Origin of the sequence: Micromonospora sp. WMMD712, assembly GCF_029581295.1 — a bacterium.
Lineage (GTDB): Bacteria > Actinomycetota > Actinomycetes > Mycobacteriales > Micromonosporaceae > Micromonospora > Micromonospora carbonacea.
This window is the reverse complement of sequence record NZ_CP120743.1, coordinates 7,736,225-7,792,933: the sequence shown is the minus strand read 5'-3', so window position 1 is coordinate 7,792,933 and position 56,709 is coordinate 7,736,225. Positions and strand designations below refer to the sequence as shown.

55 protein-coding genes (1 of these 55 running past the window's edge) are annotated in these 56,709 nt (G+C 73.6%); 19 read left to right on the top strand and 36 right to left on the bottom strand.

The window, feature by feature from the left end:
* Positions 1-33: 33 nt before the first annotated feature.
* The gene (locus O7633_RS32970) at positions 34-654 is read right to left on the bottom strand and encodes a transposase (protein WP_282325216.1); all 621 of its coding nucleotides are present in this window, start codon (positions 652-654) and stop codon (positions 34-36) included.
* A complete protein-coding gene (locus O7633_RS32965; protein ID WP_282325215.1) occupies positions 618-1,052 on the bottom strand; it encodes a winged helix-turn-helix domain-containing protein in 435 nt (144 codons plus the stop codon). The genes O7633_RS32970 and O7633_RS32965 overlap by 37 nt, the downstream gene beginning before the upstream one ends.
* Positions 1,053-1,437: 385 nt before the next feature.
* On the opposite strand from O7633_RS32965, the gene O7633_RS32960 reads away from it, so the two are divergent.
* From O7633_RS32960 to O7633_RS32950, 3 genes are all read left to right on the top strand, one after another.
* Positions 1,438-2,826, top strand: coding sequence for a nucleotide sugar dehydrogenase (locus tag O7633_RS32960; RefSeq protein WP_282325214.1), 1,389 nt, complete (start codon positions 1,438-1,440; stop codon positions 2,824-2,826).
* Position 2,827: 1 nt separating this feature from the next.
* A complete protein-coding gene (locus O7633_RS32955; protein ID WP_278134306.1) occupies positions 2,828-4,204 on the top strand; it encodes a glycosyltransferase in 1,377 nt (458 codons plus the stop codon).
* Between the two features lie 112 nt (positions 4,205-4,316).
* Positions 4,317-5,849, top strand: coding sequence for a polysaccharide deacetylase family protein (locus O7633_RS32950; RefSeq protein WP_282325213.1), 1,533 nt, complete (start codon positions 4,317-4,319; stop codon positions 5,847-5,849).
* Between the two features lie 45 nt (positions 5,850-5,894).
* Here the strand turns inward: O7633_RS32950 and O7633_RS32945 are convergent, their stop codons facing one another.
* Together O7633_RS32945 and O7633_RS32940 are read right to left on the bottom strand one after the other, a co-directional pair.
* Positions 5,895-6,077: a thioesterase domain-containing protein gene (locus O7633_RS32945; RefSeq protein ID WP_282325212.1), complete on the bottom strand. Its 183-nt coding sequence runs from the start codon at positions 6,075-6,077 to the stop codon at positions 5,895-5,897.
* A 502-nt stretch (positions 6,078-6,579) separates the two neighbouring features.
* A complete protein-coding gene (locus tag O7633_RS32940) occupies positions 6,580-7,269 on the bottom strand; it encodes an FCD domain-containing protein (protein WP_278134300.1) in 690 nt (229 codons plus the stop codon).
* A gap of 287 nt (positions 7,270-7,556) precedes the next feature.
* Here O7633_RS32940 and leuA point away from each other — a divergent pair, with 287 nt between their 5' ends.
* Positions 7,557-9,254, top strand: a complete 1,698-nt coding sequence (gene leuA / locus O7633_RS32935; protein WP_282328698.1) for a 2-isopropylmalate synthase — start codon at positions 7,557-7,559, stop codon at positions 9,252-9,254.
* Complete coding sequence (locus O7633_RS32930; protein WP_282325211.1) at positions 9,251-10,060, top strand: ATP-binding cassette domain-containing protein; 810 nt, start codon at positions 9,251-9,253, stop codon at positions 10,058-10,060. Before leuA ends, O7633_RS32930 begins: the two co-directional genes overlap by 4 nt.
* 54 nt (positions 10,061-10,114) lie before the next feature.
* On the opposite strand, the gene O7633_RS32925 is transcribed toward O7633_RS32930, so the two are convergent.
* A complete protein-coding gene (locus tag O7633_RS32925) occupies positions 10,115-10,972 on the bottom strand; it encodes a hypothetical protein (RefSeq protein ID WP_282325210.1) in 858 nt (285 codons plus the stop codon).
* 260 nt (positions 10,973-11,232) lie between these two features.
* On the opposite strand from O7633_RS32925, the gene O7633_RS32920 reads away from it, so the two are divergent.
* From O7633_RS32920 to O7633_RS32880, 9 genes are all read left to right on the top strand, one after another.
* Entirely contained in the window at positions 11,233-12,462 is a 1,230-nt protein-coding gene (locus O7633_RS32920) for an MFS transporter (RefSeq protein WP_278134294.1), read from the top strand.
* Positions 12,463-12,659: 197 nt separating this feature from the next.
* Positions 12,660-13,043 (top strand): cupin domain-containing protein, encoded by a 384-nt coding sequence (locus O7633_RS32915; RefSeq protein WP_282325208.1) that lies wholly within the window; start codon positions 12,660-12,662, stop codon positions 13,041-13,043.
* A gap of 40 nt (positions 13,044-13,083) precedes the next feature.
* The gene (locus O7633_RS32910; RefSeq protein ID WP_282325207.1) at positions 13,084-14,613 is read left to right on the top strand and encodes an amino acid adenylation domain-containing protein; all 1,530 of its coding nucleotides are present in this window, start codon (positions 13,084-13,086) and stop codon (positions 14,611-14,613) included.
* A gap of 62 nt (positions 14,614-14,675) precedes the next feature.
* The gene (locus O7633_RS32905) at positions 14,676-15,140 is read left to right on the top strand and encodes a hypothetical protein (RefSeq protein ID WP_282325206.1); all 465 of its coding nucleotides are present in this window, start codon (positions 14,676-14,678) and stop codon (positions 15,138-15,140) included.
* Entirely contained in the window at positions 15,128-16,285 is a 1,158-nt protein-coding gene (locus O7633_RS32900; protein WP_282325205.1) for a cytochrome P450, read from the top strand. The genes O7633_RS32905 and O7633_RS32900 overlap by 13 nt, the downstream gene beginning before the upstream one ends.
* A 13-nt stretch (positions 16,286-16,298) precedes the next feature.
* Entirely contained in the window at positions 16,299-16,535 is a 237-nt protein-coding gene (locus O7633_RS32895) for an acyl carrier protein (protein ID WP_282325204.1), read from the top strand.
* Entirely contained in the window at positions 16,535-17,275 is a 741-nt protein-coding gene (locus O7633_RS32890; protein WP_282325203.1) for an SDR family oxidoreductase, read from the top strand. The genes O7633_RS32895 and O7633_RS32890 overlap by 1 nt, the downstream gene beginning before the upstream one ends.
* A gap of 26 nt (positions 17,276-17,301) precedes the next feature.
* Positions 17,302-18,123 carry a PAS domain-containing protein gene (locus O7633_RS32885; RefSeq protein WP_282325202.1) on the top strand — a complete coding sequence of 274 codons (822 nt, stop codon included), beginning with the start codon at positions 17,302-17,304 and terminating at the stop codon, positions 18,121-18,123.
* Between the two features lie 361 nt (positions 18,124-18,484).
* Positions 18,485-19,369, top strand: a complete 885-nt coding sequence (locus O7633_RS32880; RefSeq protein ID WP_282325201.1) for a 2-hydroxy-3-oxopropionate reductase — start codon at positions 18,485-18,487, stop codon at positions 19,367-19,369.
* Between the two features lie 21 nt (positions 19,370-19,390).
* On the opposite strand, the gene npdG is transcribed toward O7633_RS32880, so the two are convergent.
* The 11 genes from npdG to O7633_RS32825 all read right to left on the bottom strand — a co-directional run bounded on the left by npdG (position 19,391) and on the right by O7633_RS32825 (position 30,912).
* The gene (gene npdG / locus O7633_RS32875) at positions 19,391-20,053 is read right to left on the bottom strand and encodes an NADPH-dependent F420 reductase (RefSeq protein WP_282325200.1); all 663 of its coding nucleotides are present in this window, start codon (positions 20,051-20,053) and stop codon (positions 19,391-19,393) included.
* Positions 20,050-20,388, bottom strand: coding sequence for a VOC family protein (locus O7633_RS32870; protein ID WP_282325199.1), 339 nt, complete (start codon positions 20,386-20,388; stop codon positions 20,050-20,052). Before O7633_RS32870 ends, npdG begins: the two co-directional genes overlap by 4 nt.
* The gene (locus O7633_RS32865; RefSeq protein WP_282325198.1) at positions 20,385-21,368 is read right to left on the bottom strand and encodes an LLM class flavin-dependent oxidoreductase; all 984 of its coding nucleotides are present in this window, start codon (positions 21,366-21,368) and stop codon (positions 20,385-20,387) included. Before O7633_RS32865 ends, O7633_RS32870 begins: the two co-directional genes overlap by 4 nt.
* A 9-nt stretch (positions 21,369-21,377) precedes the next feature.
* Entirely contained in the window at positions 21,378-22,349 is a 972-nt protein-coding gene (locus O7633_RS32860; RefSeq protein WP_043963097.1) for an enoyl-CoA hydratase/isomerase family protein, read from the bottom strand.
* A gap of 9 nt (positions 22,350-22,358) precedes the next feature.
* The gene (locus tag O7633_RS32855; RefSeq protein ID WP_282325197.1) at positions 22,359-23,357 is read right to left on the bottom strand and encodes an LLM class flavin-dependent oxidoreductase; all 999 of its coding nucleotides are present in this window, start codon (positions 23,355-23,357) and stop codon (positions 22,359-22,361) included.
* Complete coding sequence (locus O7633_RS32850) at positions 23,354-24,940, bottom strand: class I adenylate-forming enzyme family protein (protein WP_282325196.1); 1,587 nt, start codon at positions 24,938-24,940, stop codon at positions 23,354-23,356. The genes O7633_RS32855 and O7633_RS32850 overlap by 4 nt, the downstream gene beginning before the upstream one ends.
* Positions 24,937-25,944, bottom strand: a complete 1,008-nt coding sequence (locus tag O7633_RS32845) for an LLM class flavin-dependent oxidoreductase (RefSeq protein WP_282325195.1) — start codon at positions 25,942-25,944, stop codon at positions 24,937-24,939. The genes O7633_RS32850 and O7633_RS32845 overlap by 4 nt, the downstream gene beginning before the upstream one ends.
* Positions 25,941-27,026, bottom strand: a complete 1,086-nt coding sequence (locus O7633_RS32840; protein ID WP_278136398.1) for an LLM class flavin-dependent oxidoreductase — start codon at positions 27,024-27,026, stop codon at positions 25,941-25,943. Before O7633_RS32840 ends, O7633_RS32845 begins: the two co-directional genes overlap by 4 nt.
* A gap of 87 nt (positions 27,027-27,113) precedes the next feature.
* Entirely contained in the window at positions 27,114-28,166 is a 1,053-nt protein-coding gene (locus tag O7633_RS32835; RefSeq protein WP_282325194.1) for an acyl-CoA dehydrogenase family protein, read from the bottom strand.
* Positions 28,167-28,179: 13 nt separating this feature from the next.
* Positions 28,180-29,331 carry an acyl-CoA dehydrogenase family protein gene (locus O7633_RS32830; RefSeq protein WP_282325193.1) on the bottom strand — a complete coding sequence of 384 codons (1,152 nt, stop codon included), beginning with the start codon at positions 29,329-29,331 and terminating at the stop codon, positions 28,180-28,182.
* A gap of 33 nt (positions 29,332-29,364) precedes the next feature.
* The gene (locus O7633_RS32825; RefSeq protein ID WP_282325192.1) at positions 29,365-30,912 is read right to left on the bottom strand and encodes an AMP-binding protein; all 1,548 of its coding nucleotides are present in this window, start codon (positions 30,910-30,912) and stop codon (positions 29,365-29,367) included.
* Positions 30,913-30,992: 80 nt separating this feature from the next.
* Between O7633_RS32825 and O7633_RS32820 the strand changes: the two genes are divergently transcribed.
* On the top strand, positions 30,993-31,964 hold the full coding sequence (locus O7633_RS32820) for an MBL fold metallo-hydrolase (RefSeq protein WP_282325191.1): 972 nt from the start codon (positions 30,993-30,995) through the stop codon (positions 31,962-31,964).
* 18 nt (positions 31,965-31,982) lie between these two features.
* Here the strand turns inward: O7633_RS32820 and O7633_RS32815 are convergent, their stop codons facing one another.
* Genes O7633_RS32815 through O7633_RS32765 form a run of 11 tightly spaced genes read right to left on the bottom strand, consistent with a single transcriptional unit; the run spans position 31,983 to position 44,182 of the window.
* The gene (locus O7633_RS32815; protein WP_282325190.1) at positions 31,983-33,590 is read right to left on the bottom strand and encodes an AMP-binding protein; all 1,608 of its coding nucleotides are present in this window, start codon (positions 33,588-33,590) and stop codon (positions 31,983-31,985) included.
* Positions 33,587-35,152 (bottom strand): AMP-binding protein, encoded by a 1,566-nt coding sequence (locus tag O7633_RS32810; RefSeq protein ID WP_282325189.1) that lies wholly within the window; start codon positions 35,150-35,152, stop codon positions 33,587-33,589. Before O7633_RS32810 ends, O7633_RS32815 begins: the two co-directional genes overlap by 4 nt.
* Positions 35,152-35,649 carry a VOC family protein gene (locus O7633_RS32805; RefSeq protein WP_282325188.1) on the bottom strand — a complete coding sequence of 166 codons (498 nt, stop codon included), beginning with the start codon at positions 35,647-35,649 and terminating at the stop codon, positions 35,152-35,154. Before O7633_RS32805 ends, O7633_RS32810 begins: the two co-directional genes overlap by 1 nt.
* 31 nt (positions 35,650-35,680) lie before the next feature.
* Positions 35,681-36,601: an SDR family NAD(P)-dependent oxidoreductase gene (locus O7633_RS32800; RefSeq protein ID WP_282325187.1), complete on the bottom strand. Its 921-nt coding sequence runs from the start codon at positions 36,599-36,601 to the stop codon at positions 35,681-35,683.
* Complete coding sequence (locus tag O7633_RS32795) at positions 36,598-37,782, bottom strand: acetyl-CoA acetyltransferase (protein ID WP_282325186.1); 1,185 nt, start codon at positions 37,780-37,782, stop codon at positions 36,598-36,600. Before O7633_RS32795 ends, O7633_RS32800 begins: the two co-directional genes overlap by 4 nt.
* Positions 37,772-39,193, bottom strand: a complete 1,422-nt coding sequence (locus tag O7633_RS32790; protein ID WP_282325185.1) for a zinc ribbon domain-containing protein — start codon at positions 39,191-39,193, stop codon at positions 37,772-37,774. Before O7633_RS32790 ends, O7633_RS32795 begins: the two co-directional genes overlap by 11 nt.
* 16 nt (positions 39,194-39,209) lie before the next feature.
* Positions 39,210-40,001: an ABC transporter ATP-binding protein gene (locus O7633_RS32785; RefSeq protein WP_282325184.1), complete on the bottom strand. Its 792-nt coding sequence runs from the start codon at positions 39,999-40,001 to the stop codon at positions 39,210-39,212.
* A complete protein-coding gene (locus O7633_RS32780) occupies positions 39,998-40,885 on the bottom strand; it encodes an ABC transporter permease (RefSeq protein WP_282325183.1) in 888 nt (295 codons plus the stop codon). Before O7633_RS32780 ends, O7633_RS32785 begins: the two co-directional genes overlap by 4 nt.
* Before the next feature lie 5 nt (positions 40,886-40,890).
* Entirely contained in the window at positions 40,891-41,814 is a 924-nt protein-coding gene (locus tag O7633_RS32775) for an ABC transporter permease (protein WP_074478882.1), read from the bottom strand.
* Positions 41,811-42,656, bottom strand: a complete 846-nt coding sequence (locus O7633_RS32770; RefSeq protein ID WP_282325182.1) for a dipeptide/oligopeptide/nickel ABC transporter ATP-binding protein — start codon at positions 42,654-42,656, stop codon at positions 41,811-41,813. The genes O7633_RS32775 and O7633_RS32770 overlap by 4 nt, the downstream gene beginning before the upstream one ends.
* Before the next feature lie 2 nt (positions 42,657-42,658).
* A complete protein-coding gene (locus O7633_RS32765; RefSeq protein ID WP_282325181.1) occupies positions 42,659-44,182 on the bottom strand; it encodes an ABC transporter substrate-binding protein in 1,524 nt (507 codons plus the stop codon).
* Between the two features lie 192 nt (positions 44,183-44,374).
* Between O7633_RS32765 and O7633_RS32760 the strand changes: the two genes are divergently transcribed.
* The 3 genes from O7633_RS32760 to O7633_RS32750 are packed head-to-tail and all read left to right on the top strand — an operon-like array spanning position 44,375 to position 46,439.
* Positions 44,375-45,112: an enoyl-CoA hydratase/isomerase family protein gene (locus tag O7633_RS32760; RefSeq protein WP_282325179.1), complete on the top strand. Its 738-nt coding sequence runs from the start codon at positions 44,375-44,377 to the stop codon at positions 45,110-45,112.
* Entirely contained in the window at positions 45,109-45,927 is an 819-nt protein-coding gene (locus tag O7633_RS32755; RefSeq protein WP_278134238.1) for a VOC family protein, read from the top strand. The genes O7633_RS32760 and O7633_RS32755 overlap by 4 nt, the downstream gene beginning before the upstream one ends.
* The gene (locus O7633_RS32750) at positions 45,924-46,439 is read left to right on the top strand and encodes a flavin reductase family protein (RefSeq protein WP_178064395.1); all 516 of its coding nucleotides are present in this window, start codon (positions 45,924-45,926) and stop codon (positions 46,437-46,439) included. Before O7633_RS32755 ends, O7633_RS32750 begins: the two co-directional genes overlap by 4 nt.
* A gap of 85 nt (positions 46,440-46,524) precedes the next feature.
* On the opposite strand, the gene O7633_RS32745 is transcribed toward O7633_RS32750, so the two are convergent.
* The 5 genes from O7633_RS32745 to O7633_RS32725 all read right to left on the bottom strand — a co-directional run bounded on the left by O7633_RS32745 (position 46,525) and on the right by O7633_RS32725 (position 50,481).
* Positions 46,525-47,013 (bottom strand): MaoC family dehydratase, encoded by a 489-nt coding sequence (locus tag O7633_RS32745; protein ID WP_282325178.1) that lies wholly within the window; start codon positions 47,011-47,013, stop codon positions 46,525-46,527.
* 72 nt (positions 47,014-47,085) lie between these two features.
* Positions 47,086-47,829, bottom strand: coding sequence for an enoyl-CoA hydratase/isomerase family protein (locus tag O7633_RS32740; RefSeq protein ID WP_282325177.1), 744 nt, complete (start codon positions 47,827-47,829; stop codon positions 47,086-47,088).
* Positions 47,826-48,782, bottom strand: coding sequence for a zinc-binding dehydrogenase (locus O7633_RS32735; protein ID WP_282325176.1), 957 nt, complete (start codon positions 48,780-48,782; stop codon positions 47,826-47,828). Before O7633_RS32735 ends, O7633_RS32740 begins: the two co-directional genes overlap by 4 nt.
* Positions 48,779-49,489: a nitroreductase family protein gene (locus O7633_RS32730; protein ID WP_282325175.1), complete on the bottom strand. Its 711-nt coding sequence runs from the start codon at positions 49,487-49,489 to the stop codon at positions 48,779-48,781. Before O7633_RS32730 ends, O7633_RS32735 begins: the two co-directional genes overlap by 4 nt.
* On the bottom strand, positions 49,486-50,481 hold the full coding sequence (locus O7633_RS32725) for a nuclear transport factor 2 family protein (RefSeq protein ID WP_282325174.1): 996 nt from the start codon (positions 50,479-50,481) through the stop codon (positions 49,486-49,488). The genes O7633_RS32730 and O7633_RS32725 overlap by 4 nt, the downstream gene beginning before the upstream one ends.
* 122 nt (positions 50,482-50,603) lie before the next feature.
* Between O7633_RS32725 and O7633_RS32720 the strand changes: the two genes are divergently transcribed.
* Positions 50,604-51,752 (top strand): acyl-CoA dehydrogenase family protein, encoded by a 1,149-nt coding sequence (locus O7633_RS32720; protein WP_282328697.1) that lies wholly within the window; start codon positions 50,604-50,606, stop codon positions 51,750-51,752.
* Positions 51,753-51,787: 35 nt separating this feature from the next.
* Here O7633_RS32720 and O7633_RS32715 read toward each other — a convergent pair whose 3' ends face one another.
* The 4 genes from O7633_RS32715 to O7633_RS32700 all read right to left on the bottom strand — a co-directional run.
* Complete coding sequence (locus tag O7633_RS32715; RefSeq protein ID WP_074478869.1) at positions 51,788-52,426, bottom strand: TetR/AcrR family transcriptional regulator; 639 nt, start codon at positions 52,424-52,426, stop codon at positions 51,788-51,790.
* 98 nt (positions 52,427-52,524) lie between these two features.
* Positions 52,525-53,259 carry an SDR family oxidoreductase gene (locus O7633_RS32710; protein ID WP_278134224.1) on the bottom strand — a complete coding sequence of 245 codons (735 nt, stop codon included), beginning with the start codon at positions 53,257-53,259 and terminating at the stop codon, positions 52,525-52,527.
* Between the two features lie 171 nt (positions 53,260-53,430).
* Positions 53,431-55,335: a hypothetical protein gene (locus tag O7633_RS32705; protein WP_282325173.1), complete on the bottom strand. Its 1,905-nt coding sequence runs from the start codon at positions 55,333-55,335 to the stop codon at positions 53,431-53,433.
* Positions 55,332-56,709, bottom strand: partial view of a DUF5682 family protein gene (locus O7633_RS32700; protein ID WP_278134220.1) — the 3' end only. Its footprint extends 2,306 nt past the window's final position; the window shows 1,378 of its 3,684 coding nt (coding positions 2,307-3,684); its start codon lies off the right edge, out of view; it ends in the stop codon at positions 55,332-55,334. Before O7633_RS32700 ends, O7633_RS32705 begins: the two co-directional genes overlap by 4 nt.

Here is a 56,709-nt window from a genome sequence, read left to right as displayed (position 1 = left end):
CGGGAGGCGGTTACTGCTACAGATCTTGAATGGTCAGGTTGTGTCGGGTTCGAGGGTCAGTCCGGTGTGAGCGAGGAAGCCGTCGAGTAGGTCGGTGCGGTACTGGATGCTCTTGAGGCGGTTGCGGATGATCGCCTGGAGGTGGTCGACACCGGTCACGGCGAGGTTGCCGATGCTGCGTTTGAGATGGGACCACACGGCCTCGGTCGGGTTCAGGTCCGGGGCGTAGGCCGGTAGTCGGATGACGGTCAGCCAGTCCCGGGCGTCGATCATGGCGCGCATGGCGGCGGAGACGTGGGTGTTCAGGTTGTCCCAGATACACACGATTGGGCCGCCGAGCTGCTGGTGGGCGGCGTCGAGCAGGGTGATGTAGTCGCGTTCGCTGAAGCTGCGCCGCTCGTTCTTGCGGCCGCGATGGGTAATCGTGCGGTAGATCAGCCGGGACCGCTGCCCAGGCCGGTAACAGGTCAGCCCGGCGATCGAGACCCGGCCGGAGCCCTTGCCCGACACCGGAACCACCGGGGTGTGCCCGCGTCGTCCCCAGGTGCGTGCCTTCGGTGGGCGCAGCGTCTGACCAGCCTCGTCCTCGAAGACCAGCCACGCCTGCCGCTGCGCCGCTACCGTTTTCCCGCCGGCCACGTCTCCCGCCGCCACGTGGTGATCGCGGCTTCGTCCCGCTCGACCGCACGATGCGCAGGGACCTGCACCGACCAGCCCAACCGGTACATGATGTTCGCCGTGCCCCGCAGCGTGTACCGGATACGGAACAGGCGGGCGATCAGGTCCGACACCCGGGCCAGAGTCCACCGCTGATCACTACCGAACCCGTGCGCCGCCGGCCCTTCCTCCAGGGCATCGGCCAGCCGCCGCAACCTGCCCTCATCCAGCCGGCACCGAGACCCACCCGGCCCTTTCGAGGCCAGGGCCTGCTCACCACCGGCCCGCCACCGCTTGCGCCACCCGTACACCGCGGTCTGCGACACCCGCAACCGGCGCGCGATCACCGACACAGACACATCCTCGGCGAACCACCCAGCAGCCTGCCGCCGCACCGCCTCACGCTTCGCCCGCCCCCGCGCGGACAACCCACCTCCATCGGGATACCTCATCCCACCGATCTACCCCAACCCCAAGCCGTCACACAGACCACATCGGACGAACCTGACCATTCAAGGTCTGTAGTGATTTTTCTTACCTGTTCGGGAGTGGTGGGGGCGGTGTGGGCGGGGAGAGGTGGGGGGCTGGTGTGGTTGTCGGGGGTGGCGGAATGTGGATCGGGCAAGGTCTCTGGGGGGTTCTGAGCGGGGAAGACTGACCGATCGGGCAGGTCTCGGTCGCAGATTTCGGCGGGCGGTCGGCTGTTCGTGGGAGCGCCTTCGGGGCGGCGGGCTCGGCACTCTTGGATCGTTCCCGTTCACCGTGCGTAAGGGACCCGCCATGTCGCAGCTCCTGCCCGCCGCCGACCGGTCCCGCCCGCCGGCCGTCGCCCCGGCCACCGTGCCCCACCCGGCCGCCCCGCCGTCGCCCGTCGCCGATCCGGCCGCCGTCGTCGCTCCGGTCGCCCCCGGGGCCCGCACCGCCGTGGTCGGCCTCGGCTACGTCGGCCTGCCCACCAGCCTGGCCCTCGTCGGCAGCGGCGCACGGGTGACCGGCGTCGACATCGACCCGGCCCGGCTCGACGACATCCGCGCCGACCGGGCCGACCTGCTCGACGTCGACCGCGAGCGGCTCCGGGAGACGATGCGGGCCGCCGACCCGGCCCTGCGGCTCACCACCTCGATCGCCGAGATCGCCGACGCCGACACGGTGCTGATCTGCGTCCCCACGCCGGTGGACCGTCACCTCGACCCGGACCTCACCGCGCTGCGGGCGGCCTGCGCCGCGGTGGTGGCCCACGCCCGCCCCGGCCAGACCATCGTGCTCACCTCGACCAGCTACGTCGGCACCACCCGCGACCTGCTGGTCGAACCGCTGGCCGCCCGGGGCCTGCGGGTCGGGCAGGAGGTGTGGGTGGCCTTCGCGCCGGAACGGGTCGACCCCGGCAACGACGGGCACCGCCAGGAGCTGACCCCCCGGGTCGTCGGCGGGGTCACCCCGGACTGCACGGCGCGGGCCGCCACGGCGCTGGCCCGGATCACCCCCCGGGTGCACCGGCTCGGCTCGCCCGAGGCCGCCGAGATGACCAAGCTGCTGGAGAACACCTTCCGGGCCGTCAACATCGCCCTGGCCAACGAGTTCGCCGACCTCTGCCGGGACCTGCACCTGGACGTCACCGAGGTGATCGACGGGGCGGCCACCAAGCCGTACGGGTTCATGGCCTTCCAGCCCGGCCCCGGGGTGGGCGGGCACTGCATCCCCTGCGACCCGCACTACCTGCTGTGGCAGCTGCGCGGGCAGCGCCGCGAGGCGCCGCTGATCGAGACCGCGATGCGGGGCATCTCCGCCCGCCCCCGCCGCGTCGTCGAGCGGGTCCGCGACCTGCTCGCCGGCGCCGGCCGTACGCTGCTCGGGGCCCGCGTCCTGCTGGTCGGGGTGACCTACAAGCCCGGCGTCGCGGACGTCCGCGAGTCGCCGGCGCTGGAGATCATCAGCGAGCTGGTCCGGGCCGGCGCGGACGTCGGCTTCGTCGACGACCTCGTCGCGTCGGTCCGCACGGCCGACGGGGCGACCCTGCGCCGGCTGACCGACCACACCGAGCGGGAGTGGGACCTGGTCGTCGTGCACACCGCCCAGGCCGACCTGGACGAGGCGTGGCTGGCCACCCAGCCGATGGTCCTCGACGCCACCTACCGGATGACCGGGCTGCCGCGCCGCGAGGTCGTCTGAGATGCCCGCGCTCCAACCGGTCCGGCGCGGCCTGCGCCGGCTGCTCGTCGCGCTCTGCCTGCTCCCGCTGATCGCCCTGCTGGCCCGGCAGCTGCCCCAGCTGCCGTACGCGCCGCTGGCGGCGTACTACGGGTTCGCCGTGCTCACCGCCACCGTCGCCGTGTTCTACCTGGCCTACGCCCGCTACGAGGACCCCAGCGAGGCCCCGGCGCACCCCCGGCACGCGGCCACGTTCCCGCCGCTGCCGCCGGCCCCCCGGGTGAGCCTGCTGGTGGCGGTCAAGGACGAGGTCGACGGGATCGAGGCGTGCGTGCGGTCGATGACCGGCAGCGACCACCGGCCGTTGCAGGTGATCGTCGTCGACGACGGCTCCACCGACGGCACCGCCGAGGTGCTGGACCGGCTCGCCGCCGAGCTCCCCGTCACCGTGCTGCACCTGCCCCGCAACGTCGGCAAGAAGCGGGCCCTGGTGCACGGGGCCCGGCACGCCGACGGCGACGTGCTCGCCTTCACCGACTCCGACTGCGTCCTGGCCCCGGACGCGCTGCGCCGCTGCGTCGAGGCCCTGCTGCGGCAGCCGGACCTCGGCGCGGTCAGCGGGCACGCCCGCGCGCTCAACCCCGACGAGTCGCTGCTCACCCGGGTGCAGGACGTCTGGTACGAGGGCCAGTTCCGGGTGGCCAAGGCCGCCGAGGCGTCGTTCGGGGCGGTCACCTGCGTCTCCGGCCCGCTGGCCGTGTTCCGGCGGGAAGCCGTGCTCAACTACCTGCCGGCCTGGGCGGCGGACCGGTTCCTCGGCGGCGAGTTCCGCTTCGCCACCGACCGGCAGCTCACCGGCTACGTCCTCGGGCAGCGCTGGATCGGCGTACGCCTCAAGCAGCGCTTCGCCGACTCGCCGTTCGTCCGCGACGAGGACCACCCGCCCCGGGCCTGGCGGGTCGGGTACGTCCGCTCGGCGCGGGTGTGGACGACGGTGCCGGCGCGGCCGCGCCCGTTCCTGCGCCAGCAGACCCGTTGGAAGAAGAGCTACGTGCGCAACCTCTTCTTCACCGGCACGTTCATGTGGCGGCGCGGGCCCGGCCCGGCGGCGCTCTACTACGGGCACGCGCTGTGGGTGGCGGTGGCCCCGGTGATGGCCTTCGCCCACCTGGTGTGGGCCCCGCTGCGCGGCTGGTGGGCGGTGCCGCTGCTCTACCTGTGCGGGGTGCTGCTCAAGGGCACCTTCTGGGGGCTGGCCTACCGGCTGGACAACCCGGGCGACCCGCGCTGGGCGTACCGGCCGCTGATGAGCGTGCTCTCCGCCACGGTGCTGTCCTGGCTGCTGCCCTACTCGGTGGGCACGATCCGGCGCGGCGTCTGGTCGCGGAGCGCGGTGTGAACGCGGGCCGGCGGCTGCTCGCCGGGCTGGCCCGGGTGGCGCTCACCCTCGCCGGTGCCGTGGCGCTGGTCGCGCTCTACGTCGTGGTGTTCACCCGTGGGGAGGTGCTGCGGTGACGCGCTGGTGGCCGCGCCCGCTGGGGGCGCTGCTCTCGCTGGTCACCCTGCTGGTGGTGGCGACGCCGTTCGGGGTCTCCTGGTACCTCGCCGACCTGCGGCGGCACGTCGGCGCGCAGCGGGACACCGCCGTGACCCGGCTCGGCCCGGCCGACCTGCGCCGGTTCACGGAGCTGGCCGGCCGGCTGCCGCAGCGGGCCGCGCCGGTGGTGGTGGCCTACCACGACGTCCGGCCGCACGGCGACGACCCGGCCGCGACCGAGCCGGGCGGCCGGGAGCACTACGTGGTCAGCCCGGAGGAGTTCGACGCGCAGCTCACCGCCCTGCGCGCGGCCGGCTACCGGTCGATCTCCACGGCGCAGTACGTCGACTACCTGCGCGGCGGCGCGGTGCCGGAACGCTCGGTCTACCTGACCTTCGACGACGGCACCCGGGGCCTGTGGGCGTACGCCGACCGGATCCTCGCCCGGCACGACATGGTGGCCGCCTCCTACCTGATCACCGGCCAGGTGGGCGAGCACCGGCCGTACTACCTGAGCTGGGCGGAGATCGCCCGGATGGCGCGCTCCGGCCGGTGGGACTTCCAGGCGCACACCCACGACCTGCACACCCGGGTGCAGACCGGGCCGGGCACGCAGGGCTCGCCGCTGACCCACCGGCGGTGGGACCCGGCCACGGGGGCGCAGGAGAGCCTGGCCGCCTACCGGCAGCGGCTCACCGCCGATCTCGACGCGATGTTCGCCGCGTTCGCCGCCCACGACCTGCCCCGGCCGCAGTTGTTCGCGTACCCGTTCTCCGAGGTCGGCGACGCCGTGACCGACCCGGCGGCGGCCGGGTTCAGCCGCGAGTTGGTGGCCGGGCGGTTCGCCGCCGCGCTGACCAACAAGTCGCGGGGGCCCGAGCCGAGCAGCCGCCGGTCCGCGGCCGGTGGCCAGGTCGAGCGGGCCGAGGTGTACGCCACGACGAGCGCCGCCGAGCTGGTCAGCGCGGTCGTCGAGCGCACGGCGGTGCCCGCGCGGGTCAGCGCCCCGTTCACGAACCCGTGGGACTGGCGCGACCAGCAGGGCGAGCCGATGACGGACCTGTCGTCGTTGACCGCCGGCCGGTTCACCGCCGCCAGCCCGCGCCGCGCCTACGGCACGCTGCTCGCCTACGCCAGCGCGGACTGGACCGACTACACGGTCGACGCCACGCCGCGTGGGCTGCGGGCCGACGGCGGCACGGTCACCCTGACGGTCCGGGTGGACAGCGACGACCCGGTGTCGGTGCGCGTCGCGCACGGCCGGGTGGCGCTGCTGCGCGGCGACCGGGTGGTCGCCGAGGCCGCCCTGGCCCCGGCCGCCACCCACCGGGTGACGGTGACGGTGCGCGACGGTGAGACCGTCGCCCGGGTCGACGACGGCCCCGCCCTGCGGGTGGCGACGCCGGCCGGGCCACGCGCCACCGGCGGGCTCGCGGTGGCGGTCGACGACGCGGCGGACCGCCCGCACCCGTCGGTCGCCGCCCTCGACGTGCGGGCCGCGGACTGACGGTTGGCGTCGTCCGCCGAGGTGGGCCGACGTCCCGGGCAGCCGTCACCGCGCGGGCGCGTTCCGGTCGGTCGTCATGACCCGGCGCAGGACGTCCGCCACTTCCCGGGGGTGCCGGTTGGTGAAGAAGTGCCCCCCGGGGAACACGTGCACCCGCAGGCCCGAAGTCGTGTGCCGCTCCCAGGCCTGCACGTCGGGGGCGGTGGTGAGGGGGTCGGCGGCCCCCATGAGGGCGATGACGGGACAACCGACGACTGAATCCGGGTCGGGACGGTAGCGGGGGCCGCCGGACCGGCGTCGTCGAGCAGGCCGGACAGCGTGAGGCGGGACGGGGCCGGATGCCCGGAGGCGACGAGGACGAGCTGCCGCTGGTCGGGCATGCGCCGGACGACCTCGTAGGCCACCACCGCGCCCAGGCTGTGCCCGAAGAAGATCATCGGACCGTCCCCGCGTGCCCCGGCGACCGCGTCCGCGGCCTGGTCGGCGAGGACGTGCACGTCGGTGAAGAGCGGCTCCCGCACCCGTTCCGCCCGCCCCGGGTATTCGACGCACGCCGTCCGGGCCGTGCCGGCCAGCTGCGCCGCGAGGTCCCGGTAGGAGCCTGCGGAGCCGCCCGAGTGGGGGAAGAAGAGGACCGTCCAGGGCGTGCCGGGCGACACGGACGCGGGGAACCCCCGTATCCACGGTGTGGCTTCGCGCATGACCACCGCCTCCTGCGAGGAAGCGGAGGTCAGACGGAGTGGAGCAGGGCGAGCGTCCGCGTGAGCTCGTCGCGCAGCGCCTGCCCGGCCGCCTCGGCGTCTCCCGCCACGATGGCGCGCACCAGCACGGCGTGCCCCTCGTCGCCGTGGTTCGGGTCGTCGAAGCGCAGGCTGAGCAGCTCCACCAGGTCGAGCAGCCGTTGTTGCAGCACCGGCACGAACTCGGTGAACAGGCCGGTGAGCACCGGGTTGTGCGCCGCGGCGACCACGTGCTCGTGCAGGGCGATGTCGGCCGCGACGAACTCGGCGTTGCCGGCGTCCGCGGCATCGCGACGCCTGGTCAGGGCCCCGTGCAGGGCAGCGATGTCGTCGTCGGTCCGGCGCTGCGCGGCCAGCTGCGCGGCGGCGACCTCGACGAGCATCCGGACCTCGTAGACGTCGGTGATGACCGCCTGGCGGAGCTGGGTGGACCAGTCGTCCCTGGGCCTGGTCGCGATGACGAAGACACCGGATCCCTGCCGCGCCTGCACCAGCCCCGCGCCGGCGAGGGCCCGCAGGGCCTCACGGACGGTCGAACGCCCCACACCGAGGGATTTGGCCAGGGCGGTCTCGCCGGGGAGCTTCGTTCCCACGGACCATTCACCGCCGGTGATCTGCTCGCGCAGGCGGTCGGTGGCCTGCTCGACCAGAGGGGACGGCCGCAAGGCACCTAGTGACATGTGAGGTTCACCCTTCCACACCTATCCGGTTGTCTGAGGAGCTGAGTTGTGGTTACAGTACTCCCCATGCTGCCGCACGAGCTTCTCCTCGGCTGCCGCTGCGGGGCCTGACACGACCGGCACCCCGCAGCGGGGTCCCGGGCTGCGCCGGTCACCGAATGGCCGACCGAAAGAAGTTCCGCACCATGATTTCCCACTCTCCGGGGATGGTCTTCCCCACCCTGCGCACTCCCACCGGCCCCGTCCCCGCGGATGCGCCACGCTGGAACCCCCAGCGCCCGAGCGCGATGCCGCACCACCGCTACCAGTCCGCGCACGACCGGGTCGCCCTGCCGCTCACGGACAGGACCTGGCCCTCGCGGCGGATCGAGCGAGCCCCCCTGTGGGTGCCTGTCGACCTGCGCGACGGCAACCAGGCGCTGGCCGAGCCGATGGACACCGAGCGCAAGCGCCGGATGTTCGACCTCCTGGTCACCATGGGCTTCAAGGAGATCGAGGTAGGCTACCCCTCCGCCAGTCAGACCGACTTCGACTTCGTGCGCCACCTGGCCGACAGCGACGCCGTCCCTGAGGACGTCACCATCTCCGTGTTCACCGCGGCCCGCAAGGACCTGATCGACCGGACCATCGCCTCCGTCGACGGGCTCCCCCGCACCCTCGTGCACCTCTACACCGCGACCGCCCCCACGTGGCGGAACGTGGTTCTCGGCCGGTCCCGTGCCGAGGTCCACGAGCTGATCCGGGCCGCCGCCCTCTACGTGCTGCGCCGCGCCGAGGAGCGTCCGGGGGCCGACATCCGGTTCGAGTTCTCCCCGGAGGTCTTCAACCTCACCGAACCGGACTTCGTCCTGGAGGTCTGCAACGGTCTGACCGAGCTGTGGGAGGCGAGTCCGGACCGGCCGGTGGTCCACAACCTGCCGGCGACGGTCGAGATCGCCACCCCCAACGTGTACGCGGACCAGATCGAGTACATGGACCGTCATCTGGCGCGCCGCGAGTCGGTGATCCTGTCGGTCCACCCGCACAACGACCGCGGCACCGGCGTCGCCTGCGCCGAGCTCGCCGTCCTGGCGGGGGCGCAGCGGGTGGAGGGCTGCCTGTTCGGCAACGGTGAGCGCACCGGCAACGTCGACCTGGTGACCCTGGCGCTGAACCTGTACGCGCAGGGCGTGAACCCGATGATCGACTTCTCGGACATCGACGCGGTGCGCGAGGTGGTGGAGCACTGCAACCGGCTGCCGGTCCACCCCCGCCACCCCTACGGGGGCGACCTCGTGCACACGGCCTTCTCCGGCACCCACCAGGACGCCATCGCCAAGGGCATGACCCACCACGCCAAGCAGGCCGCCGAGATGGGCGTCCCCGCCGAGCAGGCCCCATGGGCGGTGCCGTATCTGCCCATCGACCCGGGCGACATCGGCCGCACGTACGAGGAGGTCATCCGCATCAACTCCCAGTCCGGCAAGGGAGGTATCGCGCATCTCCTGCGTACCCACCACAGCCTGGACCTGCCCCAGGCCATGCGCCCGGACTTCTCCCGCGCCGTGCAGCAGGTCACCGACGCCACCGGTCAGGAGCTCACCCACAAGGAGCTGTTCGAGCTCTTCCGCGCCACCTACCTCGCTCCGGCCCTGGACGGCCCGGTCACCCTGGTTTCCTGGAGCACCGCGCAGACCGCGCCCGGCGAGCACCAGTTCGCCTGCACGCTGCAGATCGACGGGCAGGAACGCTCCTGCCGGGGTGCCGGCAACGGGCCGCTGTCCGCCCTCGCCGAAGCCCTCCGCGGCGTCGGCATCACGATCGACATCCTCGGCTATGCCGAGCACTCCATCGCCGCGGGCCCGGGCAGTCCTGCCGTCGCCTACGCCGAGTGCCGCGTGGACGACGTCACCTGCTGGGGCGCCGGCTGGGACACCTCCGTGTTGACCGCATCGGTGCACGCGGTCATGGCCGCCGTCAACCGCTCCGGGCGGACCCCCTCGTGAACGCACCCCCGGTGCTGCGCGTGACGGACGCGACCGTCGTCCGCGACGGCAACCCGATCCTGCACGAGGCGTCGCTGACGGTGCGGTCCGGCGAGCACTGGGCGCTACTCGGCCCCAACGGGGCGGGCAAGAGCACGCTGCTCAGCCTTCTCGGGGCCGTCGCGCACCCCACCCGTGGCACCGTCGAGGTGCTGGGCCACCGGCTGGGGCGGGTCGACATGCGCGAGTTGCGTTCCTACGTCGGCCACGTCAATCCGCGACACGATCTGCGTTCGCCCCTCACGGTGCAGGACGTCGTGCTGACCGGGCTGACCAACACCGTCGAACGCATCCCCCGCTGGGAGCCGACACCCGAGCAGGTCGCGATGGCCGACCGCCTGATCGGCCTGCTCGGCCTCAGCGAGCGCCACGGGGCGCGCTGGCCGACCCTGTCCCAGGGGGAACGGGGCCGTGCGCTCATCGCCCGCGCGCTGATGCCCAGCCCGCGCCTTCTGCTGCTCGACGAGCCCGCGACCGGTCTCGACGTCGCCGGCCGGGAACAGCTCATCGAGCGGCTCGACACGCTGCAACACACCTACCCGGAGCTCGCGTCCGTCCTGGTCACCCACCATCTGGAGGAGCTTCCTCCGGGGACGACCCACGTGCTGCTGCTGCGCGAGGGGCGCTGCCTGGCGTCGGGTCCCGCCGACGAGGTCCTCACCAGCGACCAGGTCAGCAAGTGCTTCGACCACCCCATCCGGCTCACTCGCGCGGAAGGACGTTGGAGCGTGCGGGCGTACCGCCCGGCCGGACCACGAGTCGGCTGAGGCGGTGGTGGCGGTGATGCGCGCCCACCGGCGCGCATCACCGTGACCGGTGCCTCAGACCAGCGACTTCTCCGCCTTCTCGACGGCGTCCTGGGCCCGGTCCCAGTCCCCGCCGAAGTGGTCCGCCAGCGCATGGAGCCACCGCTCGATGCCGAAGCCGACGCAGCTGGTGGAGGCCGGGCCACCGCCGGTCAACGAGATGGAGCACCGCTCACCGAAGAACTTGTGATGGCTGTTCACGGAGGCGATCGCCATGTCCTGATAGACGTACTCGTGCTTGACCGGCACGAGCTGCTGGAAGGTGACCCGCTCGTCGGACTGGTCGTAGAAGGGGTCGGAGGCCGCGCGGCGGTGCAGCGGCAGGCCGATCTCACCGGCGAGCATGTTCAGGAACCGCTCCGAGTGATCGAGGTGAGCCTGGGCCTGCTCCGGGGTTCCCAGCGCCACGACCTCACGCATCCGGAACGCCTTGAGGCGGCGGAGCCCGTCGAAGTGGTCCTCGTTGCGGAAGCACTGCCCCAGCAGGGACACCAGCTCTCCGCCCTCGGGCACCTGCCGGTCGCGGTAGTGGAGGTAGACCCCGTAGCAGGCACTGGACGGCAGGGCGAGACCCGCCGCAGCCAGCGCGTCGGGGCCGAACTCCCCCGAGGCGGCCTCCTGCTCGATCTGGTCGGCCCCCGTGACAGCGACGTCCAGGGCCGAGGAGACGAGGGCGAGGTGGGGGAAGTTCCGGTAGACGTCGAGGGCGGCGAGGTCGCTGACCGGCAACAGCGGCGGAACGGTCAGCGCGACGGCCCCCGACCCCCTTGCCCACCGGGTGCAGACGCGGTCCAGCACCTCGGCGAGCCGGGTCGGCTCCTCCTCGAGCGCGACGAGTCCCCCTGACACCCGGACACCTGTCCTGACGCTCATCAGCAGCTCCTTACGTGAATGCCTCAAGGGCTGGGGAGGCCCCGCTGGTGGCGCCGGGGCCGCGGGTAACCGCCGGTCCGGCGGCGGGCTCTGCCGGTCCGGCGGCGGGCGAAGGTCACGCGACGCGGACAGCTAGATCGACTCTCGCGAATATGGGAGGACCTTTCCGCACTCCGCGACACTGGCTAAGGTAACACCTCAGAGGACCTGAGCAGCTGAGCGATTTCACGTCTTCACTAGGGAACGGAACACGCTTTTCCATGAAAAAGGGACAACTTGGCTTCCTCACCGGCACCCACGCGGTCAACGACCTGTATCAGGGCGCGATCCCCGCGATGCTGCCGTTCCTGATGGCCGAACGGCACTACAGTTACGCCGCCGTCTCCGGCCTGGCGTTCGCGGCGAGCGGCGTCTCCAGCCTGTTCCAGCCGCTGTTCGGCATCCTGTCCGACCGCAGGCCGCGCAGCTGGCTAGTGCCGGCCGGGTTCGTCACCGCCGCCCTGGGGGTGGTCGCGGCCGGCCTGTCGGGGGGCTATGTCGTCACCTGGCTCTGTGTCGCACTGGCGGGGATCGGCATCGCGGCCTACCACCCGCCCGCGACGAGTCAGGCGCGTGCCGCCGGGGGCTCCTCGCAGCGGGCCATGAGCATCTTCTCCGTCGGCGGGACGATCGGCGGGGCGGTCGCGCCGTCACTGGTCACCCTCGTGATCGGATCGGCGGGATTCGACGGGAGCTACCTGCTGGCGGTCCCTGCCCTGGCCATGGCGGTCGCCTGGGCGCTCAAGGGGCCATGGATGCGGTGGCGCGGCCACACCGAGGCGCCCCCGCTGGTGACCGGCGCCTCGGCGAAGTCGGCGGCGGGCCGCACCCGGCAGGCCGACGACTGGCGCTCCTTCGGCCGTCTGGTGGCCGTCGTCATCGGGTGGTCCATCCCCTTCGTCACCGTCACCTCGCTGGTGTCCCTGCATGCGCAGCGCGATCTGGGCGAGTCCGGGACGGCGGGTGCCGTCGTGCTCACCTGCTACACCGCGGCCGGGGCCGTGGGGACCCTGCTGGGCGGCTGGCTCGGCGACCGGCAGGGCAGGATGACCTCGGTCCGGGTCGGCTATCTGGCAGCCCTTCCCGCGCTGTTCGGCGTTGCCTGGGCCCCGGCATTTCCGGTCCTCGTGCTGAGCGCCACGCTGTTCGGCGCCGCCATGTTCGTGCCGTTCGCCGCGCAGGTCACCCTCGCCCAGGACTACCTGCCCCACCACCCCGGCACGGCAAGCGGGCTGACCCTGGGGCTGGCCATGGCGGCGGGCGGCCTGTGCTCTCCCGCGTTCGGGTGGTTGGCCGATACGAGCGGGCTGCGCACCGCCTTCTACGCGGCGCTCCTCGTGTTCGCGGTCCCGGTCGTGCTGGCGCTCCGCCTTCCCGACCGCGTCGCGGGCTCGTCCGACTCACCGCCCGCGGACCTGGTAGAGGCGGGAAATATCAACAGCGGACAATAGAGATCACTTTCTCTTCACAATATCGAATAGTCAACCAGACCTTAGGGTGAGCGCCCGGAATATGAGATGACCATTGAAAGTAATCACTCCGCTACGTAGCGTCTTGGCTGGCTCGAAAACAGCTCCCCCAGGCAATATCCAGGCAGGCACTATAGGCCCCGCCCTGTCGAACCTGTGCGCCGAGAAGGAGAGATCCAATGAAGATCAACTGGCCTGACCACGAGGAACTCAAGGCGGAGGGTATTGCGCTGTCGCGGCGCTTCGTCTTCGGCCAGGAGATGTCCTGCCTCAAGGTGGTCGCCGACCAGTCCGGAGACCTGAACCTACCGCCCCACTGGCACGAGAACGAGCAGTGGGTCGTGGTGACCGAAGGGTCCATCCGTTTCGTCTGCGAAGGCACGGAATACGAGCTCAACGCCGGCGACGTCGCCTACATCCCTTCCCGCCAGCGACACACGGCTACTTTCGTCGGCGAGGAGGGCGCCGTTCTCCTGGAATTCTCCGCTCCCCCGCGCCTCGACCTCGTGCCGGGTTCGGTCGTACCGTCGTCGATGATATTCGACCAGACCCCTCCGGAATGACTCACTGATTGTCCGCCATCACGCCGACTGGGGATCGATCGTGCGCAGCAAGAGGTACGACAGGGCACCTTCAGGAACGATCCACGAGAGATTCGGGCAGGTCGCCCAGGAATTCCCCGACCGCAGCGCCGTCGTCACCACCGAACGAGCGGTCACCTACGCGGAACTCGCGGCCGGGGCCCGGCGGATCGCCCACCACCTGATCGGCCACGGCGTACGACCCGGCAGGTTCGTCCCCGTCGTGGCCCGCAGGTCACCCGACCTGGCCGCCGCGCTGCTCGGCATACTCATGGCCGGCGGCGCGTACGGAATCCTGGACGTGAGGTGGCCGCTTCCCCGCGTCACCCGGCTGCTGCACGACATGCGACCACCCGTCGTGCTGGCAGACGCCGCGGGCTCCGCTCGCCTCGACGAGGCGCGGATCGACCACCTCACCTTCGCGGCCCTGGGGCGGACCGCCCCGCCCGGGCTGCCGGTCGACCTGCCCAGGGTGCCGCCGGACGCCTGCTCGACCCTCTTCTGGACGTCGGGGAGCACCGGCGCTCCCAAGGCGGTGCTGTCTCCGCACCTTGCCACCACGAGGCTGTTCACCCCGAGCGCCTTCATGGACCTCGGTGCGCACCCCGTCATGATCCACGCAGCGGCGGTCGCCTGGGACGCCTTCACCCTGGAACTGTGGGGAATGCTGCTCAGCGGCGGAACCGCCGTCGTGCACGAGGACGATCTCCTCCTGCCGCCCGCGATCCGCACCTACGTCCGGGACCTGGGCGCCACCCACCTCTTCCTCACCCCGTCGCTCTTCGACGTGATCGCGGGCGGCGGCATCGACTGCCTGGACGGTCTGCGCGCCGTGCTGCTGGGCGGAGACAAGCCACCCCCGGCGACCTGCCGGAAGCTTCTCGACACCTACCCGGGCATCGAGCTGTACAACGGCTACGGCCCCGTCGAGTCCTGCGTGTTCGCCACCGTCCACCGGATCACCAGGGACGACACGGACCGGGCGTCGGGCATCCCGGCCGGCCGTACCGTGCCGGGCACGAGGCTGCACGTCGTCCGCGACGGCGCCCCGGTGCGGCCGGGCGAGCCGGGCGAGGTCGCCATCGCCGGGACAGGCCTCGCCCTCGGCTATCTGGACGCCCCCGAGCAGACCGCCTCCGCCTTCCGGCACGTCACGGTCGGGGGGACCAGGACCAGGGTCTATCTGACCGGCGACCGGGGCTGGGTGGACGAGTCGGGCGTCCTGCACTTCATCGGCCGCACGGACTCCCAGATCAAGATCGCCGGGCATCGAATCGAACCGGCGGAGATCGAGTCGGCAGTCCGCACGCTGGGAAAGGTGCGGTCGGTCGCCCTTTCCCTCCCCGACCGTAACGGAACGCCGCGCATCGTCCTGTTCGCCGAGAGGCCCGAAGAGGGTGTCACCGAACTGGAACTGCAGGGCCGCCTCAGGGAATTGCTGCCGAGCTACATGGTGCCCACCAGGGTGCACTTCGTCTCCGCGCTGCCGCTTCTCGAGAACACCAAGATAGACAAGTTGCAGCTCTCGGCGCGCTTCGGCTACAGCCCCTGAGCGCCGGGACGGATTCCCGAACCACGAGTGCCGAATCCCGTGCACAGGAAAGGAATCGAGACTTGAGCACGAAGAACCACACGGAGGAGAAGTTCTCCGTCGCACTCGAATCCATTCAGAGCAAACGTCGGATCGAACGGGTCCAGGAGGCGGCGAATGCCCTCCTCGACCGCTATGCGAATCAGCACGGCCCCGAAGAACGGTTGCGGCTCACCTTCGAGCTCATTCGGCGGAACCTCACTCCGGAAATCGCCATCGTCTTCGGGGGCCTGACCCTCGGCGCCGACGACTCGGGCGAAACCTCCGGAGCCGGGGCCGTGCCGCCCGTTCCTTCCGCTGGCCTTCATGGGAAGACGATTTTCCGCTGCCGGATCCACGGGCCCGACGGCAGGAACGGATCGCTCACCGCGTTCTACACGGAACCCGGCTCCATGGGACTGACCAGCGCCGAATGGCTGGCGGCGATGCGGCTGCTGGCCGGAATCACCGGCCTGGGTATCGGGGGGTACGTCACATGCCCGCAGTAGCGACCGGGGCCTCTCCGACGCGCCTTCTGGCACGGCCGTACTGGTTCCGGAGCCTGCCGGCCGGGGCCGACGTCCACCGGCTCGACGAGGGGCTGTTCGCGGTGACGGGCAACGCGGCCGTGCAGGAGGCACTCGCCCACCCCGCGATCGTGGCCGAACACCCGCTCAAGGCCAGCGCGCGTGCCTTCGGCCCCAACGTGCTCGACGCCGACGGGCCCAGCCACCGGGCGTTCCGTGCCCTCCTCGCACCGATCCTGTCGGCCGGACGCATCGCGGAGTACAAGAGGTCGCTGATGCCCGGACTCGTCCGGGAGCTGGTCGGCAGCCTCACCGGCGTCGAGACCGACGACTTCTACAACGCGTTCGCGCACCGGGTGCCGTACGGCATCGTGTGCACGATCCTCGGCATCGACGTCTCCCTGGCCGACCGGTTCCACGAGCTGACCCGCCCGCTGGCGCGGCTTCTGGACTATCCCACCGAGGAAACCGAGGAGACCCACGCCAACGTCGCCGAGCTGCTGCGGCTGATCGAGGACCAGCGGGCGGCAGGGGCCGTCGGCGGGCAGTCCCTGCTTGAGACGATCGAGCGGACCCGGGACCGCAAGGGCATCCTGCTGACCGACAGCGAGGTGCGGTCGACGGCGCTGCTGTTCTTCCTGGCGGGCACCGAGACGAGCAGCGCGTTCATCACCTCGCTCGTGTACTGCATGGGACGTGGTGTCTTCGATCTGGACGAGCTGCGCGACGACCGGGTCCGGGACGACTACGTCGAGGAGGTGCTGAGGCTCTACCCACCCGTGCAGACGGTCGTCCGGTTCGCCAGTGCGGACCTGACCGTCCGGGGCGTGGAGGTGCCGCGGCACTCGGCGGTGCTGACCTCGATCGCGGGAGCCAACCGTGACCCGCGGGTCTTCGACCACCCCGACCGGTTCCAGCTCGGCAGGAGCACGAAGGGCTCGGTTCCCTTCGCGGTAGGGGCGCACGCCTGTCCGGGAGCCATGCTCGCGAAGACGGAGTTCTCGCTGCTCATCGAGGAGATCATCGAGCGCTGCTCGGACGTGGTCATCACCCGCGACCGCCTCGGCATGGAGAGCCAGTCGTTCTCCCGCCCCACGAACTTCTCCGTTGAATTCAGGGCGAGATAGGAAAGAGGACACAGTGGAAAGCAAGATCGTGTCGCTGCGCAAGTGGCTCGACAGCCTGCACGAGGAGCCGTTCGACATCCAGGACGACACCGACCTGATCCAGTCGGGGGCGGTGACCAGCCTCCAGTTCGTCCAGATGGTGATCGAGATCGAGCGCCTGCACGGCCGGAAGCTGGATCCGGGCGTGATCACCGTCGAGTCGATGCGCACGCTCAAGGCCATCGACGCGACCGTCTTCCAGGCTGCCTGATGGCAGCGGAAGGTACCCCGGTGGCGGTGGTCTCGGGAACGTCGTCCGGGATCGGCGCGGCCGTGGCGGCGGAGTTCCTGCGCCGGGCGTACACCGTCGTCGGTCTGTCCCGGCGCGGCAACCCCGTCCTCGCGAACGAGAGCGGCTACGTCGACAGCGTCGTCGACCTGCGTGACCGGGAGGCCCTGCGGGCCGCACTCGCCTCCGTGGCCGACGTCACCGCGGACGGGGTCCGGGCCGTGGTGCTCAACGCCGGCGCCTCACCGGACCCGGCCGACCTCGTCAAGGTCGAGTGGCAGGTGGCGAGCGACGCCTACGAGACCAACGTCCGCACGGCGCTGCACCTCGTGCAGGAGACGGCGCCGCTGCTCAGGCAGGGCGGCGGCGGCTCACTGACGTTCGTCGGGGCCAGCCTGGCCAACGGCTACCAGCCCGAGCGCTGGGCGTACGCGGCCAGCAAGGCCGCGATGACCACCCTGATGCGTGCGTGCTCGGTCGAGTTCGCCGACGACGCAGTGGTGGCGAACGAGGTACGTCCCGGACCCGTGGCGACCGCCATGACGATGGCCGGGCTGGACGGCGAGGTCAACGACCAGATCATCCGCGCCATCAACGCGGGATTCGGCACGGACTGGCTCAAGGCTCCGCGCACCGTGGCGGAGTGGATCGTGACCATCGCCGAGTTCCCGTCGAACGGACCCACCGGACAGGTCTTCAACTACAGCCGCAAGGTTCTGTAAACCACAGGAAAGGCGGACAGGCAGCCATGTCGACCTACCCCTCCCCGGAGCAACTACTCGACCTGTTCAACTGGGCCTCTCCCGGCATGCTGGTCACCGACGCCGACGGTGCCGTGGTGCTGGCCAACAAGGCCGCCACGGAGCTGCTGGGGGACACGGCCGCGGCCGGCACCCCGCTCGCCGCCGCGCTGGGAGTCGACGACTACGACGCCCTGCTGGCGGCCGGCACGCCGGTGGAGAACCGGGAAGCCCGCTTCGCGAACCCCGACTTCGCCTCCGGATACGCCAACATCGGCTTCGGCGAGGTCGACGGCAGGATCTACGGCTTCTGGGCTCTGCGGCCGGTCACCACCCATCCGACGCCCTCCCCCACGCCCGGTGAAGGCCCCTCCACCGCACAGGTGTGGATCAACCAGGTAGACCGGTCCAGCGACTCCTACGCGCCGGTCGGCGCGGAGGCCGTCCGGTTCATCCGGGCGTACTACGACCACTGCCCGGTCGCCATCCACCTGATCGAGGAGGACGGCACGGTCGCCCACGCGAACTGGAAGGACATCTCGATCGTCGGGGCGAGCGCGCAGCCGGAGACCTATGTCGGGCACCACATCCGCCGCATCTACGCCGACCAGGACGTCGTCGAGGACTTCCTGGGCCGCTGGGGCGAGGACGCGCCGATCATCGACTTCCGGGCGGACTTCCTCAACAACGGGGAGCGGGTCCCGGTGGTGATCTTCTCCACGGCCAAGGTCGAAGACGACAGGCTGAAGAACACCCGCTGCTTCGTCTTCCCCGACAGCCACCCGCACCGCGAGCGGGACAAGGTCAGGGCGCTGGACCTCAACTTCTGAGCCGGGTGGCGCGCCTGGGCGAAGAACGCGCCCAGCTCCCGGCTCGCGCCACGTCGCGTTCCGCGCCTTCCGGCTGCCGACGCCGACGCTCCGCAGCGCTCCGCCTCCTGCGCGGCCGCCCGGGTGCCGGCCCAGGAGGGCGGCCTCCCGCGGCGACAGCGGTGCGCGACAGGAACGCCGGGCCCCGGCGAGGTTGCTCGCCGGGGCCCGGCCATGCCCACAGGGGGCTCATCCTGCGCCGTCCCGCACCCGCCGCACGAACAGGTCGACGACGCCGCGCAGCCCGACGCCGCCCGCCAGCCACCGGCAGACCTGGAGCATCTGCTCCCTCCCTTCCCCACCCCCACGAAGGAGTTCCGCTGTGCGGACCATCGGCTTTCTCGGCCTCGGCACCATGGGCAGCCCGATGGCTGTCAACCTGTGCAGGGCCGGACACACCGTGTACGGCTGGAACCGCAGCCCCGGCAGGACCGGGCCGCTGCTCGCGGCGGGCGGCCGAACCGCGGCGTCGGTGCGCGAGGCGGTCCGCGACGCAAATGTGGTGATCACCATGCTCCCGGACGCCCCACAGGTCGAGGAGATCGCCTACGGCCCTGGCGGGGTGTTGGCCAACGCCCGGCCGGGCACGCTGCTGATCGACATGTCGACCATCGCCCCGCGAAGCTCGATGAAGCTGGCCGGCGTCGCCGCCGAACGGCGCATCCGGGTCCTGGACGCTCCGGTCGCGGGCGGTGAGACCGGGGCGATCGAGGGCACCCTGTCGATCATGGTCGGCGGGGAGAGCGACGACTTCGAGGAGGCGAGGCCCGTCTTCGAGGCGCTCGGCAGAACCGTCACGTACTGCGGCACCCATGGTCTCGGTCAGACGGTGAAGGCCGCCAACCAGCTGGTCCTCGCGATCAACATGCAGGCGTGCGCGGAGGCGGTGGTCTTCCTCGAGAGGTCGGGTGTGGACCTCGAAGCCGCTCTCGACGTGCTGGGCGGGGGTCTCGCCGGCTCCAACGTCCTCGCCCGCAAGAAGCCCAACCTCCTGCGGCGCGACTACACCCCCAGCTTCACCATGGGCCTGCACCACAAGGACATGGGCATCGTCACCGACACCGCGCGCAGCATCGGAGCCGCCATTCCTCTCGGGGCCGTCGCCGCGCAGCTCGTGGCGTCGGCCGTGGCCCGTGGCGAGGCGGCTCTCGACCACTGCGCCCTGCTCCGCGGCGTCGAACTGCTCAGCGGCTACGACCGCGAGTAGTCCCACCCGCGCCGGGCCCGGTCACACGTCGGTGACGCGCAGGCCGGCGTGCGCCCGGTAGCGGCGGTTGACCGAGATCAGGTTGGCCGTGAACGCCTCCACCTGGTGGGCGTTGCGCAGCCGCCCCCCGTAGACGCCGCGCACCCCGGGGATGACGGCCGCGAGGTCTCCGACGAGGTCGGTGGCCGCGCGGTCGTCGCCGAGCACGAGCACGTCGGTGTCGACCGTGTCGAGGTCGGGGTCCTCCAGCAGCACGGCGGAGACGTGGTGGAACGCGCCGACCACGGTCGATCCGGTGAGGATGGCCGCCGCCTGCTGGGCCGCCGAGCCCTCCGCGACGGGGAGGGCGTACGCGCCCTGCCGGTCGAAGCCCAGCGGGTTGACGCAGTCGACGACGACCTTGCCGGCCAGCACCGGGGCCAGCTCGGTGAGCAGCTCGGCGTGGCCGTCCCACGGGACGGCGACCACGACGATGTCGCCGGCCGCCGCCGCGTCGGCGTTCGCCGCGCCCCGGACCCGGCCGGGCAGCACCGCGGCGGTGCTCTCCGCGCGTGCGGCGTCCCGCGAGCCGAGCACCACGTCGAGCCCGGCCGCGGCGAAGCGGCGGGCGAGGCCGCGCCCCTGCGGGCCGGTGCCGCCGAGCACGGCGACGGTACGGCCGCGAAGCGCGTCGCTGACGGTCATGCCGGGTTCCTTTCGTAGACGACGAGCGGGTTGCCGCAGGGGTCGACGACCACCGCCCGCCGCTCGTGCGGGCCCGCCTGCGGGGCACCGGCCGTGGCGCCGGCCGCCACCAGCCCGGCCAGGCAGGCGTCCAGGTCGTCGACCTGCACGCTGAGCAGGGTCCGCCCGGCGACGGGCTGCTGGGTGGCGTCGGCGAGGCCGACGGTGACGGTGCCGTCGGTGACGGCGGCGTACCGGTCGCCGTCGCGGAACCGCACCGTCAGGCCGAGGGCGGTGTAGAAGGCGAGCTGGGCGTCCAGGTCCCCGGCGGGGACGATCACGTGACCGATCCTCACGGGCGGAACCTCGGCATGACCTCGCGGGCGAACCGCTCGACGATCTCGATGGAGCGCTCGATGGGCAGGCCGAGCCACTGGGCGCGGAAGACGAAGTGGTTGTAGCCGGCGTCGGCGAAGTCGCGGATCTTCGCGGCGATGTCGTCGGGCGAGCCGAAGAACAGCGCCTTCTCCTTGATCGCGTCCCATTGCGACTCGAAGAAGTCCATGCCGTACTGGACGTACTCGCCGTAGGAGCGGCGCACCGCGTCGCCGGCCACCGCGAAGGCCGCCTCCGCCGAGTCCGCGACGCACAGGTCGCGGTGGATCGGGAACACCGCGCCGTCCTCGCCGAAGCCGGCCGCCCGGCGCTGCTCCCGGTAGTCGGCCAGGTTGCCGACGGCCCAGTTGCGCCGCACGTTCGACGGGGCCAGCCACGGCAGGCCCTGCCGGGCGATCCGGGCGATGCCCGTCGGGCCGTTGGCCCCGACCCACACCGGCGGGTGCGGGCGCTGCACGGGCAGGACGCTGCACCGTACGCCGTCGAGGGCGAAGTGCTTGCCCTCGTGGTGGACCGTCTCCCCCGTCCACAGCCGCTGCATCACCGCGAGGGCCTCGTTCATCCGCGACACGCGGGTGCGCCGGTCGATGCCGAACGACGCGAACTCGACGTCGCGGTAGCCGGAGCCGATGCCCAGCACGAACCGGCCGCCGGACAGCTGGTCGATGGTCGCGATCTCCTCGGCCCAGTGCACCGGGTGGCCCAGCGGCAGGATGAGGATGCCGGTGCCGAGCTGCATGGTCCCGGAGTGGTCGACGAGCCGGCTCAGCAGCGGCAGCGGCTGCGGCGTGCGCAGCGACGACAGGTAGTGGTGGATGCCGAACACCGAGTCGTAGCCCAGGTCGCGGACGTGCTGGACGTACTCGACGGTCTCACCGAGGCGTCGGCCCAGGTCGTCGCCGGGGGCGTACTGGTGGTCGAGGAGGATGCCGAACCTCACGCCGCGCGCCTACTCTTCCCGGGACCGGGTGTCGCTGAGTCGGAAGTAGGGCGCGACCAGCCGGTCCCGGTCGGCCAGCGCCTGGGCGATGCCCTTCTCGCGGCGCTCCTTGAGGAAGTTCCAGTCGCCCTCGTCGAAGCTGACGTTGGTGGCCCAGCCGTGCCCGACCCAGCCGGTCATCGCGCCCAGGCCCTTGCCCCGGGCCTCCATGACGACCTGCATCATCGACTTGCCCATCATCAGCGAGTCCAGCGGCATGACCGCGATCGCGTCGGCGTAGTCGTCGACCCACTTCTGTAGCTCGTCGCGCTCGACGACCTTGGTGACCAGGCCCTTGCGCTCGCCCTCCTCGGCGCCGATGGCCCGCATGGTCAGCATGACGTCCTTCATCGTCGTCAGGCCGACCTTCTCGATCCAGTGGTACATGTCCTGCGGGGCGGGGCCGAGGTAGCGGAACGCGGGGTGGGTGAACCGGGCGTCCGGGGAGGCGATGACGATGTCGGCCGACAGCGCGATCTGGAAGTGGCCGCCGTAGCAGTAGCCCTGCACCTGGCAGATGGTCGCCTTCAGCGACTCGATGATCGGACGGGTGAAGCCGGAGCTGAGCACGTTGCGGTCGGGCAGGATCCGCTGCCGCTGCGCCGGCCGCCGCCGCGACGCCTTGTCGGTGCCGGTCCGGTAGCCGATGTAGTGGCCCAGCTCGGCGGCGTCCGCGCCGGTGCCGAAGTGCTCGCCCTCGCCCTTGAACACGATGACCTTGACCCGGTCGTCGGTCTCGGCCTCCCGGACCAGGTCGCCGACCCGCTCGAACGCGGCCACGGGGATGGCGTTGAGCCGCTCGGGGCGGTCGAAGGTGATGGTCGCGACGGACCGTTCCTCGTCGACGTCGTAGCGGACGTACTTCGCGAGGACCTCGGGGTCGACCTCCATGTTCTCGACGTCCCACTGGTGTTCCAGAAGCTCGGCTTCGGTCTTCTTCACGGCGGTTCCTTAGGTGGCGGGGGTGCGGAAGGCGGGGATCACTTCGGTGGCGAACAGCCGCAGCGAGGCGCGCAGCTTCTCGGTGGGCATGCCCAGCCACCCGGGACGGAAGATCAGGTGGTCGAAGCCCAGGTCGCGCAGGGCGGAGATCCGTTCGACGAGGAACTCCGGGGAGCCCAGCAGCAGCGTGTTGCGCACCAGCTCGTCGAATCGGTCCCGCTGCCAGCGCAGCGCCGGGTACTCGGCGTACGTCGAGTACTCGACGCGGGCGTGCGGCAGCGCCTCCTCGACGGCCCGCTCGGTGGTCGGCGCGCAGTACAGCTCGACGCCGACGGGCCGCTGCACGGTCGCCGGGTCGCGGCCGTACTCGGCCAGGGCCTCGTTGTAGACGGCCAGGTGCTCGGGCAGGAAGCGGCGGCTCGGGGAGTTACCCGGGGCGTACCAGGCGTCGCCGAGGCGGGCCGCCCGGCGGACGGCCTTCTTGCCGCCCGCGCCGATCCAGATCGGCGGCCCGCCCGGGGTCAGCGGGCGCACCCCGATCGTGGCGTCGGTCTGCGGGTAGAACTCGCCCTCGTGGGTGACGGGCTGCCCGGTCCACAGGGCCCGGATGAGCCGCAGGCTCTCGTCGAAGCGGCGGAACCGGGTCTCCGGGTCGATGCCGAACGCGGCGAACTCGTTGTCGCGGTAGCCGGCGCCGACGCCGAGGACCACCCGCCCGCCGGAGAGGTGGTCGAGGGTGGCGAACTCCTCGGCGACGTGCACCGGGTGGAACATCGGCAGCAGCAGGATGCCGGTGCCGAGCAGCATGTCGCCGGAGCGCGGGATCAGGCTGGCCAGCATGGAGATCGGCTGGGGCGTGGCCAGGTTGGACTGGAAGTGGTTGATCGTCCACACCGAGTCGTAGCCCAGTTCGGCGGCCAGCTCGACGGTGCCGAACAGGTCGTCGAGGTGGGCGCGCAGGTCGTCGCCGTGCGGGTACTGGTGCGACGCCATGATGCCGAACCTCATCGGCTTCCTCCCTCCTGCGACACGGCTGCCGCTCTGCCCGCCTCCGGCAGGGGTGCCGCCGCGCGGCTGGTCTTGCCGGTGGTGCTGCGTTCCAGGGCGGGCACGAACTCGACCCGCCGGGGGGTCTTGAAGTGGGCGAGGCGGTCCCGGGCGTACGCGACGACGGCGTCGGCGAGGTCGGCGTCGGTGACCGCGGCGTCGGCCTCCCGCACGACGAGCGCCACGGGGATCTCGCCCAGCCGGTCGTCGGGGCGGCCGAGCACCCGCACGTCGCGCACGAGCGGGTGCTCGCGCAGCACGTCCTCGATCTCCTCGGGCCACACCTGGAAACCGCCGCACTTGATCATGTCGCGCTTGCGGCCGACGAGGAACAGGACGCCGTCGGCGTCGACGTAGCCGATGTCGCCGGTGTGCACCCAGCCGTCGCGGACCAGGTCCCGGGACGCCTCGGCGTCGTCGACGTACCCCCGGGTGAGCGCGGACCGGACGACCACCTCGCCCGACGAGCCGGTGGGCAGGGCCTCGCCCGCGTCGTCGCGGATCTCCAGCTCCACGCCCGGGTAGACCCGCCCGGCCGACCCGGGCTTCCACCGCCCGGCCTTCATGTCCCGGCCGGTCCAGCCGGCGATGTGCCCGGCCTCGGTCGAGCCGTAGTTGACCAGGATCGGCACCCGGTAGCGCTCCTCGAAGGCGCGCCGCACCGGCCACGAGATCGCCTGCCCGGCCACGAGGACGGACTTGACCCCGTGAAACGGCAGGTCCCGCTCGGCGTGCACGATGTCGAAGACCATCGTGGGCAGCAGGAAGAGGTTGTCGAACGCGAACCGGTCCATCAGGCCGGCGAGCCGGTCGACGCCGAAGCGTTCCCAGACCACGGCGGCCCGCCCGACGAAGTACGCGAACAGCAGCGAGTGCTGGCCGCCGCTGTGGAACAGCGGCAGGGCGATGAGGTTGGGGGCGGCGTCGGGCGCGGCGGTGCCCTCGGCGTCGGTGCCGGTGCTGACCCGGGCCAGCCGCCCGAGCGACTCGCGGGTCCCGCCGTGGGTGACGCTGACCGCCTTCGGCCGCCCGGTGGTGGTGCCGCCGGTGAACAGGATGCACGCCTCGGCCTCGGGCGCGACGTCGACCGCCGGCACCCGCGCCTCGTGCCGCCACGGCAGGGCCGCCGCGCCGGCGAGCGGCTCCGCGACGCTGCGCACCGGCGGCGCGTCCCCGGCGGCGGCGAGGAACTCGGCGACCACGTCGGGGCGGCGGTCGTCGACGAGCAGCAGGCGCGGGTCGGTCTTCGCGACCGACTCGGCCAGCTCGGCGGCGTTGTAGAGGCTGCTCACGGTGACCGGGACCGCGCCGACCTTCCACGCGCCGAAGAGGAAGAAGACGATCTCCGGGCCGTTGGTCAGGTAGCAGGCGACGCGGTCGCCGGGGCCGACGCCCTCGGCGCGCAGCGCGGCGGCGACCCCGCCGGCGAGCAGGTCGATCTGGTCGAACGTCCACGACCGCCCGTCCTCGCCGTACAGGCCCGGCACGTCGGGGCGGTCGGCGCAGCGCCGGTCGAGGATGCGGGCGAGGTTGCCGGCGCTCATCGGGACGCCTCCCGTGTGGTCGGTGCGGTGTCGACGCGCGCGATGACCTCCGCGCCGAAGCGGGCGAGCTGCTCCATCGCCTCGTCCTGCCCGGCGCCGACGAACTGGTGGCGCAGGGAGACCTCGGTGATGCCGAGGTCGGTCTCCCAGCGGCGCAGCTTGTCGACGATCTCGTCGGCCGACCCGACGAGGCAGTCCTCGGCGAGGTAGCGGTCGAGGTCGAGGGACTGGGCGTCGTCCCACGACCTGTAGCCCGCGTACTGGCGCTCAAGGTGGGGGCGGACGGCGGCGACGGCGGCGGCGTAGCTGTCGCCGAGGTACGCCTCGCGGGTCATCGGGTACTCCCGGTCGAGGGCGAAGCCGCGCTCGGCGAGGTCGGCGCGGTAGATGCCGAGCAGCCGGGCCAGCTCGGCGTCGTTGCCCTTGGGGCCGATGAGCCACGGCGCGTCCAGCCGGGCCGCCCGGCGGATCGCGGGCTCGGCGAACGCGCCGATCCACAGCGGCGGGCCGCCGGGCTGCACGGGGCGCAGCGCCAGGGACGCGCCGGGGACCTCGCCCCAGCTGCCGGCGAGATCGACCGTCTCGCCGTTCCACAGCGACCGCAGCGTCGGCACGTACTCGCGCAGGCGGCGCAGGCGGTCGTCCCAGGCGACGCCGAAGGCGGCGGTCTCCCGCTTGCGGTAGCCGGCGCCGATGCCGACGGTCAGCCGGCCGCCCGAGAGCACGTCGAGGGACGCGAGGTCCTCGGCGAGCGCGACCGGGTTCAGCAGCGGCGCGAGCAGCACCCCGAAGCCGATGCGGACCCGCGAGGTGGCGCGGGCGAGATAGCCGGCGAGCGGGATCGGCTGGACGAACGCCGACCGGGCCAGGTAGTGGTGGCCGAGGTAGACGGTGTGGAAGCCGGCCGCCTCCGCGGCGGCGGCCTGGGCCAGCACGCCGTCGATGCCGTCGACGGCGGAGGCCGACGGGTCGAACTGGGCGCTGAGGAAGCAGCTGATCCTCACCCGACGACCGCCTCGGTGACGGGCGGGGCGACCGGGGCGGCGTCGGCCTGCTCCTGGGCGCGGAAGTGCGGGATGACCTTCTCGGCGAACTCCTCCATCGACCGCAGCGCGGCCCGGCGGTCCAGCGACGGGATCCGCAGCCAGCCGATGTAGTGGTTGATGCCGAGCTGTTCGCGCAGCATCTCGATGGTCTCGATGACCCGCTGCGCCGAGCCGAAGTTGCCGCCGTGGGTCAGCGTCTGCTCCAGGGTCAGCAGCTCGATGTTCTTCGCGACGGCCGCGTAGTAGGAGCGTTCCTGTTCGATGGCCTCCTCCGAGCCGGGGATGACCTTGCCGACCGACTTGTAGTAGTTCATCGCGGCCAGGGCGGCCTCCCGCAGGCCCTCCTCGCCGTCGCCGCACCAGACCTGCTGCATGAACGGCAGTTCGTAGTCGGCGATGTCGAACCCGTTCTCCCGCATGCTCTGCCGGTAGAGGCTGAAGTTCTTCTGCATGATGCCCAACGGCGTGAAGTTCGGCGAGGTGATGATCGACTCGCCGACCGCGCCGCGCTCGCGGAAGCTGTCGGGGGAGACGGTGCCCTGGAGGATCGGCGGGCCGCCGGGGGTGTGCGGGCGCGGGTAGGTCGTGACGTTGTCGTAGTGGAAGATCTGGCCGTGGTAGGAGAAGTTCTCCTGCGACAGCGCCAGCCGCAGGATCTCCAGGGTCTCCTGGTAGCGCTGCTTCGACTCCTCCAGGGGGATGCCGAAGCCGGCGAACTCGGCGGGCTGGTAGCCCCGGCCGACGCCGATGCGGACCCGGCCGCCGCTGAGCACGTCGAGGGCGGCGATGTCCTCGGCCAGGCGCAGCGGGTGGTGCAGCGGCAGCACGAGGACGGCGGTGCCGATGGTGATCCGCCGGGTGCGCTCGGCGACGGCCATGCCGAAGTTCACCGGGCTGCCGAGGATGCCGTACTTGGAGAAGTGGTGCTCGGCCAGCCAGATCGAGTCGAAGCCCAGCTCGTCGGCCAGCTGGATCTCGTCGAGGGTCTCCCGCAGCACCTGGTGGTCCGATGTGCCATCGCTCACCGGAAACAGGTTCATGATTCCGAACTTCACGGCCTCTCCTCGTTTATTCCGACCAGCCGGTATGTTACTGCCGTGCTAGATGGCCTGCAAGGGTTGCGCAGGTCAGGCCGCTGCGGTGCGCCCGGGAACGGGCGACTCGCCGACCCGCGCGCCGACCCGCAGCTCGCCGGCGCGACGCCGGTGCCACGAGCCGCGCCCGAGCCGGGCGTCGAGCACCAGCGCCCGGCGCAGGAACAGGTGCGGGTCCGCCTCCATCGTGATGCCCATCCCGCCGTGCACCTGGATGCACCGCTCGGCGGCGAAGACCGCCGCCCGCCCGGCCGCGGCCTTCGCCGCGTGCACCTGGATCCCGGCGTCGGGGCGGCCGGTGTCGACCGCCCACGCGGCGTACAGGGTCAGGTCCCACGCGGCCTTGCGCGCCGTGGCGGCCTCCGCGAGCTGGAACGCGACCCCCTGGAACGAGCCGATCACCCGACCGAACTGCCGGCGGGTGCGGGCCTGCTCGGCGGCCAGGTCGATCGCGCCCTGCGCCACCCCGCACAGCTCGGCGGCCACCACCAGCGCGGCGCGCCGCACGCCCGCCCCGGCGGGCGACACGCGGCCCGGCGCGGCCACGGTGACGTCCGACAGCGGCACCGACGGGTCGACGGAGTCCCGCGCGGCGACCCCGGCCGCCTCGGCGGTCCAGACCCCGTCGGGGCCCAGGACGGCGACGCCGTCGGCCTGCGCCGCGTACGGCACCAGGGTCCGCACCAGCGGATCGGGCGAGACCCCGTCCGCCCAGCCGGAGCCGCCCGGCACGTCGACCGCGCAGGTGAGCACCCGGCCGCCGGAGAGCACCTCGTCGGGCAGCGGGTCGGGCCGGTCACCGCCGCAGAGCAGCTGGACGGCGGCCGCGTGCGCCGGGAACCGGCTCGGCACGAGCCGCTCGCCGAGCGCCTCGACGGCGACCAGCAGGTCGATCAGGTGCGATCCGACGCCGCCGGCGGCCTCGGGCACGCCGAGGAGGCCGAAGTCGCCCAGCAGCGGGCCGTCGCAGGCCGGGGCGCGCCACGGGCCCGTCAGGGCGTCGCGCGCCCGGGCTTTCTCCCCCGCCGCGAGGGCGGCGACGGTGTCGCCGATCTCCCGCTGCTCCGGGGTGAAGGTTGCTCGCATGTGGCCACTCCGCTCAGCGCGAGCGGGGCAGGTTCAGCACCCGCTCCGCGAGGATCGACTTCTGGACTTCCTCCGTGCCTCCCTCGATGGTGTGGGCGCGGGCACGCAGGTAGCGGCGCATCCGGGCGGCGGCCCCGTCGCCGTCGAGCAGCACGCCGCCGGCCTCGTCGAGCTGCACGGCGAGGCGGTTGGCGTTCTGCACCACCTGCGCCCACAGGCTCTTGAGCGCCGACGTCTCCGGGCCCGGCACGCCGCCGGCCCGGCTCTCGCCGAGCATGCGCATCGACCCGATCCGGACCGCCTCGGCGTCGCAGTGCAGCGCGCCCACCGTGTCGAGGAACGCGCCGTCGTCGGCCACGCCGCGCGCGACCGCGAGGTCGACCACCCGGTCCACCGCCTGCCGGGCCCACACCCACAGGTTGAGCGCCATGCTGCCGCGCTCGAAGGCCAGGGTGGTGAGCGCGACGGTCCAGCCGTTGCCGACGCCCCCGAGCACGTCCGAGTCGGGCACGAAGACGTCGTCGAGGAACATCTCGTTGAACTCGGTGTCCCCGTTGATCATTTCCAGCGACCGGACCGTGAAGGCGTCCATCGGGGCGAGGAAGTAGGTGATGCCCCGGTGCTTCGGCGCGTCGGGGTCGGTGCGCGCCAGCAGCAGGCACTTCGACGCGTTGTGCGCGTTGGACGTCCAGATCTTCGCCCCGTTGACGCGCCACCCGCCGTCCACCCGGGTCGCGGCCGTGCGCAGGCTCGCCAGGTCGGAACCGGAGCCGGGCTCGCTGAAGCCCTGGCACCAGTACGTCTCGCCGCGCAGGATCCCGGGCAGGTGCCGGGCCTGCTGCTCGTCGGTGCCGTGGGCGATGATCGTGGGCCCGGCCAGCATCATGCCGACCCCGTTGAGCGGGTACGGCGCGCCGCGCACGGCGGCCTCCTCGTTGAAGACGGCCTGCGCCAGCGAGTCCAGGCCCCGGCCGCCGTGCGCGGTCGGCCACGACAGGCCGGCCCAGCCACCGGCGCACAGCCGGTCCTGCCACACTCGCGACCAGTGCTCGCGCTCGTCCTGCGACAGCTCCTCCTGGTCGGGCACGTCGGCCAGCGCCTTGTCGAGCCAGTCGCCGACCTCGCGCCGGAACGCCAGGTCGGCGTCGCTGTCAGCGAAGTCCATGCCCATCCCCCACCGGGTCGTCGTCGATGCCGGTCACGCGGAGAGCTCCTCGGAGCGCGTGAGCCGGGCCTTGTAGAGCTTGCCGTTCGGGTCGCGCGGCAGCGCGTCGCGCACCACGTACGACACCGGGCGCTTCGGCTTGGCCAACCGCTGCGCGAGGTGGTCGCGCAGCGCCGCCACGGCCGCGTCGGCGTCGGGCGCGGCGTCGGCCAGCACGACGTGCGCCTGCGGCACCTCGCCGAACTCCTCGTCGGGCGCCCCGATCACGCCGGCGTCGACGACCCAGTCGTGTTCCAGCAGCGCCGCCTCGATCTCGGCCGGGTAGACGTTGACGCCGCCGACCAGGATCAGCTCGGCCGCGCGGCCGGTGATGTAGAGGAAGCCGTCGGCGTCGACGTGGCCGACGTCCCAGACGGTCATCAGGCCGTCGCGGCGCGCGCCGTCGGTCTTGCCGGGGTCGTTGTGGTATTCGACCCGGTCGTCGCCCTGGCGCATGTAGACGATGCCGGTCTGCCCGACCGGCACCTCGTTGCCCAGCTCGTCGAGGATCTTCAGGGTGGAGATCGAGGCCGGGCGGCCGACCGTGCCGGGGTGGGCGAGCCACTCGTGGGGCCGCGCGACGGTCGTGCCGACCTCGGTCGAGCCGTAGTACTCGTAGACGACGGGGCCGAACCAGTCGAGGATGCGCTGTTTGACCTCGCGGGGGCAGGGCGCCGCGCCGTGCAGCACGTAGCGCAGCGAGGAGACGTCGTAGGCGTCGCGCACCTCGGCGGGCAGTTGCAGCAGCCGGTAGAAGTGGGTCGGCACCATGCTGGTGCCGGTGACCCGCTGCTCGTGGACCCGCCGCAGGAAGCCCTCCGGCGTCCAGCCGTCCATCAGGACCAGGGTGCCGCCGGCGTGCAGCGCGCCCATGGCCGGGGTGATGTTGGCCGAGTGGTACATCGGCGCGGACACCAGCCAGGACGCGAACGCCGGGCGCTCCATCCCGAACTCCTTGAACAGCCAGACGTACGTCAGCGCGCCGGTGTCGGCGTCGACGCCGCTGAGCGGCCGCTTGACGCCCTTCGGGCGGCCGGTGGTGCCCGAGGTGTACATCATCAGGGAGCCGGCCGGTGTGTCGTGCGGGCTCGTGTCGGGCATGCCCGCGGTGAGCGCCGACAGCGGGCGGGCCCGGTCCGTGCGGGGCGTGCCGTCGACGAACACCTCGATGTCGGGGGCGGCCCCGGCGGCGGCGACCACCACGTCCTCGACGCGGGCGGAGCCGACGACCACCTTCGCGCCGCTGTCGGCGAGGATGTAGCCGACCTCGGGCGCGGTGAGGTGGTAGTTGAGCGTCACGAGGTAGAGCCCCGACTGCATCGCCGCGAGATAGAGCGCCACCATGCCGGCGCTGTTCGTCATGACCGCCGCGACCGTGTCGCCGGGCCGGAGGCCCGCCCGGGTGCGCAGGCCGTGCGAGATCCGGTTCACCTCGGCGAACAGCTCGCCGTAGGAGATCCGCCGATCGTCGGCGGTCACGATCGCGCACAGGTCCGGTTCGGCGACGGCCCACAGCCGAAACCCCGTCCGTTCCTCGCTCATCGGACTCCTTGAATTAAATTCCGACCATCCGGTATGTTGTTGTCACACAGTAAGGGAGCCGTCCGACGATGTCCATACCCGTGAGCGACGCACACGCCGCCAGCTACCGCGCCCGCCAGGTGCCGGACCCCGTCCAGGTCGTCGACGGCGTCTGGGGCGTCCCGATCCCCCTGGACGGCAGCGCCCTGCGCTACGTCACCGTCTACCTGGTCGACACCGGCGACGGCCCGGTCCTCGTCGACGCCGGCTACGACCACCCGACCTGCTGGGCGTCGTTCCAACGGTCGGTCGAGTCGCTCGGCCACCGGGTCGAGGCCATCACGACCGTCCTCCTCACCCACAACCACCCCGACCACGTCGGCTTCGCCGCCCGCCTGCGGGAGGTCTCCGGGGCGCGGATCGTCATGGGCCGCGCCGACGACTTCGCCACCGCGCACCGCACGCGCGGCACCTTCCTCGCCCAGCTCCGCGCCGCCCTCGACCTCACCGGCGCGCCGGCCGACGTCGTCGACGGCATGTACGCCGACGCCGTCGCGGTCGCCGAGCACCACGAGACGCTGCGGCTCGACGTCGCCCTCGACGCCGACACCGAGTTCCGCTTCGGCGACGTGACCATCCGCGCCGTGCCCGCCCCCGGGCACACCTACGGGCACACGGTCTTCCACGACACCCGCGGCCTGGTCTTCACCGGCGACACGATGATGGCCGAGGGGCCGACCCAGCTCGCGATCGTGAGCCGGCCCGACGACGACCCGGCCGGCGACCTGTTAGGCACCCTGGCGCGCATCCGCGGCCTCGGCGCGACCATCGCCTGCCCCGCCCACCAGTTCCCCTACCGGGACGTGGCGGCGCGCGCCGACGCGCTCGCGGCCTTCCACCGCAGCGAGGTCGACCGGGTCCGGGACCTGGCCGGCGACGGCCTCGACGCGTGGCGGCTGGCCCCCCGGATGCCGTGGCGCAAGCCGTGGGACGAGCTCGGCCGGGGCACCCGGCGCTTCTCCCTGATGCACACCCTCGCCCTGCTGCGGCACGTGACCCGCGCCGCCCGGTAGGCGTCGGCGGCCGGTGCGTCAGCCGCGCCCGGGCTCGGCGTACGCCCAGTCGGGCCGCAGCCCGGCGCGCAGCTCGCGCAGGGTCCGCTTGAGCACCTTCCCCGACGGGTTCGTCGGCAGCTCCGCCACCAGGAAGACCTCCTTCGGCACCTTGAACCGGCCGAGCCGCCGCCGGGCGTACGCGATCAGGTCCTCGGCCCGAAGCCCCGGCCGGCCGACGACGAACGCCACCGGCACCTCCACCCACACCGGGTGCGGCGCGCCCACCACCGACGCGGCGAGCACGAGCGGGTGCCCGGCGAGCACGTTCTCGATCTCGGCGCTGGCGATGTTCTCCCCGCCGCTGCGGATCATGTCCTTGAGCCGGTCGCGGATGTAGAGGTAGCCGTCGGCGTCGAGGCAGCCGATGTCGCCGGTGTGGAACCAGCCGTCGCGGAACGCGGCCCGCGTCGCCTCCGGGTCGTCGAGGTAGCCGGGGCTCACCTTCGGCCCCCGCGCGACCACCTCGCCGTCCTCGCCGGCCGGCACGTCGCGGCCGTCCGGGTCGACCACCCGCACCTGGACCCACGGCACCGGCAGGCCCACCGAGCCCTGCTTGGACTCCTGGTGCGCGGCGTCGAGGTAGGTCAGCCCGCTGCACGTCTCGGTGAGGCCGTAGCCCTCGATCAGGCGCGCGTGGGGGAACAACCCCCGCGCCACGGCGAACAGCGCCGACGTCACCTGCGAGTAGATCACCCAGCGCACCGAGGACAGGTCGGCCGCGACGCCCGTCGCGCGGCGCAGCATGTCGAGCATCGTCGCCGCCATCACCATGCCGGTGATCCGTTCCGCCTCGATCGCCCGCAGCACGGCCGCCGGCTCGAAGCGCCGCAGCAGCACCATCGCGCCGCCGACGTGCCAGATGCCGTAGCCGGGCAGGTCGGTGCCGCCGACGTGGTAGAGCGGGGCGAAGTTGAGGATCCGGTCGCCGGGGCGCAGCCCCAGCTCCACGATCTGCGCGTGCATGTTCATGTTCACGTTGCCGTGGGTGAGCAGCACGCCCTTGGGCAGGCTGGTCGTGCCGGAGGTGTAGACGATCCGTTGCAGGGCGGCGTCGTCGAGGTCGGCGTCGGCGACCCGGACCCCCCGGTGGGCGTCGATCAGCGCCCGCAGGTCGAGCCAGCCGTCGCCGATCGGTTCGAGGGCGAACCGGCGCACGCCCGCCGGGCCGGAACCGCCGTCGGCCGGCGCGGCGTCGGCCGGCGCGGCCCCGGTCAGGGCGGCTTCGGTCAGCGCGGCCTCGGTCAGGGCGGCGAACTCCGGGACGGTCGCGACCGCCTGGACCCGGGCGTGCGCGAGCAGCCGGGCCAGCTCCCCCGGCGTGAGCCGGTAGTTCAACGGCACGAACACCGCGCCGAGCTTCGCCAGCGCCAGGGACAGGATGAGGAACTCCGGCACGTTGTTCGCCACGATCGCCACCCGGCTGTCCCGGCGTACCCCCTCGGCCGACAGGCCCGCGGCCAGGGCGTTGACGTCGGCGTCGAGCTGCCGGTGGGTCCACCGGCGGCCCTCGAAGACCAGCGCGTCGGCGTCGGCGAAGCGCCGGGCGTTGCCGGCCAGCATCGCGGCGATGTTCGCGGTGCTCACCCGGCCACCGCCGGGCGCGGGGAGCTGCGCTCCGGTGGTGGCGTGCCGGTGCTGCCCTGGCGCAGCAGCGTCTTGAGGACCTTGCCGGAGTCGTTGCGCGGCAGCGCGGAGACGACCTCGACGTACTTCGGCACCTTGTACCGGGCCAGTTCGGCCCGGCAGTGCCCGCGCAGCTCCTCGGCGGCGGTGGCCGCGCCGTCGCGCAGCACGACGAACGCCTTCGGCACCTCGTCCCACTGCGGGTCCGGCACGCCCACGACGGCGACCTCGGCGACGTCGGGGTGCCGGGCGAGGACCCGTTCGATCTCGGCGCTGGCGATGTTCTCCCCGCCGGACTTGATCAGGTCGGCGCGGCGGTCGACGAACCACAGGTAGCCGTCGGCGTCGATCCGTCCGACGTCGCCGGTGAGGAACCAGCCGTCGCGGCGGGTCCGCCGGTTGGCCTCGTCGTCGTTCCAGTAGCCGGGCGAGACCTTCTCGCCGCGCACGACGATCTCCCCCGGCACGCCGGGGGCGACGGGCCGGAAGTGCTCGTCGACGATCCGGATGTGCACGCCGGGGAACGGCGCGCCGAGCGCGCCCAGCTTCGCCTCCTCGTGGGCGGCGTCCATGTAGCAGACGCCGTTGCACAGCTCGGTCATGCCGAAGGTGTCGACGAGGCGCACGTGCGGCAGGCGGCGCTTCACCTCCCGCCGCACGCCCGGCGCGACGCCGGCGAAGAGCAGGTAGCGCAGCGCGGCGAGGTCCGGCGGGTCGGGCAGGTCCAGCACGCCGAAGAGGATCTGCGCGGCCAGCACCATGCCGGTGATGCGTTCCTCGGCGGCGATGCGGGCGATGTCCGCCGCCTTGAACGTCGGCGTGAGCACCATCGTCGCGCCCGCCACGAACGTCGCCAGCCCCGGCGCCTCCAGCCCGCTGACGTGGAACAGCGGCGCGGAGACCAGGATCCGGTCGGCGGCGGTCAGCTCCAGTTCGAGGACCTGCGCGAGGTGGTTCGCGGCGAGGTTGCCGTAGGTGTGCACGACCCCCTTGGGCCGGGCCGTGGTGCCCGAGGTGTAGAGCAGCCGGTGCACGTCGGCGGGGCCCTTCTCGGCGTCGGCGACCCGCACGCCGGCCGGCTGCCCGGCGAGCAGGTCGGCCAGCCGCCGCGCGCCGCCGACGACCCGGTCGCCGTTGGCGACCAGGGTCCGCAGCCCGGCCGCGGTCGCCAGCCGGTCGGCGTCGTCGGCGAAGTCGTCGTCGTAGAGCAGGCCGGTGACGCCGGCCTGGTCGAGGACGTACGCCTGCTCGTTGACGTGCAGCCGCCAGTTCAGCGGCACCGAGATCGCGCCGATTCGGCTGAGCGCGAGCAGCTCGATGACGTAGGTGGCGGTGTTGCGGCCGAGCACGCCGACCAGGTCGTCGGCGGTGATGCCGGCGGCCAGCAGCGCCGCGGCGTGCCGGTCGACGTCGGCGTCGAGCGCGGCGTACGTCCAGCGGCGGTCGCCGTCGACGAGGGCCTCCCGGTCGGCGCGGCGCAGCGCCTGCCGGCGCAGGTGCTCGGTGACGTTGCCGGCGGCCATCAGTTGCCGCCGCCGTCGCGCCGCCGGGCCAGGATCTCCTCCCGGGACGGCAGCGACACGAACTCCAGCAGGTTGCCGTCGAGGTCGCGGGCCGCGAACGCGGTGATGTGGCCGTAGTTCTCCAGCAGCACCCGGTTGGGGGCGGTCAGGCAGTCGGCGCCCAGCTCGACCAGCCGCTGGTGCAGCTCGTGGATCTCGTCGAGCGGCACCTCGAAGCTGAGCAGGAAGGGCCCCAGCTCCAGGTGGCCGCCGGTCGCCGTCCGGGTGGTGACGCCGTTCCACTCGATGAGTTCGAGCTGGCCGACGCGGCTGGGCCCCTGGAGGTACTGGACCTTCCCGGTGGTGCCGGCGGGCAGGCCCAGCGACACCTCGATCCCGGGGCCGCCGACGTCGGTACGCAGCGTCCTGCGGTAGCCGAGGGCCCGCTCGTAGAAGTCCGCGGCCCGGTCGACGTCGGAGACGGTGATGGCCACGTGGTGCACTTCGCTGACCGGCATGGTGACTCGCTTTCTGGGTTGTCCGCGCGGCTCAGGCGGCCGGTCCGGTCGGCCCGGCCAGGACCCGCTGGATCAGCGTGACCTCGTCGGCGCCGCTGTCGGGCACGACGAAGTCGTCGAGCCGGCAGATGTCGTCGATGGACCCGTCGATGTCGTCGGGGGTGGCCGGCTCGGGCCCGCCGTACCAGCCCGGGGTGACGCCCAGGAAGATCCGGCCGACCCGGCCGCCGCCGACGGTGAGGATGTGCCGGTTGATCCGGCACCGCTCGGAGGCGAGGTACGTGGCCACGGCCGCGACGTGCCGCGGGTCGAACCGGTCGGCCAGGTCGCCGAGGAGGTTCTCGGTCATCCGGGTCGCCGCGGTGGGCGCGATCGCGTTGACCAGGATGCCGTGCCGGGCGCCCTCCAGCGCGAGGACGTTCATCAGGCCGACCAGCCCGGCCTTCGCCGCGCCGTAGTTGGCCTGGCCGAAGTTGCCGAACAGCCCGGACGACGAGCTGGTCAGCACGATCCGGCCGTAGCCGCGCTCGACCAGGTGCGGCCAGGCGGGGCGCAGCACGTGGAACGCCCCGGCGAGGTGCACGTCGAGCACGGCGGTGACGTCGTCGTCGCCCATCTTGGCCAGCGTCCGGTCCCGCAGGATGCCGGCGTTGTGGATGACCGCGTCGAGGCGGCCGTACGCGTCGACGGCGCGGCGCACCAGGTTCGCGCCGCCCTCGGCGGTCGCCACCGAGTCGGTCGAGGCGACGGCGGTGCCGCCGGCCGCGCGGATCTCGGCGACGACCTGCTCGGCCGCGCCGGAGGAGCCCGACCCGTCGACCGCGCCGCCGAGGTCGTTGACGACGACCGACGCGCCCCGCTCGGCGAGGCTGAGGGCGTGGGCCCGGCCGATGCCGTTGCCGGCCCCGGTGACGACGACGACCCGGCCGTCGAGGGTGACCCGGGCGCTCATCGCTCGTTCCCCAGGACCGCCACGAACGCGACGCAGGAGCCGGGCTGCCCGCCGAGGTTCTGCGCGACCGCCAGCCGGGCGTCGGGCACCTGCCGGCTGCCGGCCTCGCCGCGGAGCTGGGTGAAGCACTCGAACATCATCCGCAGCCCGGTCGCGCCGATCGGGTGGCCGAACGACTTGAGGCCGCCGTCGGTGTTGACCGGCAGCGCCCCGTCGAGGTCGTAGCGGCCGTCGAGGATGTCGCGCCAGCCCTTGCCGCGTTCCGAGAACCCGAGGTCCTCCATGAGCACCACCTCCGTCGGTGTGAAACAGTCGTGCACCTCGGCCAGGGAGATCTGCGTGGCCGGGTCCGTGACGCCGGCCTGCTCGTAGGCCTGCCGGGCCGCCGCGACCACCTCCGGGAAGGTGGTGAAGTCGTAGCCGTCGGTGGCCAGCCCGGCCCCCGACCCGGCGACGAAGCCCATCCCCCGCAGGTAGACGGGCCGGTCGGTGTAGCGGTGGGCGTCCTCGGCGCGCACGAGGATCGCGGCGGCGGCCCCGTCGGAGACACCCGAGCAGTCCATGACGCCCAGCGGCCCGGCGACCCGCGGCGAGTTCTCCACCGTCTCGGCGGTCACCGCCTTGCGGAACTGGGCACGCTCGTTGCGCGCGCCGTTGGCGTGGTTCTTCACGGCGACCCGGGTCAGGGCGTCGCGCATGCCGCGCGCGTCCACCCCGTACGCCCGCTGGTAGGCGGGGACGAGCAGGGAGAACCCGCCGGGGGCGGTCCAGTCGACGTCGGTGCCGTCGGCGGGCGGGTAGACGGCGGACAGCCCCGAGTAGGAGGAGTCCTTCAGCTTCTCCACCCCGGTCGCCATGACCACGTCGTACGCGCCGGACGCGACGGCGTACGCGGCGTTGCGGAACGCCTCGGAGCCGGTGGCGCAGTAGTTCTCGACGCGGGTGACGGGCTTGCCGGTCAGCCGCAGCGGCCGGGCGAGGGTCTGCCCGGACAGGCCCGAGCCCTGCGTGCCGACCCAGAACGCGTCGACGTCGTCGAGGGTGAGCGCGGGCGTCGACCCGACGCACTCCCGCACGGCGTCGACGAGCAGGTCGTCGGCCGAGGCGTGCCAGTGGTCGCGGAACGGGGTGCAGCCCATCGCGACGATCGCGACGTCGTTGACCGTGCGCCTACTGGCCATCGGTGGTGTCCTTTCCGGGCGGGGCGTCCTGGGGCGTCGGGCGGAGCTTCCAGAAGTAGTTGTGGATCGCGTCGGTGGTCCACAGCCGCCGGAAGGTCGGCGTCATCGCCATGCCCACGGTGACGTCGGCGGGCGCGACGTCGGTCGCGTAGGCGCTGAGCCGGCCGCCGCCGTCGACGTCGGCGACGACGACCGCGACCTCCGGCTCCGGCATGGTGGTCAGGTGGTCGCGGGTCACCGACACGACCCGGGCGGTGCGCTCGCGCAGCGAGACCTTCCCGGTGGCGTCGGGCGTCGCGGCGATGCCGCAGGCGGCGCAGGCCCGGCCGGGGGGCGTGGTGACCGCGCCGCAGGCGTCGCACCGGCTGGCCTCCAGCCGGTACTTCCAGCCGGCGCGGCGGCGCATCGGCGGGGCCGCCGGGGCGGGTGCCGCCGGCCGGGCCGGGCCCTGCACGTCGAGCAGCCCGCGCCAGCGCAGGTAGCGGCCGTAGCCGAGGGGCTGGCGCGCGGCGAGCTGGTCGCGCACGGACGGGCCGCCGCGCGCCGCGCGTACCCCGTCGCCGACGCGGAGGACGAACGCGTCGGCGCCCTCGGTGGCCGACAGCAGCAGGATCGTCTGGCCGGGACGGGCCTCGTCGAGCGCGGCGGCGAGCAGCAGCCCCGGGTGGGCGGCCCCGGTGAAGCCGGTGGCCCGCTCGGTCGTCGCGTCCCGGCCGTCGCCGCCCAGCGCCCGGCGCAGCGCCGCCGCCGCGCGCGGGTTCGACGAGGAGACGACGACGGTGTCGACGGCGTCGAGGGACGCCTCGGCCAGGGCGCGGCGGGCCGCGTCGAGGCCGGCGGCGGCGAGGACCTCGGCGGTGAACCGCTCGTCCCAGACCCGGTCGTGCCGCTCCCCGGGCAGCCGCCAGCGGTCCAGGACCTCGGCGGTGCGCCCGGCGCGGGCCAGGAGCGCGGCGGCGGCCGGGCCGCCGCCGACGAGGCCGACGGCCGCGTCGCCCTGGGCCAGCTCGTCGGGCGCGCCGGGGCGGGTGGTGCGCAGGTCGGCCAGGGCGGCGGTCGCGCCGGCCCGGACGACGAGGTCGAGGGCGGTCGCGCCGCTGCGGTGCCCACGCAGGTCGACCGCGGCGATCCCCGGGTCGAGACCGAGGGCCTCGTGCGCCACCCCGGCGGAGGTCTTCGCCTCGTACGGGGCGTTGGTGGTGGCGAACAGCAGTTGCCGGCCGGGCCCGGTGGCGGCGGCGACGTGGCGCAGCGCCTCGACGGCCATCGTGACGGTGTCCTCGTCGAACGCGGCGACGCCCCGGGCCGGGCCGCCGGGCCGGGGCGGCGTCGTCGCGTCGAGTCGGTTGTCGGCGAGCACGTACGCCGGGAGGTAGGCCGCGTAGGCGTCGATGCCGGGCTGCTCGGGCATGGGTGGCGGTTCTCCTTCAGGTCCAGGAGGGGATGGCGGCGAGGAGCCGTCGGGTGTACTCCTGCTGCGGCCGGTCCAGCACGCTGTCGGCGTCGCCGGCCTCGACGACCCGCCCGCCGCTCATCACGGTGATCCGGTCGCAGAGGTCGCTGGCGAGCATGAGGTCGTGGGTGACGAAGAGCAGGCCGATGCCGAGCTCGTCGACGAGGGTGCGGAACAGGCCGACGACCTTGGTCTGCGTCGTGACGTCGAGGGCGGTGGTGCACTCGTCGGCGATCACCAGGGCGGGGCGGGTGACGACGGCGAGCGCGATGGCGACCCGCTGGCGCAGGCCGCCGGAGAGCTGGTGGGGATAGCTGTCGAGGACGCGGGCCGGGTCGGCGATGCGCATCTGCTCCAGCACCTCCAGCGAGCGGCGGCGCACCTCGGCCCGGGTGATGTCGCGGACGTGCCGGCGCAGCACCTCGGCGAGCTGGGCGCGGACCCGCATCAGCGGGTTCAGCGACCGCGACGCGTCCTGGAAGACCATGCCGACGGCGCTGCCGCGCACCCGGTCGGTGCGGTCGACGCCGGGGGCCACCACCACGTCGCCGGCCAGCGCGACGGAGCCGCGTTCGACGCGGACGTTGCGGTCGAGCAGCCCGACGACGCAGCGGGCGAGGGTGGTCTTGCCGCTGCCGGACTCCCCGACGACGCCGACGATCTGGCCCCGGCGGATCTCCAGGTCGACGTCGTCGAGCAGGCGCAGGTCGCCGGAGGAGAGCCGGGCGGTGACGGCGAGGCCGTCGGCCTTCAGCAGGACGCTCATCGGCGCGCCTTCCGGGGGTCGTGGTGGGTGAGCAGCGCGTCGCCGAGCAGGTTCACCAGCAGCACCAGCAGCGTGATGGCGAGCCCGGGGAAGAACGCGATCCACCACGCCTGGCCCAGCTCGTCCTGGCCGGACGCCAGCATCGAGCCCCAGCTGTTCATCGGCGGCACCACGCCCAGGCCGAGGAAGCTCAGCGCGCTCTCGACCAGGATGGCCGTGCCGACCTGGAGGGTGCCGAGCGCGACGGTCGTGCCGGCGAGGTTGGGCAGGATGTGCCGGAAGACGATCCGGGGTTCCGACGCGCCGGCCGCGCGCAGGCCGAACACGAACTGCCGCTCCCGGATCGCCATGGTCGCCGAGCGGGTGACGCGGGCGCAGACGGCCCAGCCGGTGAGCGCCAGCACGAGGAACAGCACCGGCAGCGAGCTGCCCCGGTTCGCGATGATCGCGAGGGCGACGAGGATGAACGGCAGGGCGAGCTGGGCGTCGATGAGCACCGAGATGACCCGGTCGACCCAGCCCCGGAAGTAGCCGGCGAGCACGCCGAGCAGCGTGCCGGGGCCGATGGCGACGAGCGCGCCGACCAGGCCGATGACGATCGTCAGGCGGCCGGCCGTGACGAACTGGGTGAGCACGTCCTGGCCGAGCTTGTCGGTCCCCAGGGGGTGCGCCCAGGTGCCGCCGGGCAGGAAGGCCGGCGGCTGCCGGGTCGCCGCCAGGTCCTGACCGGCCGCCGGGAGCAGCCCGGTCAGCGGCAGCACGAACACCCCGACGGAGACGACCGCCAGCGGCAGGGACAGCCAGAACACGGAGGTACGCGCGCGCCGGCCGGTCCGCCGGGGCGGCGCCCCCGCGGCGGTCGGGTCGAGTTCGAGTTGGCTCACGCCGGTCACCTCACCCTCGGGTCGACGATCGAGTGCAGGACGTCGACGACCAGGTTGAGCAGGACGAAGACCAGCGCGCCGAAGACGACGATCGCCTGCACGAGCGGGAAGTCGCGGAACTGGATGGCCTGGAGCGCGAGCTGCCCGAGGCCCGGCCAGGAGTAGACGTACTCGACGGCGACCGCGCCCGAGAGCAGGATGCCGGTCTGGAGCACGACGATCGTCAGGATCGGCATCATGGCGTTGGCGAACGCGTGCCGCCACACCACCCGGCGGTTGCCGAGCCCCCGGGCGCGGGCGGAGTCGATGTAGGGCTCGGCGAGGGCCTCGCTCATCGAGGCGCGGGTGAGCCGGGCGATGTGCGCCATCGGGTAGACCGACATGGTGAGGGCGGGCAGGATCAGGTGCTTCGGGGTGCCCGACTGCCCGGCGGGCAGCCAGCCGAGCTTCACGGCGAACAGCACCACGAGCATCATGCCGAACCAGAAGACGGGCACGGACTGCCCGAGCAGGGCGACGGTGGAGGCGGCCCGGTCCCACCAGGTGCCCTCCCGGGTCGCGGCGAGCACGCCGAGGGGCACGCCGACGAGCAGGGCGAGGCCCATGCCGGCGGCGACCAGTTGCAGCGTGTACGGCAGCCGGTCGGCGATCATCGACGTGTTGGACTGGTAGAACTGGAGCGACTGGCCGAGGTCGCCGGTGAGGATGCCCCGCAGGTAGTCGAGATACTGCACGACCAGGGGCAGGTCGAGGCCGAGCTCGTGGCGCAGCGCCTCGCGCTGCTCCGGCGGCGCCATCGGCCCGAGGATGGTCGCGGTGGGGTCGCCGGAGAGGCGGCCCAGCAGGAACGCGAGGCTGAGGGCGATCAGCAGCGACGCGAACAGGGACGCGAGCCGGCTGCCGACCCGGCGGACGGTGCTGGCCTTCATCGGCGGGACCTCCAGCGCGCTCCGGGCATGGCGGCGAGCAGCTCGCGGGTGTAGTCGTTCTCGGGGGTGACGAAGACCTGCTCGCAGGGCCCCGACTCGACGACCCGGCCGCGGTACATGACGTGCACGACGTCGCAGAGCGACCGGACGACGGCGAGGTCGTGGCTGATCATCAGCAGCGCCGCGCCGGTGGTGGCGCGGATCTGCCGGAGCAGGGCCAGCACGTCGGCCTGGACGGAGACGTCGAGGCCGGAGGTCGGCTCGTCGGCGACGATGAGGCGCGGGCGCATGAGCAGCGCCCGGGCGATGCAGACCCGCTGGGCCTGGCCGCCGGAGAGCTGGTGCGGGTAGCGGTCGAGCAGCTCGGGGGCGAGCCGGACGCTGCCGAGCAGCTCGGCGTCGCCGATCCAGGAGGTGCGCTCGGGTTGCAGGGCGCGCAGCTCCCGCAGCCCGGACCGCACGGACTGGCGGGGGTCGAGGGAGCCGTGCGGGTCCTGGAAGACGACCTGCACCTCGGGCCGGAGCCGGCGCAGCCGCGCACGGCTGATCTCCGACAGGGAGTGGCCGAGCAGCCGGATGTCGCCCCCGCCGCGCGGCCCCAGCGCGGTGGCGGCCATCGCGAGCGTCGTCTTGCCGGAGCCGGACTCGCCGACGACGGCGACGCTCTGGCCGGCGTCGATGCGCAGCGACACGTGGTCGACGGCGCGGAAGACCTGGCCGGTGCCGCGGTCGCGGTGCTCGACGACGAGGTCGTCGACCACCAGCACCGGGGTCTCCGGCTCCGGGGTGCGGGGGTGCCGGGCGGCCTCGCCCGACACCCCCTTGCGCACTGCCTCGGTCATCGTCAGCGGGTCGTCTTCGTGAAGTCCACGGTGTTCAGGGGGCCGAACACCACGCCGGAGACGCCGGGGGCGGTCGCGTAGTTGAACACCTGCCGGTACAGCGGCACGTAGCAGTGCTTGTCCACCACGCCGATCGTGTTGAGCTGGTCGTAGATCGGGGCGGCCTGCTCGGCGCCGTCCTGCTCCAGCGCCTGCTGGGCGAGCTCGTCGATCTTCGGGTCGGGGCAGTTGCCGGTGATCGACTTCGTCTTCATGAAGCCGCTGACGAAGTAGTCCGGCACGGCGACGTTGGGCACCCCGGCGAAGATGGAGATGCCGGGGACCTGACGGCCGATGATCCGCTTGACGAGCGTGCCGTAGTCGAGCGGGACGTAGGTCACCTTGAAGCCGGACTGTTCGAGGCTGCCGCCGACGGCCTGCGCGACCTCCTCGATGTTGGTGTACTGGGCCGCCGGGTAGCTGATCTGCACGGTCGGGGCGGCGGAGCCGACGAGTTCCTTGGCCCGGGCGGCGTCGGCGGTCACGCTGCGCGCCGGCTGCTGGCCCGGCTTGACGTTGAGCAGCCCGGCGTCGGCGACGGCCTGGCCGTCGAAGATGCCCTTGACGATCGCGTCGCGGTCGATGGCCAGGGCGGCGGCCTCGCGCAGCTTCGGGTCGTCGAAGGGTGCCTTCGTCGAGTCGAGGAAGGCGATGATCTTCATGGCGGTCTCGGTGCTGACCACGTCGACGCCGGCGTTCTTGGCCGCGCTCGCCTGCGCGGGCGGCAGGTCGAAGGAGATGTCGACGCTCTTGCTCTGGATCAGCGCGAGGCGCTGCGCGGCCTCGTTGGCCCAGGTGAAGGTGATGCCGTCGTTGGCGGCCTTCGTGCCCCAGTAGTCGGGGTTCTTCTTGACCGAGATGTCGCGGCCGGCGTTCGCGCCTCCCCAGACGTACGGGCCGGTGCCGACGGGGGCGGCGGCGAAGCCCTCCGACCCCTTCTCCTGGTAGTACTTCGGCGGCACCAGGTAGACCGTGGTGAGCAGGTCGGGGATGTTGTACTGCGGGGTCTTCGTCTTGACCACGACCGTGGTGGCGTCGGGCGCCTCGATCGCGGTGACGTTGGTGAAGTAGGACTTGAGCTGGGAGGCGGCGGCGTCGCGGGTGAGCGTGATGGTGTTCGCCACGGCCGCCGCGTCGGCCTTCTCGCCGTTGCTGAAGGCGATGTCGGGCCGGACCTTGAAGGTCCAGGTCGTCGCGTCGGTGCGCGTCCAGCTCGTGACCAGGCCGGTGTCGGTCGGGGCGAGGTCCTTGTCGGTGTTGATCAGGGGCTCCAGCATCGTCGCCCAGACGACCTGGGCGGAGCGCGCGCCGACGATCGGGTCGAGGGTGGCCGGCTGGGCGGCGAGCAGCGCCCGGACGGTGGCCGAGCCGGACGACCGGGCGTCATCGGAGTCGGACCCGCCGCACGCGGTGAGGCTGGCGCTCGCGATGGCAAGGGCGGCGGCCGCGGCGAGGGGCCGCCGGGAGCGCAGGAATTTCGTGATCATCATGGGCGTCCTTCAGAGGCGATGGACCCGCCAGGTCGCGGCCTGAGCCGGCGGTGACGTTCGCCACAAAGTACCGACCAGCCGGTATCAAGTCAACGGGTCGAGTGGGTATCTCGTCCATGACGTTCGTGTGTCAAAGGGCCGCCCGCCAGGGGCGTTGTATTCATACCGACCGGTATGTATGATGCGGCGGTGACCATCACCCTCACCCATGGGCACGACGGCCGCGTGGCGTGCGTCCGCTACGACAACGCCGCCCGCGGCAACTGCGTCGACGACGCCGCGCTGCGCGAACTCGTCGACACCATGACGACCGCCGCCGCCGACGAGACCTGCGTGGTGATCCGCCTCGACATGGCCGGGCGGCACTTCTGCGGCGGCTGGGACACCTCTTCCTTCGCCGAGCTGGCCGGCGCGCCCCCCGAGACGGTCGCCGCCCGCCTGCGCGGCAGCGACGCCGCGCTGGCGCAGATCCGGCGGCTCCCGGTGCCCGTCGTCGCCGCCGTCCGGGGCCGGGTCATCGGGTTCGGCGCGGGCCTGCTCGACGCCGTGCACCTGCCCGTCGCCGCCGCCGACGCCCGGCTGTCGCTGCCGGAGGCCCGCTTCGGCTTCGCGCCCGCCGGGGTCGGCCACACGATCGCCCGGGCCCTGCCCCGGCCGCACGCCTACCACCTGCTGACCGGCGCGGCGACCGCCACCGCCGCCCAGCTGCACGCCTGGGGCCTGGTCGCCCGGGTCGTCCCCGACGCCCACCTCGACCGCGAGGTGGGCGACCTCGTCGACTCGCTGCTCGCCCTGCCGCCGGGCACCGTGCGGGCGGTGGTCGAGGTCGTCGAGTCGAGCCTCGCCAGCGGGGCCCCCGACCACGCGTACGACGTCTCGGCGCGCACGATCGTCGCCGGCCTCGCCGCGCGGGCGGTGTCCGGGTGAGCCGGCCGTTCCGGCCCGGCGAGGCCGTCTGGGTGGAGCTGTGCACCCCGGACCCCGAGCGGGCCGAGGCCTTCTACGGCGACCTGCTCGGCTGGACGGTGCGCGCGGAGCGGCTGGGCGTCGGCACCTACCGCATGTGCGGCGTCGACGGGCGCGACGTCGCCGGCATCTCCGACGCCGCCGCGCTGCACGGGGGCCGCCCCCGGGGCTGGCTCACCTACTTCGCGGTCGACGACGTCGCGGCGTCGGCGCGGCAGGCCGTCGCGCTCGGCGGGGAGCTGGTCACGCCCCCGCGCTACCTGCCCGCGGCCGGCACCGGGGCGGCGGTCGTCGACCCCTTCGGCGCGGCCTTCGGCCTCTACCAGGGCGAGTCGCGCGCCGGCGTCCAGGCCCTCAACTCGGTCGGCGCGCTGTGCTGGAACGAGCTGGACACCGGCGAGCCCGCGCGGGCCGTGGCCTACTACCGGGCCCTGTTCGGCTACACCACCCGCCAGCGCGGCGACGCGCCGACGGCCCGGCCGTACACGCTGCTGATGCTCGGCGACGTCCCGGTGGCCGGCGTCCTCGAACTGGACAACGAGTGGCCCAACCTCATCCCGTCGAAGTGGATCACCTACTTCGCCGTCGCCGACCTCGACGACGCGCTGGCCCGGGTCGCCGCCCTGGGCGGCACGCCGACCGTCGGGCCGGTCGACAGCCCGCACGGACGCCTGCACCTGATCAAGGACCCCGGCGGGCACACGCTGTGCCTCATCCAGCTCGAAGGCGGGCTGCGCCCCGTACCCGACTCCTGCGACCCGGCGGTGACCCGATGATGGCCGAGCCCCTGTTCGACTCCGCCGAGTTCCGCCAGGTGTGCGGGCACTTCCCCACCGGCGTGACCGCCGTGACCGCCGTGACCGGCGCGGGCGAGGTCGCCGCGCTGACCGTCAACTCGTTCACCTCGGTCTCGTTGCGGCCGCCGAAGGTGCTGTTCTGCGTCACCAGCCACTCGTCGAGCTTCCCGGTCCTGATGGCGGCCGACCGCATCGCGATCCACATCCTCAGCCAGAACCAGGAGGACGTCGCCCGGCGGTTCGCCACCTCCGGCCTGTCCGGCGCGCAGCGGCTCGACGGCGTGTCCTGGGTGCCCGGCCCCGACGCCGTCCCGCTGCTGCCCGGCACGCCGGCGATCCTCGCCGGCCGCCGCGACGAGGTCATCACCAGCGGCGACCACGTGATCGTCCTGCTGGACGTCGACCACGTGCACCTGAAGCCGACGGGCGTGCCGGCGCTGTCGTTCTACCGGGGCCGGTTCGTCGCCCCGTCGGACGCCGCGCCGCAGTGAGCGCGCCGGCGCGACCGACCGGCGTGCCCGGGCCGGCGCGACCCGCCGGGTCGCGCCGGCCCGACGCCCGGCCCTGGGCGCGGGCTCAGCCGTAGTAGCGGAACAGGATCTCCGCCACGCAGCAGGGCTGCGACCGGTCGGCGAACTCCACGACCACCGCCGCCTTGGCCTGCACGCCGCCGGGCGAGCCGTCCTGCGCCGCCGGGATCGGCCGGGCCGAGACGAGGGTCGCCGTGCCCTGGATCTCGACGCCCGGCGGCAGCGGCCGGACGAAGCGGACCCGGTCCAGGCCGTAGTTGACCCCCATCGAGTGCGTGCGCACCTCGAGGATGTCCGCGAGCAGGAGCGGGACGAGCGCCAGGGTCAGGAACCCGTGCACGACCGTCGTGCCGAACGGCCCCGAGCGCGCCCGTTCGACGTCGACGTGGATCCACTGGTGGTCGCCGGTGACGTCGGCGAACCGGTCGATCTGCTCCTGGGTCACCACCCGGGGCTCGCTGGCCCCGAGGTCCTGGCCGACCAGGTCGAGCAGGTCACCCGGGGTGTGCACGATCGTCTTCTTCGCGGTGCGCATGGTTCGCTCCGTTCCAGCGGGTCGGTCGAGGGCGGCGGCGGGACAGGGGCGGCGGCGGGACAGGGTCGTGGACTACGCCGGGGCCCCGGGCGGGCCGGGCCGGGCCGCCGCCTGGTCCGCGACGTGCGCGGCGAGGGCCGCCCACTCGCGTTCCCAGGCCGCGTCGGCGACGGCGGGCCGGGCCAGGCCCAGCATCCGGCGGACCGCCGTCTCGTCGCGGGCCGCGACGGTGGCCACCAGCGCGTCGACGTGCGGCACGAGGTCGGCGTCGGCGACGGCCTCGCTGACCAGGCCCCGGCGGGCGGCCTCGTCGGCCGACCACGTCTCGCCCGTGACGAGCAGCCGGCGGGCCAGCGCCGGGCCGACGGCGAGCGGCAGCAGGACGCTGGACCCCCAGCCGGGGACCTGACCGGCGGCGAGGTGCCGGTCGCCGAGGCGGGCGCTGCCGGCGGCGACGGCGATGTCGCAGGCCAGCAGCAGTTCGAGCCCGCCGCCGAAGGCCGCCCCGTTGACCGCGGCGACGGTGGGCACCCGGGCCGCCCGGATCGCGCGCACGAGTGAGCGGCCCCGGTCGAGGAAGGCCAGCAGCGCGGGCAGGTCGCCGAGCAGGCCGGTGGCCTCGGTGAGGTCGGCGCCGGCGCAGAAGCTGCGGCCGGTGCCGGTGAGCACGAGCGCCCGTACGCCGGGGTCGTCCGCGCCGGCGACCCACCGTTCGAGGCCGGCGAGCACCGTGCTGTCGCACGCGTTGCCCGCGCCCGGGCGGTCGATGCGGGCCCAGAGGGCGGGCCCGCGCCGGGTGACGACGACGGCGGTCATGCCAGGCTCACGCAGAGCTTGCCGAACGCGACGCCGGCGAGCATCCGGGCGGCCTGGGCGCGGACGTCGGCGAGGTCGACGACGCTGTCGACGGCGGGCCGGATGCGGTGGGTGTCGACGTAGTCGACCAGGGCCCGGAACTCGTCGAGGGTGCCCATGGTCGACCCGTGCACGGTGATCTCCCGGGCGAACAGGCGCGGCAGGTCCAGCTGGGCGGTGAAGCCGCTCGTGCCGCCGCACACGACGATGACGCCGCCGGCCCGGGTCGAGCGCACCGAGTGCGCGAAGGTGGCGGGGCCGACGGTCTCGACGACGACGTCGGCGAGCTCCGGCACGCGGTCGCCGACGTCCAGGGCGACGGCGGCGCCGAGGCCGAGCGCCCGCTCGCGCTTGGCCGGGGAGCGGGAGGTGACGACGACGGTGGCGCCGGCCGCCACGGCGAGGCCGACGGCGGCGGTCGCGACGCCGCCGCCCGCGCCCTGCACGAGCACGACCCGTCCGGGCCCGACCGTGGCCTTGGTGAACAGCATCCGGTACGCGGTCAGCCAGGCCGTCGGCAGGCAGGCGGCCTCGGCCCAGCTCAGGGCGGCGGGCTTGGGCACGAGGTGGCCCGCCGGCACGACGGCGCGTTCGGCGAGGAGGCCGTGGCCGGCGTCGGGCAGCAGGGTCGCGTGGGCGACGGCGCGGCCGTCGGGCGCGGTGGGCAGCACCGGGTAGACGACGACGTCCCGGCCGTCGGCCACCCCGGCGGCGTCGCTGCCGATGACGTGCGGCCCGCCGTGGGGGCGGCCGGCGACGCCGCGCAGCGTCCAGATGTCGTGCATGTTGAGCGCGCCGGCCCGGACGTCGACGCCCACCCAGCCGGGGGGTGGCTGCGGCGCGGCGAGGTCGCCGACGCGCAGGGCGTCGACGGGGTGGTCGGCGCTGGGCTGGACGACGTGGGCGGCCCTCATGCCGGCACCGAGCCCGCCCGCTCGACGGGCCCGTTCCAGAAGGCCACGTCCGACAGGTCGGCGCGGGCGGCGGGCCGGAAGTCGAGGCCCCGGGTGTACGCGACGGGGAGCAGGGTGATCGGCCGCCACTCGGCCGGCAGGCCGAGCACCGCCTGGACGCCGCTGGCCTTGTGGGCCAGGGCGGTGGCCATCACCGAACCCAGGCCCCGGGAGCGCAGCGCGAGTTGGAACGACCAGGCGAACGGGAAGATCGACCCGTAGTAGCCGGACGCGGTGCCGCCGACCGGCCGCTCCGGCAGCGGCTTGGTGCTGCACAGGACGACCAGGACGGGCACCCGGTCGAGGTGGTAGACGAGGTGCTTCACCGCACGCAGGATCCGGGCCTGTCGCGCCCGGGCCTCCGGGTCGGCACGGACGGTCGGCGACAGGCGGGTGGTGGTCGCCGCCTCGCCGCTGGCCAGGGGTCGCTCGACCGTCTGCTGCCAGATCTCGGTGTAGAGCTCGGACAGCTTCCGTTTGAGGGCGGGGTCGTCGACGGCGACGGCGCGCCAGTCCTCGAGGTTGGAGCCCATCGGCGCCTGCTGCGCGAGGCGCAGGCACTCCTCGACGACGGCGCGGCCGACCGGTCGGTCGAAGTCCATCCGGTGGCGCACGGCCCGGGTGGTCGTGAGGACCTCGTCGATGTCGGTGATCACTCTGGCGCTCATCCGGGTTCCTCTCCCGTGCGGCGGCCGACCTCCGCGTCGAAGCCCATCAGGTCGGCGATGTGCAGGGTGTCGCAGTACTCCCGGACCTCGCCGATGCCGTCGGCCCGGACGTCGACGATCCACAGGTAGCGGTTCTGGTAACGGGCCCCGTCGGCGAGGACGGCGTCGCCTACCGCTTCGACGGCGACCAGGGTGTCGTCGGCGATCCAGCGGCGCGGGGTCACCGTGACGGCGGGCGACCGGTAGCCGCCGGCGGCGAGGCGCACCCGCATGGCCGTGAGCTTCTCGGTCATGGTGACCGTGCCGTGGAAGGGGCCGTTGGCGTCGAGGTCGCCCCGGCCGTGCGGGCGTCCACGGTGGCGGTCGCGGCCGGTGTCGGTCCACCAGGTGGCGTCGGCGGTGAAGAGGGCCCCGAACGCGTCGAGGTCGCCCCGGGCCAGCGCCGGCCACATCGCCAGGGCCGTCGCCACCGTCGGCAGGGCGTCGCCGGGGTCGGCCGCGGCGTCGGCCACAGCCGGTCCGTCGAGGCTGCTGCGGGGTACGGGCGCGCCGCCGCCCACGACGTGCTGGGCGTGGATGGTGTCGAGGTATTCGCGGACCGAGACGATGGCCCCCGTGGGGTCGACGTCGAACACGAACCCGTAGCGGTTGGCGTACTCGATGCCGCTGGCGTGTTCGCCGTACCCCTCGACCTCGATGACGCACGTGTCGTGGCCGGCGACGACACGGCGCGGGATCTGGCGGCAGCCGCCCGGGAACGCGGTGGGGCCGAGCCTGCGCATCAGCGCGAGCTTGTCGTCCATCCGCATGACGCCGTGCAGCGGGAAGCGACCGCTGCCGTGGGGAGAGAGCTGCGGGTCGCCGCCACGGCGGTCCGGGCCGGTGTCGACCCACCAGGTCGCGCCCGGGGCGCAGCTACGCGCGAGGCCGCCGAGGCTCCCCCGGTCGAGCGCGGAGATGAAGTCCATCCCCGCCCGTACGGCGCGTGTCACCCGACCCCCTACATACCGACTGGAAGGTATCTACCACGCCCGGCGGGCCAACTCAAGGGGCGCACTTCATACCGACCGGATGGTATCCTCCGCCGACAGGGTGTCCGACGAGGGGGTTCGTGGTGTTCGAGGCGTACCAGCTGCCCGAGGAGCACGCGGCGGTGCGGGCGGCCGTCCGCGCGGTGTGCGACGCGAAGGTCGCGCCCCACGCGGCCGAGGCCGACGAGACGGGGCAGTTCCCGCAGTCCTCCTACGAGGCGCTGCGCGCCGCCGACTTCCACGCCCCGCACGTCCCCGCCGAGTACGGCGGCGCCGGGGCCGACGCCCTCGCCACCGCGATCGTCATCGAGGAGGTGGCGCGCGCCTGCGCCTGTTCCTCCCTCGTCCCGGCCGGCAACAAGCTGGGCACCATGCCGCTGCTGCTGGCCGCCGACGAGCACCTCAGGCAGCGCTACCTCCCGCCGGTGGCCCGGGGCGAGGCCATGTTCTCCTACTGCCTGTCCGAGCCCGAGGCCGGCAGCGACGCCGCGGGCATGCGCACCCGCGCCGAGCGCGACGGCGACACCTGGGTGCTCAACGGGGTCAAGCGGTGGATCACCAACGCCGGGCTGAGCGAGTTCTACACGGTGTTCGCCGTCACCGACCCGGCCGCCCGCTCCCGGGGCATCTCCGCGTTCGTGGTGGAGCGCTCCGACCCCGGGATCAGCTTCGGCGCGCCCGAGCGGAAGCTCGGCATCAAGGGGTCGCCGACCCGCGAGGTCTACTTCGACGACTGCCGCATCCCCGCCGACCGGATCATCGGCGCGCCGGGCACCGGCTTCGCCACCGCGATGCGGACGCTGGACCACACCCGGGTCACCATCGCCGCCCAGGCCCTCGGCATCGCGCAGGGCGCGCTCGACCACGCGCTGGCCTACGTGCGCCAGCGCCGGCAGTTCGGCCGGCCGGTCGCCGACTTCCAGGGCGTCCAGTTCATGCTGGCCGACATGGGCATGACGCTGGAGGCGGCCCGGCAGCTCACGTACGCCGCCGCCGGCCGGTCCGAGCGCGGCGAGGCCGACCTGACGTACTTCGGCGCGGCGGCGAAGTGCTTCGCCTCCGACGTGGCCATGCGGGTCACCACCGACGCGGTGCAGTTGCTCGGCGGCTACGGCTACACCCGGGACTTCCCGCTGGAGCGGATGATGCGCGACGCCAAGATCACCCAGATCTACGAGGGCACCAACCAGGTGCAGCGCATCGTGATGGCCCGTCAGCTCCTCGGCGGCTGACCCGCTCGGCCCCTACCGACCCGGTCGGGCGTCAGTCAGGCGTGGAGGCCCTCCAGCACCATCGCGCTGAACTGGCGCGCCACCTCCTCGACGCTGAGCGGGCCGCCGACGTTGAGCCACTGGTACGCCCAGGCGCACATCCCGACCAGCCCGAACGTGGCGATGCGCGGGTCGACGTCGGAGCGGAACGCCCCCCGGGCGACGCCGTCGGCGATCATGCCGGCGAAGGCCGACTCCACCAGGCTCCGCTTGCGGGTCACCTCGGCGAACAGGTCGGCGGTGAGGTTGCGCCGCTCCTGGTAGAAGATCGTCACGTGCGCCCGGTATTCGGCCACGCTGGTGAGGCTGAACCGGATCAGCTCGGCCACCCGCACCTTCGGGTCGTCGCTGCCGGCCTCGATCTTCGCGATCGCGGCGAGCTGCGCCTCCAGGTATTCCTCCTGGATGTGGCGCAGCAGGTCGTCCTTGCTCTCGAAGTGGTGGTAGAAGGCGCCCTTGGTGAGCTTGGCCCGGTCGGCGATCTCCTGCACCGACGTGCGGTCGAAGCCGCGCTTCTCGAACAGCTCCAGCGCGCTGGCGATCAACGACTTGCGGGTGTTCTCCGGGTCGTAGCCGTCGGGCCACCGCTGCCGGCGACGGGTCGACTCCGGCCGGTTGGACGTGGCACGCGCCATTGGTGGCCTCCTATCCCCTGCACAGCCCCACAATGCTACCGTCCGGTCGGAAGGAATGGGGTACGCGACCCGGGGCGGTTCGCGCCACGCCCCGCCGGTCAGGCCGCGCCCCCGTTGACGTACAGCACCTGGCCGTTGATCCAGCGGGCCGGGCCGGCCAGGAACGCCACCACCTCGGCGGTGTCGGCCGGCTCGCCGAGCCGCCCCATCGGCGACATGGCCGCCATCGCGGCGATCGTCTGTTCGTCCTTGCCCGCCAGGAACAGGGCCGTGGCCGTGGCGCCCGGCGCGACCGCGTTCACCGTGACGTCACGCCCGCGGAGCTCCCGGGCCAGGATCAACGTGATCGCGTCCACCGCAGCCTTGCTGGCGGCGTACGCGGCGTAGCCGGGCAGCGACAACCGGGGCGTCGTGCTGGAGATGTTGACCAGCGCGCCGCCGGGCCGGATCCGGCGCGCCGCCTGCTGGTCGACCACGAAGGTGCCGCGCACGTTGACGCGGTGCACCCGGTCCAGCTCCGCGAGATCCAGCTCGGTCACCGGGGCGTGCGACGCCACCCCGGCCGAGTGCACGACGACGTCGATCCCGCCGTACGTCCGCTCGGCGACGTCGAACAGCTCCGCCACCGCCAGCTCGTCGGCGACGTCGGCCCGCACCGCCACCGCGTCGCCGCCGGCGGCGACGATCGCCGCCACCACCTGCTCCGCCTCGACCTTGCCGGTGACGAAGTTGACCACCACCGCGAAGCCGTCCGCCGCCAGCCGGCGCGCCACCTGCCGGCCGATGCCCTGGGAACCGCCGGTCACGACGGCGACACGCTGCGGGACGGTCATGACGATTCTCCTGGTCCTCGCGGGGCCGGGACGGCGACGCCGCCCCCGGAGATCGAATTAGATCAAACGGAGTGCGTCGCGCGCCGCCCCCGCGGCGGCTGGAGCCGCCCCCACGGCCGCCCCGCACCAGGCGTCGTGGGGGCGGCCGTCAGGCCGGGCCCGCCCCGGGGATCAGCAGATCGCCGGGGCCACCCAGGAGGACCGGATCAGCTCCCGCTCGGTGGCCGCGAGGTGGGCGGTCGCGGCCAGCCAGGCCCAGGCGTACCGGTCCGGGTCGGGGTCGGTGAGCCGGCCGAACGCGTCCCGGCCGCGCCGGTCCGACTCCGCCACCAGCGCCGAGGCCACCGCGGCGGCGGTGGTGAAGCCGGCCCGACGCAGCGGCGCCGTCAGCGAGGCCGCCTCGTCGCGGGCCGCCTCGGCCACCGCCCGGCGGCCACCGGAGACGGCCAGCTCCACCAGCCGACGCACCCGCCACAGCGGGGACTCCGCGACCGTGTCGACGGCCGACGCCGGTTGCGCCGGGCCGGCCTCCGCGCGGGGCGGCAGGTGCGCGCCCTGGAGCTGGTCGTAGCCCAGGTCCGCCCGGCCGCGCCACTCGGGCGGCAGCCGCAGGGTCTCGGTGGCACCCGGCACCGCGCCGACCGCGAGCGGGCGCAGCGTGCCGGCCCGGTCGGGGTCCAGCCGGCCGACCACCCGGATCCGCAGGCCCGGCCAGGACGCCAGCCGCCGCAGGTTGGCCACGTGCGCCAGCACGGGGTGCGGGTCGGCCGGCACCAGCCGGATCACCGGACCGTCCGGCACCGGGGCCCGGTCCGGCCCCGCGCCGGGGGCCAGCTCGCGGGCCAGCACCTGGTCGCCTACCGCGCCGACCACCACCAGGTCGGCGCCGAGCAGCGCCGTGCCGGCCCGGCCCGGATCGGCCGGGTCGTCGGCGGCGAGCTGCCCGGACACCACGTCCGCCAGCGGCCGGGCGAACAGCTCCGCCAGCGGCCCGGTGGACCAGTCGGCCCCGGCGACCGGGGTGGACCGGACCCCCGCGCCGGCGCCGAGCCGGCCGTCCGGGGAGACCGTGGTGCCGGTGATCCGCAGGCCACCCCGGGCCAGCGCCGCGTGGTCGACCGAGGCCGCGCCCATCTCCGTGACCGCGTGGGCGCAGTCCCTGGCGCGGTTCGGGCCGCCCGGCTTCACGTCGGCGAACGAGAGCCGGCGACCGTCGGCGGCGACCAGGTGGGTGACCACGCCGGCGTACCCGGTCGCGCTGATCACCGGTTCCCGGCAGATGCCGTGCACCTCCAGCGTGCCGTCCGGCTGGTAGGCCCGCCGGAGCACGCCGACCAGCGCCGGATCGGGATCGCCGGCGGCGAGCCGACCGGACGCGTACAACAGGTCGTGCAGCACCTCGACCAGGTCGGCGAGCCGGTGGCCGGTCTGCCGGGACCGCTGCGCGCGCAGGCCGCGCACCAGGCGCAGCGCGGCCGCCTCGGCGCGCGGCAGGGCCGCCAGGCGGGCGCCGTGCGCGGCGCGCAACAGGTCGGCCTGGCCGACCGCGCCGGCGGCCGGGACCCCGGAGGCGAGCACCGCGGCGGCGGCCCGCCACAGGGCCCCGGCGGCGGCCCGCTGCGCCTTCGTCGGCGGGCCGCCGGCGGCGGCCGGGCCGGTCGCGCCCACCCGCCCGGTTCCGGCAGCCCGCCCGGCGGGGCGGCCGACGCCGTCCGGGGTGGACGGCGCGGCGGGCGCCGGATCGGGGTGGCTGGCCGGGTCGGCCACCGGGCAGGCGGCCAGGACCGCCGCGAGGTGCAGGCAGCGCGGGGCCAGCAGGCAGGCGCACCGGGCCTGGTCCGGGCCGGTGACCGCGCCGTCCGGCCCGGGCCGCAGGACGACCAGGGCCTCCGGCCCGCAGTCGACCGACACGCCGCCGTCGACCCGGCCCACGGGCACCGCGGCCAGCCGTTCGACGGTGGCATCCAGCCGGCGGCGCAGCCGCGACGGCAGGGCCGCCACCGCCGCGGCGGCGACCGCCGGCGACACCGGCGGCAACCGGTCCGCGGCCACAGCGGTGGGGGTACGGTTCGTCAACGTGATCCTCCCCGGACACGGTCGCCCACCCAGCGGGCGAGTTCGAGCGGGCTGAGCGCGGCGACCGGCATCCCGGCCGCGACGAGCTGCTCGGCGACCGGCACCGAGTAGCAGGGCGCCCCCCGGTCGTTGAGCGCGGCGCAGCCCAGCAGGTGCACGCCGGCCGACGCCAGGGACCGGACCTCGCCGAGCAGCCCGGCCAGCGGGTAGCCCTCCTCGAAGTCGCTGACCACGGCGACGATGGTGCGGCTCGGCACGGTCACCAACGAGCGGGCGTGGGCCAGCCCGGCGGCGATGTGCGTGCCGCCGCCGACGCGCACCTCCAGCAGCAGCGACAGCGGGTCGTCGACCCGGTCGGTCAGGTCGACCACCTCGGTGGAGAAGGCGAGGAAGTGGGTGGACAGGGTGGGCACCCCGGCCAGCACGGCGGCGGTCAGCGCCGACCACACCACCGACGCCTCCATCGAGCCGGACACGTCGACCACCAGCACCAGCCGCCAGTCGGCCTCCCGGCGGGTGCGGGTGTGGAACACCGGGCGCTGCGGCACGACGACCGTCCGGCCGTCGCCGAGCCGCCGGGTGTGCGCCAGGTTCGCCCGCAGCGTACGGGCGAGGTTGATCCGCCCGCCGGGGCGGCGGGTCGGGCGCGGGCTGGACAGCCCGGTCAACGCCGGCCGCGCCTGGTTGGCCAGCCGCGCGGTCAGCTCCTCGACCAGCCGCCGCACCAGGGGCCGCAGCGCGGCCAGCTTCGCCTCGGGCAGGCCGCCGGCCAGCGACAGCACCGAGGCCAGCAGCTCCACCGACGGGCGCACCGAGGCCGGGTCGAGCTCGCTGAGCACGTCGGTGCGGCCGCTCTCGGCGGCCCGGGCGATGACCTCCTCCCGCACCGTCGTGCCGAACAGCGCCTCCAGCTCGTCGGCCCACTCGCGGGCCGTCGGGAAGGCGGCCTCCTGCCCACCGCCGGCCGACGGGCCGAGGTCGATGCCGCCCTCGCCGCGCCCCGCCCCGTACAACTCGTCGAGGGCGCGGGCGTAGCGGCGGGCGTCGGCCGGCAGCCGGTCGGGTTGCCGGCCGAGCAGCAGCCGCCACCGGTCGGTCGGGGCGAGCCCGCCGCCCGGCGCGTGCGCCGCCCGGTCGCCGCCGTCGACGGGGGCGTCGACGGCCCCGGTGTCGGGGCCGGGGATCGGCAGGGCGCGGGCGAGCAGCACGGCCCGGCCGGCCGCGTCGGCGGCGGCCCACCGGGCCAGCAGCTCGGGCGGGGCGGACAGGGACAGGTCGAGCCGGTCGCCCAGCCGTTCGGCGACGGTGTCCAGCAGCCGCTCCCGGGCCGCCGGGGTGAGCGCGTCGAACCCGCCCCGCAGCGCGGGCAGCCGG

Bases quoted from the DNA above. Each gene is read 5' to 3' on its own strand.
- npdG (WP_282325200.1), bottom strand. From the start codon at position 20,053: ATGACCGTCAGCGACGCGCTTCGCGGCCGTACCGTCGCCGTGCTCGGC.
- O7633_RS32960 (WP_282325214.1), top strand. From the start codon at position 1,438: ATGTCGCAGCTCCTGCCCGCCGCCGACCGGTCCCGCCCGCCGGCCGTC.
- O7633_RS32740 (WP_282325177.1), bottom strand. From the start codon at position 47,829: ATGACCGCCGTCGTCGTCACCCGGCGCGGGCCCGCCCTCTGGGCCCGC.
- leuA (WP_282328698.1), top strand. From the start codon at position 7,557: ATGCCGCACCACCGCTACCAGTCCGCGCACGACCGGGTCGCCCTGCCG.
- O7633_RS32835 (WP_282325194.1), bottom strand. From the start codon at position 28,166: ATGCGAGCAACCTTCACCCCGGAGCAGCGGGAGATCGGCGACACCGTC.
- O7633_RS32890 (WP_282325203.1), top strand. From the start codon at position 16,535: ATGGCAGCGGAAGGTACCCCGGTGGCGGTGGTCTCGGGAACGTCGTCC.
- O7633_RS32800 (WP_282325187.1), bottom strand. From the start codon at position 36,601: ATGAGCGCCCGGGTCACCCTCGACGGCCGGGTCGTCGTCGTCACCGGG.
- O7633_RS32915 (WP_282325208.1), top strand. From the start codon at position 12,660: ATGAAGATCAACTGGCCTGACCACGAGGAACTCAAGGCGGAGGGTATT.
- O7633_RS32885 (WP_282325202.1), top strand. From the start codon at position 17,302: ATGTCGACCTACCCCTCCCCGGAGCAACTACTCGACCTGTTCAACTGG.
- O7633_RS32745 (WP_282325178.1), bottom strand. From the start codon at position 47,013: ATGCGCACCGCGAAGAAGACGATCGTGCACACCCCGGGTGACCTGCTC.
- O7633_RS32810 (WP_282325189.1), bottom strand. From the start codon at position 35,152: ATGGCCGCCGGCAACGTCACCGAGCACCTGCGCCGGCAGGCGCTGCGC.
- O7633_RS32750 (WP_178064395.1), top strand. From the start codon at position 45,924: ATGATGGCCGAGCCCCTGTTCGACTCCGCCGAGTTCCGCCAGGTGTGC.
- O7633_RS32765 (WP_282325181.1), bottom strand. From the start codon at position 44,182: ATGATCACGAAATTCCTGCGCTCCCGGCGGCCCCTCGCCGCGGCCGCC.
- O7633_RS32855 (WP_282325197.1), bottom strand. From the start codon at position 23,357: ATGAGGTTCGGCATCATGGCGTCGCACCAGTACCCGCACGGCGACGAC.
- O7633_RS32830 (WP_282325193.1), bottom strand. From the start codon at position 29,331: ATGGACTTCGCTGACAGCGACGCCGACCTGGCGTTCCGGCGCGAGGTC.
- O7633_RS32900 (WP_282325205.1), top strand. From the start codon at position 15,128: ATGCCCGCAGTAGCGACCGGGGCCTCTCCGACGCGCCTTCTGGCACGG.
- O7633_RS32710 (WP_278134224.1), bottom strand. From the start codon at position 53,259: ATGACCGTCCCGCAGCGTGTCGCCGTCGTGACCGGCGGTTCCCAGGGC.
- O7633_RS32850 (WP_282325196.1), bottom strand. From the start codon at position 24,940: ATGAGCGCCGGCAACCTCGCCCGCATCCTCGACCGGCGCTGCGCCGAC.
- O7633_RS32920 (WP_278134294.1), top strand. From the start codon at position 11,233: ATGAAAAAGGGACAACTTGGCTTCCTCACCGGCACCCACGCGGTCAAC.
- O7633_RS32735 (WP_282325176.1), bottom strand. From the start codon at position 48,782: ATGAGGGCCGCCCACGTCGTCCAGCCCAGCGCCGACCACCCCGTCGAC.
- O7633_RS32840 (WP_278136398.1), bottom strand. From the start codon at position 27,026: ATGAACCTGTTTCCGGTGAGCGATGGCACATCGGACCACCAGGTGCTG.
- O7633_RS32785 (WP_282325184.1), bottom strand. From the start codon at position 40,001: ATGAGCGTCCTGCTGAAGGCCGACGGCCTCGCCGTCACCGCCCGGCTC.
- O7633_RS32925 (WP_282325210.1), bottom strand. From the start codon at position 10,972: ATGAGCGTCAGGACAGGTGTCCGGGTGTCAGGGGGACTCGTCGCGCTC.
- O7633_RS32790 (WP_282325185.1), bottom strand. From the start codon at position 39,193: ATGCCCGAGCAGCCCGGCATCGACGCCTACGCGGCCTACCTCCCGGCG.
- O7633_RS32730 (WP_282325175.1), bottom strand. From the start codon at position 49,489: ATGAGCGCCAGAGTGATCACCGACATCGACGAGGTCCTCACGACCACC.
- O7633_RS32795 (WP_282325186.1), bottom strand. From the start codon at position 37,782: ATGGCCAGTAGGCGCACGGTCAACGACGTCGCGATCGTCGCGATGGGC.
- O7633_RS32715 (WP_074478869.1), bottom strand. From the start codon at position 52,426: ATGGCGCGTGCCACGTCCAACCGGCCGGAGTCGACCCGTCGCCGGCAG.
- O7633_RS32775 (WP_074478882.1), bottom strand. From the start codon at position 41,814: ATGAAGGCCAGCACCGTCCGCCGGGTCGGCAGCCGGCTCGCGTCCCTG.
- O7633_RS32770 (WP_282325182.1), bottom strand. From the start codon at position 42,656: ATGACCGAGGCAGTGCGCAAGGGGGTGTCGGGCGAGGCCGCCCGGCAC.
- O7633_RS32955 (WP_278134306.1), top strand. From the start codon at position 2,828: ATGCCCGCGCTCCAACCGGTCCGGCGCGGCCTGCGCCGGCTGCTCGTC.
- O7633_RS32945 (WP_282325212.1), bottom strand. From the start codon at position 6,077: ATGGGGGCCGCCGACCCCCTCACCACCGCCCCCGACGTGCAGGCCTGG.
- O7633_RS32940 (WP_278134300.1), bottom strand. From the start codon at position 7,269: ATGTCACTAGGTGCCTTGCGGCCGTCCCCTCTGGTCGAGCAGGCCACC.
- O7633_RS32805 (WP_282325188.1), bottom strand. From the start codon at position 35,649: ATGCCGGTCAGCGAAGTGCACCACGTGGCCATCACCGTCTCCGACGTC.
- O7633_RS32825 (WP_282325192.1), bottom strand. From the start codon at position 30,912: ATGAGCGAGGAACGGACGGGGTTTCGGCTGTGGGCCGTCGCCGAACCG.